This is a genomic window from Bacteroides mediterraneensis (assembly GCF_900128455.1).
Taxonomy (GTDB): Bacteria; Bacteroidota; Bacteroidia; order Bacteroidales; family Bacteroidaceae; genus Phocaeicola; species Phocaeicola mediterraneensis.
The window spans coordinates 1,200,590-1,258,260 of sequence record NZ_LT635783.1; the positions used below are offsets into that span (position 1 = coordinate 1,200,590).

General features: G+C 46.6%; 33 protein-coding genes and 1 pseudogene (1 of these 34 cut by a window edge). 24 read left to right on the forward strand and 10 right to left on the reverse strand.

Going from position 1 to position 57,671, the window contains the following annotated elements:
- From BQ7480_RS04820 to BQ7480_RS04855, 8 genes and pseudogenes are all read left to right on the forward strand, one after another.
- On the forward strand, window positions 1-1,922 hold the 3' portion of the coding sequence (locus BQ7480_RS04820) for a TlpA family protein disulfide reductase (RefSeq protein ID WP_139255711.1). Its footprint begins 127 nt before the window's first position; the window shows 1,922 of its 2,049 coding nt (coding positions 128-2,049); its start codon lies beyond the left edge, outside the window; the stop codon is at window positions 1,920-1,922.
- A gap of 68 nt (window positions 1,923-1,990) precedes the next feature.
- Window positions 1,991-3,952, forward strand: a complete 1,962-nt coding sequence (locus tag BQ7480_RS04825) for a glycoside hydrolase family 97 protein (RefSeq protein WP_072541935.1) — start codon at window positions 1,991-1,993, stop codon at window positions 3,950-3,952.
- A gap of 16 nt (window positions 3,953-3,968) precedes the next feature.
- On the forward strand, window positions 3,969-5,354 hold the full coding sequence (locus BQ7480_RS04830; protein ID WP_072541936.1) for a glycoside hydrolase family 43 protein: 1,386 nt from the start codon (window positions 3,969-3,971) through the stop codon (window positions 5,352-5,354).
- A gap of 41 nt (window positions 5,355-5,395) precedes the next feature.
- Window positions 5,396-6,730, forward strand: a complete 1,335-nt coding sequence (locus BQ7480_RS04835) for a glycoside hydrolase family 43 protein (RefSeq protein ID WP_072541937.1) — start codon at window positions 5,396-5,398, stop codon at window positions 6,728-6,730.
- Window positions 6,731-6,771: 41 nt separating this feature from the next.
- Window positions 6,772-9,171: a glycoside hydrolase family 31 protein gene (locus tag BQ7480_RS04840; RefSeq protein WP_072541938.1), complete on the forward strand. Its 2,400-nt coding sequence runs from the start codon at window positions 6,772-6,774 to the stop codon at window positions 9,169-9,171.
- Window positions 9,172-9,242: 71 nt separating this feature from the next.
- Window positions 9,243-10,577, forward strand: coding sequence for a glycoside hydrolase family 43 protein (locus tag BQ7480_RS04845; RefSeq protein ID WP_072541939.1), 1,335 nt, complete (start codon window positions 9,243-9,245; stop codon window positions 10,575-10,577).
- Window positions 10,578-10,593: 16 nt separating this feature from the next.
- Entirely contained in the window at window positions 10,594-13,272 is a 2,679-nt protein-coding gene (locus BQ7480_RS04850; RefSeq protein WP_072541940.1) for a glycoside hydrolase family 31 protein, read from the forward strand.
- A 53-nt stretch (window positions 13,273-13,325) separates the two neighbouring features.
- Window positions 13,326-14,183: pseudogene (locus BQ7480_RS04855) on the forward strand (sialate O-acetylesterase); the annotation flags it as partial.
- Between the two features lie 61 nt (window positions 14,184-14,244).
- Here the strand turns inward: BQ7480_RS04855 and BQ7480_RS04860 are convergent.
- A complete protein-coding gene (locus tag BQ7480_RS04860) occupies window positions 14,245-18,342 on the reverse strand; it encodes a two-component regulator propeller domain-containing protein (protein WP_072541942.1) in 4,098 nt (1,365 codons plus the stop codon).
- Between the two features lie 347 nt (window positions 18,343-18,689).
- Here BQ7480_RS04860 and BQ7480_RS04865 point away from each other — a divergent pair, with 347 nt between their 5' ends.
- The 6 genes from BQ7480_RS04865 to BQ7480_RS04890 all read left to right on the forward strand — a co-directional run bounded on the left by BQ7480_RS04865 (window position 18,690) and on the right by BQ7480_RS04890 (window position 27,350).
- Window positions 18,690-20,327, forward strand: a complete 1,638-nt coding sequence (locus BQ7480_RS04865) for a sialate O-acetylesterase (protein WP_072541943.1) — start codon at window positions 18,690-18,692, stop codon at window positions 20,325-20,327.
- Window positions 20,324-21,820, forward strand: coding sequence for an MFS transporter (locus BQ7480_RS04870; RefSeq protein ID WP_072541944.1), 1,497 nt, complete (start codon window positions 20,324-20,326; stop codon window positions 21,818-21,820). The genes BQ7480_RS04865 and BQ7480_RS04870 overlap by 4 nt, the downstream gene beginning before the upstream one ends.
- 143 nt (window positions 21,821-21,963) lie before the next feature.
- Window positions 21,964-23,127 (forward strand): IS4 family transposase, encoded by a 1,164-nt coding sequence (locus tag BQ7480_RS04875; RefSeq protein WP_072543906.1) that lies wholly within the window; start codon window positions 21,964-21,966, stop codon window positions 23,125-23,127.
- A 91-nt stretch (window positions 23,128-23,218) separates the two neighbouring features.
- On the forward strand, window positions 23,219-24,319 hold the full coding sequence (locus tag BQ7480_RS04880; RefSeq protein ID WP_072541945.1) for an endo-1,4-beta-xylanase: 1,101 nt from the start codon (window positions 23,219-23,221) through the stop codon (window positions 24,317-24,319).
- 48 nt (window positions 24,320-24,367) lie between these two features.
- A complete protein-coding gene (locus tag BQ7480_RS04885; RefSeq protein ID WP_072541946.1) occupies window positions 24,368-25,345 on the forward strand; it encodes a glycoside hydrolase family 43 protein in 978 nt (325 codons plus the stop codon).
- A complete protein-coding gene (locus BQ7480_RS04890; protein WP_072541947.1) occupies window positions 25,338-27,350 on the forward strand; it encodes an alpha-glucuronidase in 2,013 nt (670 codons plus the stop codon). The genes BQ7480_RS04885 and BQ7480_RS04890 overlap by 8 nt, the downstream gene beginning before the upstream one ends.
- A 201-nt stretch (window positions 27,351-27,551) precedes the next feature.
- On the opposite strand, the gene BQ7480_RS04895 is transcribed toward BQ7480_RS04890, so the two are convergent.
- A complete protein-coding gene (locus BQ7480_RS04895) occupies window positions 27,552-30,008 on the reverse strand; it encodes a TonB-dependent receptor (protein ID WP_072541948.1) in 2,457 nt (818 codons plus the stop codon).
- 129 nt (window positions 30,009-30,137) lie between these two features.
- On the opposite strand from BQ7480_RS04895, the gene BQ7480_RS04900 reads away from it, so the two are divergent.
- Window positions 30,138-31,334 (forward strand): esterase, encoded by a 1,197-nt coding sequence (locus BQ7480_RS04900; RefSeq protein ID WP_072541949.1) that lies wholly within the window; start codon window positions 30,138-30,140, stop codon window positions 31,332-31,334.
- A 1-nt stretch (window position 31,335) separates the two neighbouring features.
- On the opposite strand, the gene BQ7480_RS04905 is transcribed toward BQ7480_RS04900, so the two are convergent.
- Together BQ7480_RS04905 and BQ7480_RS04910 are read right to left on the reverse strand one after the other, a co-directional pair.
- Entirely contained in the window at window positions 31,336-31,920 is a 585-nt protein-coding gene (locus tag BQ7480_RS04905) for a response regulator transcription factor (protein ID WP_072541950.1), read from the reverse strand.
- A gap of 12 nt (window positions 31,921-31,932) precedes the next feature.
- The gene (locus BQ7480_RS04910; protein ID WP_072541951.1) at window positions 31,933-33,579 is read right to left on the reverse strand and encodes an NAD(P)/FAD-dependent oxidoreductase; all 1,647 of its coding nucleotides are present in this window, start codon (window positions 33,577-33,579) and stop codon (window positions 31,933-31,935) included.
- 200 nt (window positions 33,580-33,779) lie between these two features.
- On the opposite strand from BQ7480_RS04910, the gene BQ7480_RS04915 reads away from it, so the two are divergent.
- Genes BQ7480_RS04915 through BQ7480_RS04925 form a run of 3 tightly spaced genes read left to right on the forward strand, consistent with a single transcriptional unit; the run spans window position 33,780 to window position 38,558 of the window.
- Window positions 33,780-35,513, forward strand: coding sequence for a hypothetical protein (locus BQ7480_RS04915; protein WP_139255712.1), 1,734 nt, complete (start codon window positions 33,780-33,782; stop codon window positions 35,511-35,513).
- A 25-nt stretch (window positions 35,514-35,538) separates the two neighbouring features.
- Entirely contained in the window at window positions 35,539-37,071 is a 1,533-nt protein-coding gene (locus tag BQ7480_RS04920) for a DUF5723 family protein (protein ID WP_072541952.1), read from the forward strand.
- A 23-nt stretch (window positions 37,072-37,094) separates the two neighbouring features.
- Window positions 37,095-38,558 carry a DUF3868 domain-containing protein gene (locus BQ7480_RS04925; RefSeq protein ID WP_072541953.1) on the forward strand — a complete coding sequence of 488 codons (1,464 nt, stop codon included), beginning with the start codon at window positions 37,095-37,097 and terminating at the stop codon, window positions 38,556-38,558.
- A 155-nt stretch (window positions 38,559-38,713) separates the two neighbouring features.
- Here BQ7480_RS04925 and BQ7480_RS04930 read toward each other — a convergent pair whose 3' ends face one another.
- Both BQ7480_RS04930 and radA read right to left on the reverse strand, forming a co-directional pair.
- A complete protein-coding gene (locus BQ7480_RS04930) occupies window positions 38,714-40,930 on the reverse strand; it encodes a beta-N-acetylglucosaminidase (RefSeq protein WP_072541954.1) in 2,217 nt (738 codons plus the stop codon).
- Window positions 40,931-41,021: 91 nt separating this feature from the next.
- Window positions 41,022-42,395 carry a DNA repair protein RadA gene (gene radA / locus BQ7480_RS04935; protein ID WP_072541955.1) on the reverse strand — a complete coding sequence of 458 codons (1,374 nt, stop codon included), beginning with the start codon at window positions 42,393-42,395 and terminating at the stop codon, window positions 41,022-41,024.
- Between the two features lie 404 nt (window positions 42,396-42,799).
- On the opposite strand from radA, the gene thrA reads away from it, so the two are divergent.
- Genes thrA through thrC form a run of 3 tightly spaced genes read left to right on the forward strand, consistent with a single transcriptional unit; the run spans window position 42,800 to window position 47,772 of the window.
- Complete coding sequence (gene thrA / locus BQ7480_RS04940; RefSeq protein ID WP_072541956.1) at window positions 42,800-45,232, forward strand: bifunctional aspartate kinase/homoserine dehydrogenase I; 2,433 nt, start codon at window positions 42,800-42,802, stop codon at window positions 45,230-45,232.
- Between the two features lie 12 nt (window positions 45,233-45,244).
- Window positions 45,245-46,459, forward strand: coding sequence for a cofactor-independent phosphoglycerate mutase (locus BQ7480_RS04945; protein WP_072541957.1), 1,215 nt, complete (start codon window positions 45,245-45,247; stop codon window positions 46,457-46,459).
- 11 nt (window positions 46,460-46,470) lie between these two features.
- On the forward strand, window positions 46,471-47,772 hold the full coding sequence (thrC, locus tag BQ7480_RS04950; RefSeq protein ID WP_072541958.1) for a threonine synthase: 1,302 nt from the start codon (window positions 46,471-46,473) through the stop codon (window positions 47,770-47,772).
- Between the two features lie 255 nt (window positions 47,773-48,027).
- On the opposite strand, the gene BQ7480_RS04955 is transcribed toward thrC, so the two are convergent.
- Window positions 48,028-48,657 carry a cytidylate kinase-like family protein gene (locus BQ7480_RS04955; protein WP_022353958.1) on the reverse strand — a complete coding sequence of 210 codons (630 nt, stop codon included), beginning with the start codon at window positions 48,655-48,657 and terminating at the stop codon, window positions 48,028-48,030.
- Window positions 48,658-48,737: 80 nt separating this feature from the next.
- Window positions 48,738-50,108: an MATE family efflux transporter gene (locus BQ7480_RS04960; RefSeq protein WP_072541959.1), complete on the reverse strand. Its 1,371-nt coding sequence runs from the start codon at window positions 50,106-50,108 to the stop codon at window positions 48,738-48,740.
- Between the two features lie 137 nt (window positions 50,109-50,245).
- Between BQ7480_RS04960 and BQ7480_RS04965 the strand changes: the two genes are divergently transcribed.
- Genes BQ7480_RS04965 through xseB form a run of 3 tightly spaced genes read left to right on the forward strand, consistent with a single transcriptional unit; the run spans window position 50,246 to window position 53,141 of the window.
- Entirely contained in the window at window positions 50,246-51,631 is a 1,386-nt protein-coding gene (locus BQ7480_RS04965) for a S8 family peptidase (RefSeq protein WP_072543908.1), read from the forward strand.
- Complete coding sequence (gene xseA, locus BQ7480_RS04970) at window positions 51,621-52,922, forward strand: exodeoxyribonuclease VII large subunit (RefSeq protein ID WP_072541960.1); 1,302 nt, start codon at window positions 51,621-51,623, stop codon at window positions 52,920-52,922. Before BQ7480_RS04965 ends, xseA begins: the two co-directional genes overlap by 11 nt.
- Window positions 52,923-52,931: 9 nt before the next feature.
- The gene (gene xseB, locus BQ7480_RS04975) at window positions 52,932-53,141 is read left to right on the forward strand and encodes an exodeoxyribonuclease VII small subunit (protein WP_022353962.1); all 210 of its coding nucleotides are present in this window, start codon (window positions 52,932-52,934) and stop codon (window positions 53,139-53,141) included.
- 48 nt (window positions 53,142-53,189) lie between these two features.
- On the opposite strand, the gene BQ7480_RS04980 is transcribed toward xseB, so the two are convergent.
- Both BQ7480_RS04980 and BQ7480_RS04985 read right to left on the reverse strand, forming a co-directional pair.
- Window positions 53,190-55,352 carry a S46 family peptidase gene (locus BQ7480_RS04980; RefSeq protein ID WP_072541961.1) on the reverse strand — a complete coding sequence of 721 codons (2,163 nt, stop codon included), beginning with the start codon at window positions 55,350-55,352 and terminating at the stop codon, window positions 53,190-53,192.
- A complete protein-coding gene (locus BQ7480_RS04985) occupies window positions 55,352-57,523 on the reverse strand; it encodes a S46 family peptidase (protein ID WP_072541962.1) in 2,172 nt (723 codons plus the stop codon). The genes BQ7480_RS04980 and BQ7480_RS04985 overlap by 1 nt, the downstream gene beginning before the upstream one ends.
- Window positions 57,524-57,671: the final 148 nt, after the last annotated feature.

A 57,671-nucleotide genomic window follows, 5' to 3' on the forward strand; every position in this document is an offset into this window, starting at 1 on the left:
TGACGGATGCTGATACTAAATTGTTCGTACATGTGGTATTTCGTCCTCACTGGTGGGTTTGCCTGGACAGTACGATTTATTTGGAAGATGTGTCTACAGGTTTACGTTACCAAACAACAGGGATAGAAGGGATGAAGTTTGGTGAACGGTTTTTCATGCCGGATTCGGGAGAAACGGATGTGGTCTTGACTTTTCCTCCGTTGCCGGAATCGGTAAAAATGGTGAACTGGATTCGGCCAGATTCGTCAGAAGATAATACATACGGCATTGATCTGACAAAAGATGGAGAAGGGTTGGGTGTTTCTGAAAAACGAGAAAGATGGCTTGCTCAAAATCCACAGACGGGAACGTCAGTCGGAAGGGAGGAGGGATTTACTCATTTCTTTCACTCGGATACGACTTATGTGACTGGGGTACTTGATCATTATGATCCTATATTGGGATTTGATACCGGTATCATTTATGTACAAGATATGCTTGAAGATAAAGACCGACCAGTAGTCATAAAGATTCATCCGGACGGAAAATTAGAGGGAAAAGTATTTTTGGAGCATCCTTCCCGATGTTTAATGGTGATAGGAGAAAATAATTCACTGCATAGAAACATTTATCTTGAACCAGGAAAGACTTTGTCGCTGTATATCGATTTTGAAGATATGCTTGCCCGCAGCAGAGCTAGAGACTGGAACTATCCGTTGTCCAATCTGATGTATGGAGATGAGTTGGGTGAGATAAACCGACAACTTGCCGAAGCACCGGAGTTTACGCTTGGCTATCTGGAAATGAAAGAAATGGAAAGTAAGTTGGCTCCAAAGCAGGTACGTGAGAAATGGGATGAAGCTGTGAGTTTATGGCACGATAAGTTGTCTCAATACATGGATAAGCAACAGGTATGTCTTAAGGTCCGACAGTTGTTGCCATTGGATGAAAAGATATCTGGAGCATATTGGTTACTGGATTACGCGATGGATTATACTTATGGGTTAGCGAATGATACTACCGGAAAAGCACCGTTACCCATGGAGTTTTTCAGCTTTTTGCGCGATATGCCGCTTAATGATGAAAAAATTTTGGCTGTAAATAAAGCTTCCATCTTTATCAATCGTTTTGCGTTTATGGATTGGTTGCAAAAGCAGGCGTATGAAAAACTCAAAGCATGCTATGGAATGGTAATTCCATCTGATGTGACTTCTTTACAGACTGCGGAGAGAATGTTTTATCCTTATAAAATACAGACAGAGATTCTGATGGAGTATTTGAATATGACTGAAATACCTTTTTTGTGGCAGTTGGTTTTGTGCAATAAGATTTGTACAGTGTTGGAGGCGGAAGCTAACAAAAAAGTGACTCAGCAGGATTTGAAAACGACACAGACGATGTCGTGTCTGAAGGATTCTTTCTGTGCAATGATTACTTATCCTGTGCTGACACAGGCAATAGAAAGCTCTTATCGGGAGTATCTCAAGAAGCAACCTTACCAACTACCCCCTTGTGAAGGAACGGATATTTTTCGAAAAATTACGGAATCTTATAAAGGGAAGATTTTGTTGGTTGATTTTTGGTCGACCGGTTGTGGACCATGTCGGTTTGCAATTGAGAGAAGTGCAGACTTGAGAGCGAAATGGAGAGGGCATAAAGATGTGCAGTTCATATTTATAACCAGTGAAGGTGAGTCTCCGGAGAAACCTTATAAAGAATATGTAGAAAAGAATTTAAAAGGAGAGGCTGTCTATCGCATTCCGTCATCCGACTATCAGCGCTTGCGTGAATTATTTAGTTTCAATGGCATTCCACGTTATATACTTGTGGGACGCGATGGAAAAATCATTTCGAATGATTATCAGCATATTTATCTGTCTGAAGCATTGGAGAAGGATTTGAAGGCCTTGGGAGTGAATTTGGATGAAGAAAAAGAAAAATAGGAATAGATAAATTTCGTTTAGAAGAATTTAAGTAGAGGTATATAAGTTTAAATTAAAAACTAATGTCTATGATAAAACGTGTATTGTTATCGTCTTTTGCGGCAATGATTTGTATAACAGGGTTATATGCAGGTGAAAAAGATGTGTTAAGTCCTGATGGACGTTTGAAAGTGGTTGTTTCAGATGAAGGTGGAATGCCTTCTTATCAGGTATTCTATGACGGAGTGGCTTTTATCAAGAAGTCTCCGTTGGGCATGAAGACCACTATCGGTGATTTTACGTCTTCTTTGTCATTGGGAAGTGAAACCAAGGAGGCTTCTATCCGGAAAAACTACCGCTTGCCCAACATCAAAAAAAGTAAGGTGGAATATGCTGCTGAATCGGCTGTCATTCCATTTACCAAAGAAGGACAGAAGGTTTTTGATGTGGAATTCTGGGTGAGTAACAATGATGTGGCTTTCAGATATACTGTGTATCCTAAGAAGGATATCTTGTGTTGTGTCGTGCAGCAGGAAGCTACAGGATTTGTGTTGCCGGAAGGAACGACTACCTTCTTGTGTCCGCAAAGTGGTCCGATGGGTGGTTTTGCCCGAACTTCTCCCAGCTATGAGACACCGTATACAGTAGATGATACGATGGGGAAAAATGGTTGGGGGGAAGGATATACATTCCCTTGTCTATTCAAAAATTCTGACAAAGGTTGGGTGTTAATATCCGAAACCGGAGTGAGCAGCTATTATTGTGGCAGTCGCCTGATTGGGCACGAGAACGGACTTTATACCATTGGTTTTCCGCAGGAAGGTGAATTTAACGGCAATGGTACGACTTCTCCGGGCATTGCATTGCCAGGAAAAACTCCATGGCGTACCATAACCTTGGGGCCAACGTTGGCTCCTATCGTAGAAACAACCGTACCGTTTGATGTGGTAGAACCTTTGTATGAACCATCGAAAGATTATGCGGCTGAATATGGTTGTGGAACTTGGAGCTGGATTATAGCGGGAGATGCTAGTATGAATATGGACGACCAGAAGCGTTACATAGATTTCTGTGCAGCGATGGGTTACCGTACGGTACTGGTCGATGCGCTCTGGGACACGCAGGTGGGCTACGACAAAATAGAAGAACTGGCAGCTTATGCCAAGCAGAAGAATGTTGGCTTGTATTTGTGGTATAATTCCAATGGATACTGGAATGATGCGCCTCAAGGTCCTCGTGGAAAGATGAGTAACATTATCGCCCGTCGGAAAGAAATGAAGTGGATGCAGCGTATTGGTATCAAGGGAATCAAGGTTGACTTTGTAGGTAGTGACAAGCAGGTCACGATGCAGCTTTACGAAGATATTCTGGCCGATGCAAATGATTGTGGACTCTTGGTCATTTTTCATGGATGCACCATTCCACGTGGATGGGAGCGTATGTATCCTAATTATGCGGCCAGTGAAGCCGTATTGGCCAGTGAGAACATGAACTTCTCGCAGGGAAGTTGTGATGCGGAAGCATTCAATGCATGTATTCATCCGTTTGTGCGCAACACGATTGGGAGCATGGATTTTGGAGGAAGTACTTTGAATAAATATTATAATGCGAAAAATGAGCCGGGTGGACGGATGAGAGTCACTTCTGATGTGTTTGCACTGGCTACGGCAGTATTGTTTCAGAGTCCGGTACAACATTTTGCATTGGCACCTAATAATCTGACGGATGCTCCGGCTTGGGCAGTCGATTTCATGAAGAAGGTGCCTACCACATGGGATGAGGTAAAGTTTATAGACGGATATCCTGGAAAATATATCGTAATGGCACGTAAACATGCCGGTAAGTGGTATGTGGCAGGTATTAATGCACAGGATGAAACCGTTAATTTGAAGATAGATGTTTCTTCCTTGTTTGCGGCAGGAGAGGTTGTCTGTGTGTATGAAGATAATGATAAACTGGCAGGCTCTGTCAAGGAACAGGTTATCACTAAGAAACAAGTTGTGAACCTTTCTATTCCTAAAAATGGGGGTATAGTAATTACTCGGAAATAATTGTGAAGAAAAGATTATGATAAGCAATAAAGTAATATTGGCAGCATTGGGAGGATTGATTTCTCCCATGCTGTTGGCACAGAATCCGATTGTGCAGACCTGTTATACGACAGATCCGGCTCCTATGGTACACGATGGCAGACTTTATGTGTATACAGGACATGATGAGGACAAAGCTGATTTTTTCTGGATGCAGGAATGGAGGGTATATTCTACGGAGGATATGGTCAACTGGACTGACCATGGTTCTCCGCTTGCCATAGAGTCTTTTGAATGGGCGGATGACCGTGCGTGGGCTGCGCAGTGCATAGAACGTCATGGCAAATTCTATTGGTATGTCTGCCTGCATTCGAAACTTACAGGAGCGATGGCCATTGGTGTCGCAGTGGGTGACTCGCCTGTGGGACCTTTCTGGGATGCCATTGGAAAACCGCTTTGTGACGGTAGTTGGGATTATATTGATCCTACCGTGTATGTTGATGACGATGGAAGGGCTTTCTTGTATTGGGGAAATCCAAATATCTATTATGCGGAATTGAATGAGGATATGATATCCATCAAGGGAGAGGTAAAAAAGCAGGACCAGACTGTGGACAGTTTTGGGGCTCCGAATCCGGAAAAGCGTGTGAAGGGGGAAAAATATAGGGATATCTATACGGAAGGTCCGTGGTTCTACAAACGGAAGGATAATTATTATTTGCTGTATGCGGCAGGAGGTGTTCCGGAACACATTGCATATTCCATGAGTAAGTCGCCTGTGGGGCCATGGAAGTATATGGGAGAAATCATGCCTTTACAGGATACGGATTCATTTACGAATCATTGCGGGGTAATTGATTATAAAGGGAATTCTTATTTCTTTTATCATACCGGAAAGCTGCCGGGAGGGGGTGGATTCGGACGTTCAGTCGCTGTGGAAGAGTTTGAGTATAATGCAGACGGAACTTTTCCTGTTATCAATGCCACGCAGGAAGGCGTAAAACCGATAGGCACCTTCAATCCTTATCAACGAGTGGAAGCGGAGACCATGGCTTTTTCTGAAGGAGTGAAGACGGAACCAAATGACCAGACGGGAATCTATGTGTCGGACATCCATAACGGTGATTACCTGAAGGTGAGGGAAGTTGATTTAGGAAAGAAGGGGGCCAGTAGATTGGAAGTCAGTGTGGCCAGTGCGTTGAGGGGTGGAACCATTGAAGTGCATGCCGACAGTATAGGTGGAACGTTGATTGCGGAAGTACAAGTTCCTCATACCGGAGGATGGGAAATGTGGAAGACTTTGGAAACCTCAGTGAAACAAGACGGACAGACCATTTCGGGTGTGCATGATTTGTACTTCTGTTTTAAAGGTAGAAAGGGATGTAAGCTTTTCAATTTTGACTGGTGGAGAATGTCTGAGTGACAAGTGTTATGAATTAATGAATGACTTAAATTTTGAATATTATGAATATTAGTAAGATTCTATGGTTATGTGGTAGCTGCGGATTATTGAGTTGTTTGAATGTAAATGCGCAGCGGCCGATTATTCAGACAAAGTATACAGCCGATCCGGCACCGATGGTATACAATGATACGGTATTTCTTTATACGACTCATGATGAAAACGATGCGGAAGGATTTAAGATGCAGGATTGGTTGTTGTACACTTCTACGGATATGGTAAACTGGACCGACCATGGAGCAGTGGCTTCACTCAAAAGTTTTGATTGGGTGAAACGTAACAATGGAGCTTGGGCCGAGCAAGTGGTTGAACGCAATGGGAAATTCTATATGTATTGCCCGATTCATGGAAATGGCATCGGTGTACTGGTGTCCGACAGTCCTTACGGACCGTTCAAAGACCCTCTTGGGAAACCTCTGGTATGGCAGAAAGAACACTGGGATGACATTGATCCAACTGTCTTTATCGATGAGGATGGACAAGCTTATATGTACTGGGGAAATCCTAATTGTTATTATGTGAAATTGAATGAGGATATGATTTCGTATTCCGGAGATATCGTGAAATTGAAGGAAACTCCGGAGCATTATCAGGAAGGACCGTGGTTCTATAAACGCAATGGACACTACTATCTGGCTTTTGCTTCTACCTGTTGTCCGGAAGGTATCGGCTATGCCATGAGTGACAGTCCTACAGGTCCGTGGACGACCAGAGGATATATCATGCGTCCTACAGTCAGGAGCCGTGGAAACCATCCGGGTATTATGGATTATAAAGGGAAATCGTATGTTTTTGGCTTGAATTATGACTTGTTGAAACTGGAGACGGATACTCATTATGAACGTCGTTCGGTATCGGTCGCTGAGATGCATTATAATGAAGATGGAACCATTCAGGAAGTGCCTTATTGGGCAGACACCAAACTGGAGCAGGTGGGTACCTTCAATCCTTTCCGAAAGGTAGAGGCTGAAACGATGGCTTGGGGATATGGATTGAAAACAGTTCCCAATGCGGATAAATCTCTTTCGGTGGTAGATGTGAATAATGGAGAGTACATCTGTGTACGTGGGGTGGATTTTGGAAAGAATAAGGCCCGTCGCTTTGAGGTTTCCGCCTTGCCTCTTGAGGGAGGAAATCTGAAGATTCGTTTGGATGCTCCAGATGGAAAGATTGTTGGAAACGTAACCATACCGCAGAGAAACGAAACGTCCAAATCTCAACTTTATTCCTGTGAGGTCAATGCGGTCAGTGGAGTCCATGATTTGTATTTTAGTTTTGAGGGTGAGAATAAGAAGGACTTGTTTGAGTTGGATTATTGGGAATTCAAACGTAAGTGAGTGTGGAATAAAGGGTCAAATACAATAAATCGTATGAGAATATGAAAGCTATTATTTTGACGGGCATTTTCTCGTTTGTTTCTGTTCTGTCTTCTTCTGGAATACTGTTGGCCGGAAATGTGCTTACAAAAACTGCACGTGGGCTTAAATTGAATATCGAGGAAGATAAGCTGGTGACAGAAATTGTATTTTATACCCCCGAAATAGCCCGGGTGGTGAAATATCCTTCTTCTTCCGATACGATACCAGAGCGTAATAATCTTTCAGTGGTATTGGCTCCTCATAAATGTAACCTTTCTTATGGGGAGGCCGGCGGGAAATATACCGTTACGTCATCCGAAGTAATGGTGTTGCTGGATAAAGAAACTGGGAATGTATCTTTCCAAACCAAGAATGGAGCCGTGTTGCTGGAAGAACAGGAAAAACCTGTGTTAATACAATATAAAGAAGGAGTAAATACGGGCGATTACCGTATCAAACAGGTCTTTAAGTTGGACAAATATGAGCCTATTTATGGTTTGGGGCAGATGCAGAGTGGAAAACTCAGTCAGCGGAATCAGGATAAGTATCTTATTCAAGGAAACGTGGAAGATGTGGTCACATTCTTCCAGTCTGTGAAAGGATATGGTGTATTTTGGGACAATTATTCTCCTACTTGGTTTGTTGATAATGAAAAGGCAACCTTTTTTGAATCGGAAGTAGGAGAGTTCATCGATTATTATTTCATGACCGGTGGTAACGCCGACGGGGTAATAGCCAATATGCGTGAACTGACAGGTCAGGTACCGATGCTCCCTCTTTGGACTTATGGTTTCTGGCAGAGTCGGGAAAGGTATAAGAGTCAGAATGAGATTGTAGGAGTGGTGAGCAAGTATCGTGAGTTGCAGGTTCCGCTCGACGGTATCATCCAGGACTGGCAGTATTGGGGTGGAAATTATCTGTGGAATGCCATGGAATTCCTGAACGGGGAGTTTTGGAATCCTCAAAAAATGATGGAGGATATTCATGCCATGAATGCCAAGGCTATAATCTCTATTTGGTCTTCTTTTGGACCGATGACAAAGCCTTATAAGGAACTGGATGAGAAGGGGATGCTTTTCAATTTTCAGACATGGCCTTTGGCTGGACCTGATTTGTGGCCTCCACGGGAAGATTATTTGTCGGGGGTACGGGTTTACGATGCTTATAATCCAAAAGCCCGTGATATCTATTGGAAATATGCGAACAAAGGACTGTTTGCCTTGGGAATGGATGGCTGGTGGATGGATTCTACGGAACCTGACCATCTGAACTTCAAGGATGAAGACCTGAATGAAGAGACTTTCTTGGGAAGTTTGCGGAAAGTGCGTAATGCGTATCCGTTGATGTCGGTTGGAGGGGTATACGACCATCAGTGCAAGGCCTCTTCCGATAAACGTGTGTTTATTCTGACTCGTTCCGCATTTGCCGGACAACAGCGATATGGGGCGAATACATGGACGGGAGATATTCAAGGAACATGGGATTCTTTTAAGCGGCAGATTCCGGCTGGATTGAATTTCTCTCTTTCCGCTATTCCGAACTGGAATACGGATATAGGGGGATTCTTTTTGGGAGAATACCCGAAAAAACTGGCAGACCCGGATTATAAGGAACTGTATGTAAGGTGGCTGCAGTTTGGTACCTTTTGTCCGATGATGCGTTCGCACGGTGCGGATGCACCTCGTGAAATTTATCAGTTCGGACAGAAAGGAGAACCTTATTATGATGCGATTGAGAAGTTTATCCATCTTCGTTATTCCTTGTTGCCGTACATCTATTCTGTTTCTTGGGAAGTCACTTCACGTCAGTCTACTTTTTTGAGGGCGCTGGTAATGGATTTTCCAAAAGACAAGAATGTGTGGGACATGAACAATGAGTATATGTTCGGGAAGTCCATTCTGGTGAAGCCCGTAACAGACCCGATGTACACTAGAATGCAGGATGAAGAGCGTGTTTCTGATTTTTCGTCAGTGAAGTCTACTGAAGTGTATTTGCCGGAGGGAGCAGACTGGTATGATTATTGGACTGAAGAGAAACTGGCAGGAGGTGTGTCTGTACAGAAAGAAGTTCCTTTGGATGTGATGCCTTTGTATGTAAAGGCGGGAAGTATTATTCCTATCGGACCGGAGGTGCAGTATGCCCAGCAGAAATCATGGCAACAGCTTGATATTCATGTATATCCTGGCGCGGATGGCACATTCTGTCTGTATGAAGATGAATTTGATAACTATAATTATGAAAAGGGAGCTTATTCGGAAATATGGATGAAATGGAATGACAAAAAGCGTACCTTTACGATTGAAAGCAGAAAAGGCGAATATCAAGGTATGCTCCACGAACGGACTTTTGTCTTGAAAACGGCAGATGGAAAAGAAAAAACAATCAATTATACAGGTAAAAAAATTAATATAAAATTATGAGTCAAATAATTCTGAAGAGATATATGCAGGCCAATAGGATATATGGTAAGAATCGGTGGCATAAATTGATTATGGGGGTAGCTTTGTTATCCAGTTTGACTGTGGATGCGCAGAATCCTATTATTCAGACTTCTTATACGGCCGATCCTGCTCCTTTGGTATATAATGACCGGTTGTATCTTTATACCAGTCACGATGAAGATGGGTCTACTTGGTTTACCATGAATGACTGGAAACTTTATTCTACAGATGATATGGTAAATTGGACGGAACATCCCATGCCTTTGTCTTTTAAAACATTTGAGTGGGCAGGAGGAGATGCCTGGGCGGCTCAGTGTATGGAACGTAACGGGAAATTTTATATGTATGTACCTGTGACGGATTTGAAGGGGGAGACTGCCATCGGAGTGGCTGTGTCCAACAGTCCTTATGGACCTTTTTATGACCCGTTGGGAGCTCCGCTTGTGCAGGCTGAATACGGAAATATCGATCCTACCGTCTTTATCGATGACGACGGACAGGCTTATTTGTATTGGGGAAATCCCAATTGTTATTATGTGAAATTGAACGAGGATATGATTTCTTATGAAGGAGGCATACATGCGGTACCGATGAAACCGGAAGCCTTTGGAAGCAGGGAGGGAGATCCGCAGCGTCCTACATTGTATGAAGAGGCTCCTTGGTTGTATAAGCGTCAGGGAATGTACTATCTTTTCTATGCAGGAGGACCGGTGCCTGAACATCTGGCTTATGCCACATCAAAAGGTCCGGAAGGTCCGTGGAATTACGGAGGTACGTTGATGGCTACTGAAGGGGGAAGTTTTACGAATCATCCGGGTATTGCCGATTTCAGAGGAAAAACTTATTTATTTTATCATGACGCTTCTCTCCCGGGTGGAAGTGGTTTTACTCGTTCTGTGTGTGTCAGAGAGTTGGACTTCCAGGCAGATGGGAAGATTCCGTGTGTGAAGATGGTGAAAGAGGGAGTCACAGAAAGCTTGAAACCTCTTTGTCCATACCGGAAGGTAGAAGCAGAGACCATGGCGTGGTCGGAAAAAATGAAAAGTTCATATAACGCTCAAGTTGGGGTTTTTATTACTGCTTTAGCGGATGGAGCTTATACAAAAGTTCGGTCTGTGGATTTCGGTGAAAAGGCTCCGTCTCGTTTTTCAGCGCGTTTGTCTACTACTCACAATGCAGAGATTACGATGGAGGTACGTCTTGACGGACTGGATGGGCAGGTGTTGGCAAAGATAAAGGTGCCGCGGACTGGTGGAAGCGACCGTTGGCGGGTTGTGGAAGCACAGATACCGCAAGTGACCGGAGTACACGACCTGTATTTTATTTTTAGGGGAAAAGCTCCGAGAGATTTGGCTTATTTCGATTATTGGAAGCTGAATTATTGATAAAGTTACAGAGGTTATGAGGAAGTTTTGTTTGTTTTTACTATTCTTTTTTGTCTGTGTGTGGTGGAAAGAGGATTGTTTGGCGGGGAATGTTCTCGGTCTTTCCTCTGACCGCCAGATACAGGCATGGACGTTGGAAGAAAAAAGAGCCGATCAGGTGGTTTTTCGTCGGATTGATACTCGGTTAAGGCTTATCCCGCTGACCGGAAGTGCTGTAAGGGTGGTTCGAAGCAAGGGAATTGCTCATGAATTGCCGGAATTGGTATATCTTCCGGTGAAGGCTCCGGTTTATACGCTTAAAATGGAAGGAGAAGATTATATATTGTCTTTAAAGGATGTAAGTGTAAAAGTGTCGGCATCCGACGGACGGATTTCGTTCCTTTCTTCTGATGGAAGGGTGATATTGGGAGAGGAAGGAAGTCAGATTCAGGCTTCTTCTGTGCAAGGAGAACAGACGTATGTGTCCACACAGACTTTCCATTCTCCTTCCGATGAGTATCTTTATGGACTGGGGCAGTTTCAGGATGGGTATTTGAATGTGCGTGGATTGACGCGGAGGTTGACTCAGGTCAATACGCAGATTGCCATCCCTTTTGTGATGTCGAATAAGGGATACGGACTTTTGTGGAACAACTATGGCCTGACGGATTTTAATCCGGCTTCTTCAGTGATTGCGCTACAGAAAACGGGTGCTTCGGGTGATAAGGTGACTGTGAATGTGACTTCTACCGAAGGAGGTAAGGAAGAGGTACGTGAAAGTAATGTGTTTGCAGGTAGCCTGCAAATAGAGTCCGACGGGCAATATGCTTTGATGCTGGATGTAGGAAGTTCCATGGCTCGCAGGCACAATTTGGAGATTGATGGACATACGGTGGTAGATGTGAATAATTTATGGCTGCCGCCTACGGTCTCTGTTCTGGTTGACTTGAAAGCGGGGGTACATCGTTTGAAGGCGGAATTGACTAAGGAGGATACTCCTAAGCTGTTTTTCCGGAAAGTAGACCAGACTACGACCTTTCGTTCTCCGGTTTCTAATGGCATCGATTATACTTTCTTTGCCGGAACGGCCGATGAGGTGATTGCCTCTTATCGGGCAGTGACAGGAGAGGTACCGATGTTGCCGTCATGGGCCTTGGGATATATTCATTGCCGGGAACGTTTTCATTCCCAAAAAGAACTGCTTGAAACAGCGTCCCGGTTCCGAAGAGAAAAATTGCCGGTCGATTTGATGGTGCAGGACTGGCAGTATTGGGGCAAATATGGCTGGAACGCCATGCGCTTTGATGAGGCAGATTACCCTTCTCCTCGGGAAATGGTCGACAGTCTTCACCGGATGGATATGAGGCTGATGCTGTCGGTCTGGTCGAAGGTGGACCAGAACTCAGTGCTGGGGAAAAAAATGGCCGAGAAAGCCTATTATATTCCAGGCACTCCTTGGATTGATTTCTTTAATCCGGAGGCAGCTTCTTTTTACTGGCAGAATTTTCGGGATAGCTTGGTCCTTCCGATAGGAATAGATGCTTGGTGGCTGGATGCCACAGAACCGGAGAATGACGATTTGGTGGGGCGTCGGGTAAATCACTCAAGTTGTCCCGGAGAGGTGTTCCGGAATGTCTATCCATTGGTGGTTAATAAAACGGTATATGAAGGTTTGCGGAGCCTTTCTGCCAATGGAGAGAAACAGGGTTCCTTCAGTCCCCGAACGGTTTTGCTTACCCGTAGCGGCTTTCCGGGGATTCAGCGGTATGGAGTGGCCACCTGGTCGGGGGATGTCGGGAACGATTGGGATACGTTTCGTCGTCAGATTGTAGCCGGATTGGGAATTTCTGTCTGTGGTCTGCCTTGGTGGACGTACGATGCCGGAGGGTTCTTCCGGTCGGGAGATGCACAGTATACGGATGTCCATTTTCATGAACGGTTTTCCCGGTGGCTTCAGACTTCGGTTTTTCTGCCTTTGATGCGTGTACATGGGTATATGACGAATACAGAGTTTTGGAACTACGGAGACAAAGTGACGGAAATGGCCCGTAAATCGTTGGCCTTGCGTTATCGCCTTCTACCCTATATCTATTCAGAGTCTGCATGGGTTTCGCTGGAAGATGGAACAATGTTGCGTCCTTTGGTAATGGATTTTCCACAGGATACGTTGGCTTTATCTTTGAAATACCAGTATATGTTTGGCCGTTCTCTGTTGGTTTCTCCTATTGTGGAAGAGGGAACTGCAATCTGGAAAACCTACTTGCCTGCTGTTCAAGGTGGGTGGTATGATTTTTATGACAACCGGCATTTGTCTTCAGGGTGGGTTCAAACCTCGGTTTCTCCGGATTACATTCCTGTATTTGTCAAATCAGGTACGATTTTACCTTTGGCTTCCGGTTACGCGGACGAGGCTGATACGGCTTTGCAATCGGAGTGGGAAATTCGGGTGTATACCGGAACGGATGGTACTTATCAGCTGTATGAAGATAATGGAACAGACTGTGAGTATGAAAAAGGAGCCTGTTCCTGTATCCGTCTGACCTGGAATGAGAAAGACGCTACGTTGGTGATAGGTAAACGGAGGGGGACGTTTGCGGGAATGAAGCCTGTTCGGAAGCTGAAGATTGTGAAAGTCGCTTCGTCTTCCAATGGGGCGGTAGAAGTGGCCGAGAAGTCGGTCGTATATAAGGGAGAGGAACTTGAAGTTGCTTTCTGATAGAATGAAAAAAGGAAAATGAAAAGTTGAATCTAAATTTGTGAATAATGGAAATGAAGAAAATGATTGCAACGCTGACGTCGTTGATGGCTTTGACTTTTGGACCTGTTTTTGCACAGGTTCATACAGAAGCAGGCAAGGTGGATGAGAATTTTCATATTTATCTGTGCTTGGGTCAGTCGAATATGGAGGGAAATGCAAAAATAGAAGCATGCGATACGGTGGATGTGAATCCTCGTTTTAAAGTGCTTCAAGCTGTGGATTGTCCGGATTTAGGACGGAAGAAAGGGGAGTGGTACACGGCGGTTCCCCCTTTGGCAAGATGTGGCACCGGATTGACTCCTGCAGATTATTTCGGTCGCACAATGGTAGATAGTCTTCCGGCCAATGTACAGGTGGGAGTGATTGATGTGGCCGTAGGAGGTTGTAAAATCGAATTGTTTGATAAAGATAATTATACTTCATACGTAGAGACTTCTCCGAACTGGCTGAAAAACATGGTGGCCGAGTATGATGGAAATCCTTATGCCAGATTGATTGAATTGGCCAGACAGGCTTCCCGTTGTGGAGTCATAAAAGGGATTCTGTTTCATCAGGGAGAGTCAAATACTGGCGATCCGGAGTGGCCGTTGAAAGTCAAGAAAGTGTACGACAGCATTCTTTCCGATCTCAATTTGAAACCCAATTCATTGCCTCTGTTGGTGGGTGAACTTGTGTCGGAAGGGCAGGGAGGAGCTTGTGCCTCTATGAATCCGGTGATTCAGAAATTGCCGGAAACAATACCTTCTGCGCATGTCATTTCATCCGAAGGGTGTGAGGCTGTTTCCGACAGGCTGCATTTCAGTGCGGCCGGATATCGTGAGCTGGGTAAAAGATATGCGCTTACGATGCTTCAGATTCTGAATGCAGAATAACTGATGGAAATTAAAAAGTCTGGTCGAAATTTAACGGCCAGACTTTTTTAGTTATTTCTTATTGTTTTCCCGTTTTATCTTGTTCATTTTGGGGTTCCTCTTCCAGCTTGTCTTTGTTCTCTTTGCAATATTCCATGTATTTGCTTGGAGAAACACCATATAATTCTTTGAAGGCATTCGAGAAATAAGTGGTGTTGTTAAATCCTACCAGCTGGGATATTTCAGAAATACTGTAGTTTTTCTCTGATTTCAGTAGAATTTCCGCCTGCTTTAGTCGGATATTCCGGATGAAATCTCGTGTGGACTGATTTGTGATTTCCTTAAGTTTCCGGTACAGATGTACTCGGCTTATACCCACTTCTGCCGCAATCATTTCCGCATTCAGGTCTGGATTGTTCAGGTTTTTGTTGATGGCTTTCATTACTTTTTTCATCAGCTTTTCGTCTGCCGACTGAGGCTGAACCACCTCAATCTGTCCATCCTGTTCCTGTTTTCCACTGAAATTGTTGCGCAATACCTCCCGGTTTCGAATCAGGTTTTCAATGGTTGTAATCAGAATTTCCAGGTTAAACGGTTTGGCAATGTAGGCGTCTGCTCCTAGTGAGAGTCCTTCAATATAGTCTTTTTCACTGTTCTTGGCCGTTAGAAGAATGACTGGAATATGATTGGTCTTGATGTTCTGTTTCAGTTTTTTGAGTAAGGTGATACCGTTTATTTCCGGCATCATGATATCGCTGAGTACCAAGTTGGGCATGTGTGACATAATGATTTCCAGTGCTTCCTTTCCATTGCTGCAACTTAATACCCGGAAATAATTGCTTAACTCAGTGAGCAGATAATTACGTATGTCGTCTTCATCTTCCACAATGAGGACAGAGTGCTTCTTACGTGGTAATTTTTTTCCATTGTCATCTCCGCCTTCGTTTTCTTCAAGGTGTAATGGAATATGTTGAAATGCATTATCTTCCGATGAAGTGAGAGCTGTATTCTCTGAAGTTTCGGGAGCAATGTCTTCTGCCGACAGATGTGCACGGCCTAAGGGAATATGTATGATAAAACTGCATCCCGGCTGATTGTCATTGTTCTTGACTGTAATGGTGCCATGATGCATTTTTACGAGTGACATGGACAGATGCAGTCCGATACCCGTCCCTTTGCTGCGCGACCGGTCATCACTGATTTGGTAGAAACGTTCAAAAATACGTGTCATTTCACTTTCCTTGATACCGGTACCATTGTCTTCAATGATAATTTCAGCACAGTTGTTTAATGGGGCCTCCTCTTCGCTATTGTGAACAGAGTTGATGTAGATATTGATTTTTCCCTCATTCTGAATATGTTTAAGTGCATTGGACAGCAAGTTAAAAATGACCTTGTCAAAATTGTTCGGGTCCAGCCATACCTTCAGGCTATCCAGTTGGGTAATCAGGTTTAACTGAGCATTTTTGCTGGTAGCCTGATACGCGAATGTGTCTTTAATGTTATTGATAAAACCGATGAGCTCCACTTCCGTGAAACTGAGTTTCATTTGGTTCTTGTCTATTTTACGGATATCCATCAGCTGATTGATCAGATTCAGTATGCGCTGTGCATTACGTTCAATCAGGGAGTAGCTTTTCTGCCTTTCGGTATCGCTGTCGGTGGAGATTAACTTTTGCAGCGGACTTATAATCAGCGACATCGGGGTTCTGATTTCGTGTGAGATGTTGATAAAGAACTGAAGCTTAGCCTCGTTTATTTCTTCCAAGTGTTTGTGTTTCAGCATCTCTTGTCTTACTCTGTATTTTTCTTTCGCCTGATGTATGAAGACGGCAGCTATGCTGCCAATGATGGCCAGATAGATAATCCAAGCTATAGTCGAGTTATACCATGCAGGGTGAATATGGATGAATATGGTTTTTATTTCTGATTCTGCAGAACCATTGACGGCCTTGATTTTAAACTCGTATTTTCCTACCGGAAGATTGCTGAATGAAACGCGTGAAGTTCCTTTGGGCAGAGAGTTCCAGGTCCCATTGTTCATGGAGTATACATAACCTTGAGGGGTCATGAAATTGTCAGTGGCAAATTCAATATAGAAAGAATTGTCGTAGTGTGCCAAGTTGATATCTTTTGTATTGAATATGTCAGTGTCAATCACATGGTAGTTTCCTGATTTTGTAAGTTCATTTACGGATTTATCATGTAAATAGAATCCTGTAAGTCTGATTTTGCCCTGGAATTTCTGAATCTTGATGTCGTCCGGATTGAAGAAAATGATTCCGTTGGTGCCTCCAAACAAAATTTTACCGTCGGGGTATTGGCAGAACGCATTTCTGGAGAATTCGTTGTTGTGTAAGCCGTCGGAAGCATAAAACGGAATGAAGGAGTTTTTCTGCGGGTTGTATTTGGCAATGCCCTGATTGGTACTGACCCAAATATCGTTGTTTTTGTCCACTACGATAGATGAAATGGAATTGTTTGGCAAGCCATGTTGAGTAGTGAATTGTTCAATGATGTTCAAATCCTTGTCCATAACAGAGATACCATCGGATGTTCCTACCCAAATACGGTGATTATGATCTTCAACAATGGAGTAGACAGCTAGTCCGAGTAATGCTTTTTCTTTGCCGGCAACTTTTAAATTCTGGGTATCTATGCATTTGATGCCGTCATAAGTACCAATGTATAATCTTCCATTTGAGGAATAGTAAAGTGCGTCAATCCATTGGTTGACCGCTTGTATGTCTTGGGTGCTATATACGTGGATATCTTTCTGAATGGGAGCTTTTAAATCGGTGTAATAGAGTCCCATTCCCATTGTGCCAATCCAAAGTCTTTTATGGGCATCTTCAGCCAGACAGTACACACGTTTGATTTCGTTTCCGCTTTTGTCTCTCAAAAATACTTTGGTAAATCTATCTCCTTTGTCGTTCATGAAAGAAAGTCCGCTCAGGTAAGAGCCTATCCATACATTTTTGTTGGAATCTTTGAACAGACACATCACCGTGGGAGGTATGTCCGGGTTTGTTTCGGGTGTCAAATGCCGGATAAAATTGTAATGGTTATTTAGCTGGTAGATTCCATCGTTGTCAGTTCCGACAATGAGTTTCCCGTCATCATAGTCGCATAAGGCTGTGATGCAGTTATTCCCGATGTAGTTCCGAAGAGAGGAATAATTCCCGATATAGCCGAACATATTAGCTTGTAAAGGAATGAAAGCTACCCCTTTCTGATAAATACCTACCCAAAGGTTGGTACTGTTGTCTATCAGCAGGGAATGTACTTTACTTTTTTTGATGTTGACATTATCAATATAAAAATCTGTATCCGCAATCTTTTTTTCCAGAATATTATAGGAAACAATACCTTCTCCGTCAATGCCAATCAGCATGAGGTGTTCTTTTTGTTTCAGGTCCTTGATGGGAAACTCGGATTTAAAGATTTGCTGAAACGTATCGTCAGCCTTTTGATAAACGAATACTCCGCGCCCGGTGGTACCTACATATACATTGCCGTAAGAATCTTCTGTACAGCAATTAATAAACTGCTTGCCGTTTTGTGTGCCAAGCGAATAATCGTATCTTTTCCCATTCTTATCAATCCGGATGACCCCATGGTATTCTGTGCAAATCCAGATATTTCCGTTTTTGTCCTCTTTTATTTCATTGATGGTATATCCGTTCAGAGAAGGATTCCAGTCTTTAATCTGATAGTTCCCTTTTGAGTCGGTCGATAAGGTCTTCATTCCATATCCACTGGTCCCAATCAGTATATTCCCATTGCGAAGCTCTGTGATACTTTTGTTGTTATAGGACGGACTTGATTTCTTGATGGTTTTGAACGTATCCGACCGATAGTCGTAGATTTGCAGTCCTTTGGTAGAAAGAATGTACAGATTGCCTCTGGAATCTTGGAATACTTTATATATGTGATTTCCTAGCAAGGAGGTCGAGTCATTTCGATGAGAGCGGTAGTTTGTAAACTTAGCTCCATCGAATTTGTTTAGTCCATCATCCGTTGTCACCCATATATAGCCTTTCCTGTCTTGGTATAGGTTATTGATCATACTGCTGGAAATTTCTCCATGGGTAGTATACAATTTGCAGAATTGCCCTTTACAGAGGAGGGGCAATAGGCAGAAAATAGCGGTTATAATAACTGTCTTATTTCTCATTATTGGTGTGGTTTGTAGGGCCAAATTTGAATTAAAATACTATATAATTGATACAAAGTAAGTTCTTTTTTCTTAGTTGTCAATAAAAAAAACGGGGATTTTTTTGCTTTTGAAAATAGATTTTAAGGGGTGTAAGAGAGTTCTTGTAAAAGTTACCTGGAAAATTATATAAGAGCCTTTGGGGAGGATTTTCCTTTTGTGATGTAACATTTCCGTAAGTTTTTGTTACAACAGAAAGGATGGTGTAACAATAGATATGAGGTTGGTATCCTGTGTGAGAGCCTGTTCCATGGCCTTTTACTATTTTTGTAGTGGTAAGAATCGATGAAAAATACAAGATATAATGTATGAAAACACAGGCTTATTTTAGTAGGGTATTTTGGACTCTTCTTTTGCTTTCTTGTTGTAGTTTTGGATTGTCAGCCAAAGTCACTTTACCTGCGTTGATTTCCGATGGAATGGTGCTTCAACGAAACGTTCCTTTGAAGATTTGGGGTACAGCCAGTCCGGGTGAAGAGGTGAATTTGACTTTCATGAAGAAACGGTATCATGCCGTAGCGGATGAAGCTGGAAATTGGATGATTGCTTTGCCTGCTTTGAAAGCAGGAGGTCCTTATTCTATGACTGTCAATGACATTTTATTAAAAGACATTCTGATTGGGGATGTGTTCTTGTGTTCAGGACAGTCGAATATGGAATTGACGGTAAACCGGGTGATGGATAAGTATGCTGAAGAGATTGCATCGTATGAAAATTCATCTGTTCGGTATGTAAAGGTTCCGTATGCGTATGATTTTTCACGTCCGTTGGAGGATGTACGGACAATCAAATGGCAGCCGATGACGAAAGAATACGTCCAGAACTTCTCTGCTCTTTGTTATTTCTTTTCTAAACTGCTGGAGGAAAAGACAGGAGTACCGGTCGGAATTATTAATTCCAGCTGGGGAGGTACACCGGTCGAAGCATGGATTAGCGAGGAAGGGTTGAAAGATTTTCCGGAGTATGTAAACCAGAAAACCTTATATGAAGATGCCGCACTAGTGGCTCAAATAAAGGAGACCGAACAGCTGCATCAGTCGGCATGGAATAAGCAATTGTATCGGTCGGATGCCGGGCTGCATGGTGAAATGCCTTGGTATGCCGAGTCATACAATGATACGGATTGGGAAAGGGTAGATATGTTTTCAGATAATTGGGCACTTCGTAACGGTCGTCCATTGAATGGGACCCATTGGTTCCGAAAAGAGTTTGTAGTGCCCGATGGATGGGCAGGAAAAGACGTAGTATTGCGGTTAGGTTGTATGGTCGATGCTGATTCTGTGTATGTGAACGGACATTTTGTGGGGTCTGTTTCCTATCAGTATCCGCCGCGGATTTATCAGGTACCGGCCAAGTTCCTGAATGAAGGGAAAAACCAGCTGACCGTACGTTTGTTCAGCTACGGTTCTTGCCCTTCCTTTGTAAAAGAAAAACCGTATAAATTGCTGTGTGGCAATCAGGAAGTCAGCTTGGAAGGTACATGGAAACATAAGATTGGAACGGTGATGCCTCCTTCCCCTTCTTCTACGGCTTTCCATTATATACCTACAGGTTTGTATAACGGTATGATACATCCTTTGCAGCATTATGTGTTCAAAGGGGTGGTATGGTATCAGGGCGAGTCGAATGTAGGTCGCTGGCGGGAATATTCCTCCTTGCTTACGGCAATGATTGCAGATTGGAGAACCCTTTTTCAGAATGAAAACTTACCTTTCTATGTGGTGGAATTGGCCGACTTCCTGGCTCCGAATGACCCTGGACGCGCAGCTTGGGCAGAATTGAGAAAGCAGCAGGCAAAAGCGGCACAGGAAAGTCCCTATGTAACCTTGATTAAAAATAGTGATACGGGTGAATGGAATGATATTCATCCGCTAGATAAGAAAACACCGGCTACTCGCTTGGTGGAAGCAGTAATACAGAATGAAAAACAAAATAAGGAAAAATGAGTAATATTCTAAGTCAGAAAGTGTCCATGGCCGAGAAAGTCGGTTATGGGCTGGGCGATTGTTCTGCGAATCTCGTCTTTCAGATGATGATGATTTACCAGACCAAATTCTATACGGACGTGTTTGGACTGGAAGGGGCAATTGCAGGTACCGTGATGTTGGTGGCACGTATTGTCGATGCTTTTGTAGACCCTACTGTGGGTATTCTGTCCGACCGCACTCAGACACGGTGGGGAAAATATCGTCCATGGGTGTTGTGGACGGCTCTCCCGTTCATGGTATTTTATGTGTTGGCCTTCTATAATCCGGGTATTGAGGAAAAAGGGCTGGTAGCGGTGTATGCAACCATCTCTTATACATTGTTGATGACAATGTACTCTTTTAACAATACGCCTTATTCTTCTTTGGGTGGAGTGATGTCGTCGGACATTAAGGAACGTACCAGTATCACTTCCGTACGTTTCGTCTTTTCTACCATTGCCCAGTTTGTGGTACAGGGACTTACTTTGCCATTGGTGAGCAAATTTTCTGATGGGGGAGACAAGGCGCATGGGTGGCTTTGCACGATTTCCCTGTTTGCGGCAGTCGGTTTTATTTTTCTTTTGATTGTATTTTTCTCGGCAAGGGAACGTATCACTCCACCGGCTAACCAAAAAAATGATACCCGTCAGGATATTAAAGACGTATTGGGCAGTGTGCCTTGGCGGGCCATGTTTATCCTGACCTTGTTTGTTTTCATCACACTGGCCATGTGGGGAAGTGCCATGAACTATTATTTTGAGAATTACGTGGATAAAGCTGCGTTGTTTGCTTTCCTGGATAATATTGGGTTGGTGGCAGCAGAACCTGGTAACTCGGTCGGCTATCATGTGCTCAATGCCTTTGGATTGATTGTGACATCACCCGATAAGGCATACGAAGTAGGATTTGGTGTCTTCAATATGGTCGGGGCATTGGTGCAGTTCTTTGGAGTGATTTTCTTATCCGAGTTTTTGGCGAACAAATACGGCAAGAAGCGTACGTTTATTGTGTGCCTCTCACTGACTGCCGTCTTTACAGCCCTGTTCTACTTCCCTGCTAAAGATAATGTGGGCATGATGTTCGTGCTGAACTTCCTGAAGAGTCTGGCCTATGCGCCTACGGTGCCTTTGCTTTGGGCGATGATTGCCGATGTGGCCGACCACTCGGAGTATATCAATTATCGTCGCGCGACGGGATTTATCTTCTCGGGAGTAGTCTTTGCCTTAAAGGCCGGTCTGGGTATCGGTGGGGCTGTGCTGGGATTTTTGTTGTCGGGATTTGGCTACGCTTCCGGTTCGGGCGTCGTACAGAACGATACGGCTGTGCAAGGCATTATCCTTTCTTCCAGCCTGATTCCTGCCGCTTTCTTTCTGGTAGGAGTAGTCGCTCTGTTTTTTTATCCTATCAGTAAGGAATATAATGAGAAAATGCAGGCTGAATTGAGCGAACGCAGAAGTAAAAACGATTATTAATTAGGAAATAAACAGAAACACTACTGTCCCGTAAAAGTGGATAAATAGTTCTTTGAAATTATTGAAATATAGTCAATTACACGGTTTTTTGAAATGAAACGGACTTGATTTTGCAACTTTGCAGTCTAATACAAATGGCTGCTATGTTCCAAGACAAATACGTATTCTCTCAATTAACCGCTTTTCTGAACAGGACTCAGTTCAACAACTATGTTCGCAAGTATGATGGCAACAGATATGTGAAACATTTCACTTGCTGGAATCAGATGCTCGCGATGATGTTTGGACAACTGAGTAACCGTGAGAGCCTGCGAGACTTAATCGTTGCTTTCGAGGCGCATAGGGCCAAGCAATATCATCTTGGTTTAGGTCGTGAACCGATAGCCAAGACAACTCTTGCGACAGCGAACCAGAACCGTGATTACAGAATCTTCGAAGACTTTGCATTCTATATGATGAAGGAAGCCTGCGAGAAGCGGACGACCAACCTCCTTGACATTTCCAGAAAGAAATATGCGTTTGATTCAACAACGATTCCGTTGTGTCTTGCAACATTCCCATGGGCAAAGTTCCGAAGCAAGAAAGGAGGGGTGAAAGCTCATGTCTTATACGACATTGAAGCACAAGTTCCTGCCTTCTATACTGTAACCACTGCATCAAAGCATGATTCCACAGCAATGTCTTCAATCCATTATGAACCAAACGCTTACTATATATTCGACAGGGCTTATGACTCCTTTAAAGAACTCTATAGGATACATCTTACAGACTCTTTCTTTGTTGTCAGAGCCAAGACGAACTTAAAGTATAAGACAGTCAAATGGAAGCGAAGAATGCCAAAGAACATAATGACAGATGCGGAAGTGAAACTGACCGGATATCTCTCCGAGAAAAAATATCCTGAGTCATTCAGACTCGTCCGATATTACGACGAAGAGGATGACCGTGAGTTCACTTTCTTGACGAATGCAAAACAACTTTCTGCACTGGATGTCGCCAATCTTTATAAGAAAAGATGGTTAATCGAGCTGTTCTTCAAATGGCTCAAGCAGCATCTCAAGATAAAGAAATTCTGGGGCACAACAGAGAACGCTGTTCGCATACAAATCAGTGTGGCTATTATCACGTACTGTCTTGTGGCTATTGTCCAACATGATATGAAGTTGAAACGTTCAACCTATGAAGTTTTGCAAATTCTCAGTATATCATTGACTGACAAAACCCACTTGCGTGACCTGTTCGACAAGACTAATTTCAATGATGTCAAAGATCTAAATGATTCCCTGATTCCGGGGCTTTTTGATTAATTGTTTAACTCGTCCCATTTTAACGGGACACTAATGAAACAGAAAAATGAACAAACACATTGTATCGATGGCATTATGTAGCCTTTTTCTGATGGCATGCGGAAGCAATGTTTCCAAAATGACCGTTTCAGAAAAGTCATTAAAAGAGGTGGTTGGGGATAAATTTCTGATGGGAGTGGCGCTTAATGTCCGCCAGTCATCGGGGATGGACACTTCCGCACTGAAAATCGTAAAGCGGCATTTCAATGCCATTGTGGCAGAGAACTGTATGAAAAGTGAGGAAATCCAACCGAAGGAAGGAGAGTTTCATTTTGAGGATGCCGACCGTTTGGTTCAGTTGGGACTCGACAACGGCATGACGGTGACAGGACATTGCTTGATATGGCATTCACAGCTTCCCGAGTGGTTTTGTGTGGACGACAAAGGAAAGAATGTTTCTCCTGAAGTATTGAAACAGCGTATGAAAACCCATATTCAGACGGTGGTCGGACGCTACAAAGGCAAGATTAAAGGATGGGATGTGGTGAACGAAGCCATTATGGAAGACGGTTCTTACCGCAAGAGCAAGTTCTACGAGATTTTGGGAGAAGAGTTTATCCCATTGGCTTTTCAGTATGCGCACGAAGCCGATCCGGATGCTGAATTATATTACAATGATTACGGCATGGATGTGCCGGGACGCCGTGAGGGAGTGGTAAAGCTGGTTCGTTCGCTGAAAGAAAAGGGCTTGCGTATCGACGCGGTGGGTATGCAGGGACACATGGGAATGGATTATCCGGACATCCGCCGGTTTGAGGAAAGCATGCTTGCCTTTGCGGCAGCCGGTGTGAAGGTGATGATTACAGAATGGGAAATGAGTGCCTTGCCAACGGCCCGCAGAAGTGCCAATATTTCGGATACGGTGGCTTTCAAGAAATCCTTGAATCCCTATCCGGATGCTTTGCCGGATTCTGTCAATCAGGCATGGAATAAAAGAATGCAAGAGTTCTTTCAGCTTTTTGAAAAGCATGCCGACATTGTGGAAAGAGTGACCGCCTGGGGAGTGACCGATGAGGATTCCTGGAAAAATAATTTCCCGATTCGAGGAAGAAAGGACTATCCGTTGCTTTTCGACCGGAATTACCAGCCTAAAGATTTTGTACGGAAAATGATAGAAGAAGCACCCCATTCCGTAACCTCTGCAAAGAAATAAATGTTGAACTGGAGACCAACATCAAATGGTCTCATAAAATTACATAGTATGAAAAAGGAAGAAAGATATCTGTTTCCTGCCGATTACATGGCAGACCCGTCGGTACATGTATTCAATGGCCGCTTGTACATTTACCCTTCACACGACCGTGAATCCGGTATTCCGGAAAATGACAACGGCGATCATTTTGACATGAATGACTATCATGTGCTGTCTACCGACGACGTGATGCATGGGGAAATTGTCGACCATGGCGTGGCTTTGAAAGTAGCTGATATTCCTTGGGCCGGGCGCCAGCTTTGGGATTGTGACATTGCTTGTAAGGACGGGAAATATTACCTGTATTTCCCGTTGAAAGACCGGAACGACATTTTCCGCATGGGAGTAGCCATCGGTGACAGGCCGGAAGGCCCGTTCATTCCTCAGCCCGACCCGATTCGGGGCAGTTACAGCATCGATGCGGCTGTGTTCCGTGATGAGGATGGCAGTTATTATATGTATTTTGGCGGTATCTGGGGCGGACAGCTACAGCGTTATCGTGACAATAAGGCCATTGAACATCCGTTCCTGCCGGAAGCCGATGAACCAGCCTTGCCGAGCCGGGTGGTAAAATTGTCGGAAGATATGCTCGGCTTCGCAGAAGAACCGCGTCCGGTCGTTGTACTGGGGGCCGATGGAAAACCGCTGACTGCGGGCGACCCGCACCGCTTCTTCGAGGCTTCTTGGATGCACAAGTACAAAGGGAAATATTATTTCTCTTATTCTACTGGCGACACACACTTGCTGTGTTATGCCGTAGGTGACAATCCCTATGGTCCGTTTGTGTATCAGGGAGTGATTCTGACACCCGTGGTGGGATGGACCACGCACCATTCCATTGCGGAATATAAGGGAAAATGGTATCTGTTCCATCACGACTGTGTGCCTTCTGATGGAAAGACTTGGCTTCGCAGCTTGAAGGTTGTCGAACTGGAATATGATGAGGACGGCAAGATTCAAACTGTAAAAGGCAGTGCGGATGAATAAACGACTTTGGGGTAGTGTCTGTTTCCTGTCTTTGGCCCTGACGTTGTGGGCCGAAGACGGGAGCAGACTTTGGTTACGACAGACGCCTGTGAATCAAGCGTCTGTCTGTTGTTTAGTCACTTCCCCTACGCTTGCTGTGGCGCGTGAGGAACTGGCCGCCTTATGGCAGGGAGGGGAAGTGGATTTGCAGCTCTGTGCCGATGAGACACATCGTCGGTTGGGCAAAGAGGGATACACCATACGTACTTCCGAAGGAAAGACGGTGCTGGAGGCCGCTACGGAACAGGGATTGCTGTATGCGACTTACCATCTGCTGCGGTTACAGGCGGAAGGAGCGGATTGTACCCGGCTGGATATCCGGGAAAAGCCGACCTTCGACATCCGTGTACTGAATCATTGGGACAATCTGGACGGGACGGTGGAACGTGGTTATGCGGGACGTTCTTTGTGGAAATGGGAGGAACTGACCGATTCCGTGCCGGCCCGCTATCGGGAATATGCCCGTGCCAATGCTTCGGTGGGTATCAACGGGACTGTGCTGAACAATGTGAATGCTTCGGCCGAGATTCTATCCGCCGGCTACCTGCAAAAGGTGCGGAAATTGGCCGATGTGTTTCGTCCTTATGGCATCAGGGTGTATCTTTCGGTCAATTTTGCTTCTCCGATGAAGTTAGGAGGTTTGTCTACGGCCGACCCGCTGAACGAGGAGGTGGCACGTTGGTGGAAAGAGAAAGTACAGGAAATTTATGGATTGATTCCTGATTTTGGCGGTTTTCTGGTGAAGGCCAATTCGGAAGGACAGCCCGGCCCGTGTGATTACGGGCGTACGCATGCCGAGGGAGCGAACATGCTGGCGGAGGCTTTGAAACCCTATGGGGGAATCGTGATGTGGCGGGCCTTTGTCTACAGTCCGTCGGATGCAGACCGGGCCAAGCAGGCTTACCTGGAATTTCAACCGCTGGATGGACGGTTTCGGGACAATGTGATGGTGCAGGTGAAAAACGGGCCGATTGACTTTCAGCCGCGGGAACCTTACAGTCCGTTGTTTGGAGCCATGCCGCATACACCGTTGATGGTGGAGTTTCAAATTACGCAGGAGTACTTGGGACATTCCAATCACCTGGCTTATCTGGCCACTATGTGGAAAGAGTTTTACCGCTATGTGCAGCCTTCTTCCTTGAAGGGGGTAGCGGGTGTGGTGAACGTAGGCGATAACGTGAACTGGTGCGGACATGATTTTGCACAGGCCAACTGGTATGCTTACGGGCGGTTGGCTTGGAATCCGGCTTTGTCGGCAGAAGAGATTGCCCGTGAATGGCTGGCACAGACTTTCACGACCGACCGCCGGTTTGTGGAACCTATGACGCAGGTCATGATGGACAGTCGGGAGGCGGTAGTGGATTACATGATGCCGCTGGGCTTGCACCACATTTTTGCCTGGGGGCATCATTATGGTCCTGAACCTTGGTGTGAGGTGCCTGGAGCACGACCCGATTGGCTGCCTTCGTATTATCATCAGGCGGACAAGGAGGGATTGGGATTCGACCGGAGCCGTTCGGGAAGTGATGCCGTGTCGCAGTATCCGGATTCGTTGGCCCGGGTGTTCGATTCGCTGGAGCGATGTCCGGAAGAATATCTGCTTTGGTTTCATCATGTGAACTGGAATCACTCGCTTCATTCGGGACGTTCATTGTGGGATGAACTCTGTTACAAGTATCAGAAAGGTGTGGACGAAGTGCGTGCGTTTCAGCAGGTATGGAAGGAAATGCAGCCCTATGTCGATGCGGAACGCTATCAGGCGGTGGCCGAACGACTGGACATCCAGGTTGGCGATGCCGTGTGGTGGAAAGATGCTTGTCTGGAATATTTCCGTACATTCTCCAATCAGCCCTATCCTAAAGGGGTGGAGCCTCCGGTTTTTACCTTGGAGGAATTGAAAAAAGTGAAGTTGCCCATCAGTAACTATGAACCCCCTACGGTTGAGATGCTTCCGCGGAAAAAATAAGGGGGATTGGAAGTGAATTTGGAGGATTTTGGAGGACTTTTAGGGGCATAAAAAACTCATGAAAAAACGCAAGTACGTTTGGAATCAAATGTACTTGCGTTTTGTTTTAAACGCACTTGCGTTTCAGATGAAACGCCTAAGCGTTTTTTTTATGTGGTTAAGTGTTTCTTAAATTGTTATAATTCAATAGTTTATATTTTCTTAAAAGCGGCAGCGTACATCGATACCTACTTGTACGGGACGTCCTTTTTGGGCAAAACCGCGGCTCATCGTTTCAAAGTAGAAAGCTTGGTAATCTTTGTTCAAGGCGTTGTTCACCCAGATACCGATTTGTCCGTTTCCTTTGTTCAGGCTGAGGCGTCCGTTCAGTGTGCCATAGAGGGCCTGGCTGGCATTGTTCTGCTCTGTCCAGTAGATACGGCCCGCCGCCCGGTAGTTGGCATCGAGGGTGATGTTGTCCAGAATGGCATTCTTACGGAACGGGAAGATGTACTGTCCGCCTACGGTAAAGGTATGTTTGGGTACAAACGGTACATAATTTCCGTTGTAGTTTTCAGTTTCGCTCACCACGTAGTCGGTGAAAGTGGCGTAGGTATAGCCATAGTTTCCGTTCAGGCTGAACTTGTCGGTGAGCTGGGCACGCAGACTGGCTTCGGCTCCCAGGCTACGACTCTTTCCGGCATTGACAGTGATGCGTCCCAGTCCGCTTTCGGCGAAGCGCGACAATTGCTGGTCGCGGGTATCCATGTAGAAGGCAGAAAGGTCGGCCTGCAGTTTTCCGTTCAGCAGGGTGAGGTGCGAACCGATTTCATAGTTCCATGAATATTCCGGCTTGTAGAGCGTGGCAGCCTTCACGTCGGTTTGTGGCGTCTGTGCCATGCCGTTCAGCATGCCCGCAATCTTCTGTTTCTGTTCGTCGCTCAGCATGGACACCTTATTGACAATAGGAATTGTTACATCAGCTACATTTTTCATCATGCTGGCCTGCATGTCGTTTTGCAGCAGGTCGGAAAACATCTGGATGTTGTATCCTCCCGAGCGGTAACCTTTGCTTACGCTGACATAGAGGTTGTTGCGTGAATCAAAGTCGTATTGCAGGGCAAACTTGGGCAACAGCTGGATGTAGTCGTGCGACAGCTTTCCGTGGTAACTGTTGTTCACGTTGAAGTCTTGTGCCGGTACCATCGGGATGACTTTGTCGCCGGGAGTCAGTTTGCCACTCAGCGAATAGGTGTGGGTAAACTGGCAACCGCTGTAATAATCCAGCTTCAGGCTTTCATAGTCCATGCGGAGACCGGCGGTCAGTGAAAGACCTTTCAGACCGAAAAGGTCGTTGAAGGTGGACTGATGGAACACGGCCGCATTCAGGATAGGCGTGCCGAACTGTCCCGGGATGACCAGTTGTTCGCCGTTGATGACGTCATTGAAAGTCATTTTCATGGTCATCGGACCAGCCGAAATGGTCGGCATGTATTTATTGGCATTGGTGTTGATGGTAGAGTTCAGCCAGTTTACTCCGTCTTTCTGGAAAGTGACGGGAGCCTCCGTGTCGAGCCACTGGTAGAAGCCGCTCACTCCGGTAGTCCACTGCCAGCGGCGTCCGGGTTTGGATTTGAGGACAATTTCCTCGCTCAGTGTCTTGGAGTTCTGCTTCTGCATCATGGTATAGATGTTCTGTTCCGTGAAGTCCTGGTCCAAATCCATGTGGTCGCGCAGGTATTGGAAGCCGGTCACACTGCTCAGAATGAAGTTGTCGGCCTGATATTCCAGATTCAATCCGGTGTTCAGCAGGTTACGCTTGTAGCCGCAGGCATTGTCGTAGGAGATGTGGCCGATGTATTGTGCCCGGTCTTCTTCGCCGCTTACTTTTCCGGTGTATTCATACGGATAACCTCCCTGGTTGGCGTATTCATAGTTCACGGTGAAATCAAGTTTCAGGTTGTCGGTGGGCAGGTAGATGGCACGGATGCGTCCGCCGAATTCATTGTCGGTATCAATCCGTTTGCCGTTGAAGTCATTCTTGAAGAACCCTCCCTTATGGTCGTAGAACAAACCTACCGAGAAGGCGAACTGGCTGGAAATACGGTGGTAGTGGGTGAGCGAGGCGTTGTAGTTGTTGTAAGTGGCCGCTCCCAGGCGAAGGTCTGTGCCCTGATAAGTGAAGGGTGATTTGGTGAATACACGGATAAGTCCGCCCATGGTGTTGCGTCCGTAGAGCGTTCCCTGTGGTCCGCGCATGACGTCGATACGTTCGATATCCGAGTAATTGAAGTCGAAAGCCGACTTATCGATGAAAGGAATGTTATCGACATAGAGACCTACTGCCGGTGTATTGATACGTGAACCGATACCGCGGATATAGACAGAAGTGGTCAGTTTGGATCCATAGTCGGGGATGAACAGGTTTGGCACCAGAGCCGACAGAGATTTCACGGAAGTAACCGACTGGTTGCGCAGGGCACTTTGGGAAAACGAGGTCGACGAAGCGGCCTGCTGGCGCAGGCGGTTGTTTTCCTTCGGTGTGGCAATGACGACTACTTCTTCAATGTCGATGACCTTGGTGGTGTCTTTGGGCAAGGCATCTGCAGGAGAGGTCCCAGCCCATACGCTGGATGCCGAAACAGCCCATAAAAAAGCGATAGCGGTATTTTTTTTCATTCTGCTGTAATATAGTTTAGTTAACGGGTGCAAAGTAAGTGGAATTTGAGGGGACGGACAATCCTAATAAATGAGGATTTTGCTAATTTTGTGTTTTGTAATGAAGCCATATATAATAAGGTAAAAGGTATGAGAAGATTTTTGAGTTTGGCGGCGGTGTGTGTATTCGCACTTGGCGTCTGGGCGCAGGAAACTGTGGCTATGAATACGGGCAATCTGGTTTCGCCCGAAGTAAAGAACCAGACCGTCACATTCCGTCTGTGGGCTCCGGAAGCAGAGAATGTGTCTGTGGAAGCCGATTTTTTTGAGAAGACCCGGCAGCAGACTCCACTGGGAGAAGTGGAAGTGGCTGGAAGGATTCCGATGCAGAAAGGCGAAGACGGAGTGTGGACTTACACAACCTCGGTACCTGCCCCGGAATTGCACACTTATTGTTTCTATGTAGACGGCATGCGTATGCTCGACCCCAACAATGTGTATATGTTGCGCGACATTGCCACCTATACCAACTATTTTCTGGTCGACGGGGAGCCGTCGCAGAATTATCTGGTGCGGGAAGTACCTCATGGCACCGTCTCAAAGGTGTGGTATCCGAGTCCTACGCTGGGGATGGAACGCCGGCGGATGACGGTCTATACTCCGGCCGGGTATGAAGACAGTGAGGAAAGTTATCCGGTGCTCTACCTGTTGCACGGAGCCGGTGGCGATGAGAACGCGTGGAGTGAGTTGGGGCGTGCCGTGCAGATTCTGGACAACCTGATAGCACAGGGAAAGGCGAAACCGATGATTGTGGTGATGCCCAACGGTAACGGAGGGCAGGAGGCTGTGCCCGGGGAATATCCGAACAGCATGTACAAGCCTTCATTCATGAATCCGAAGACCATGGAAGGTTCTTTTGAAAAGGCCTTTCCGGATATTATGAACTATGTGGAGACGCATTACCGCACGGTGAACGACAAGGCACACCGGGCCATTGCCGGGCTGTCAATGGGAGGATTCCATTCCTTGTATATCTCGGCCAATTATCCGGATAAGTTCGGCTACGTGGGACTGTTTTCTGCCGCCATCAACCGTCAGTCAAAAAGCGAGAATGCGTATATTTATGAGAACCTGGAAGAAAAGCTGGCTGCCCAGTTTGCAGAGGCTCCCAAGCTGTATTTCATTGCCATCGGCAACGGGGATTTCCTGTATCAGGACAATGTGAAATACCGTCAGCTGTTGGATAACCATGGATATAAATACGAGTATATGGAAACCGACGGCGGCCATGAATGGCGCAACTGGCGGAAATACCTGAACCATCTGCTGCCCGAGCTGTTCCGCTGAATCACACCCGGTCGGCTTCCACGTATCCGTGCATGACCGCATAGATGGCCAGGCCGGATACGGACTTGATGCCTAATTTCTCAGTAATGTTTTTCCGGTGTGAAATCACCGTGGTCAGACTGATGTGCAGCTTTTCGGCGATTTCCTTGTTGATGAGTCCTTTGGTCACCAGCCGGAGTACCTCTATTTCACGGGCTGTCAGCTCATGTTCCGTATCCGCCGGTGTGGTGGGTACGGGATGATGGGTCAGCTCGTGCCCTTTTTTCCGGGTATGCATGATGGTTTTCACCAGCTGTTCCTGTGGAAGAAGGATGTTCAGGCTCGGGATACCTGTCAGCAAGGGAGGTTCTCCAGCTGACAAGACGATGCATTTGGGTTTCCGCTCCAAAAAGAACGAGGTATGTTCGAAATAGACATGGGCTGAAACGAAATAATGCGCATACATGTCGGGGGTGTCGTCTATCAGCTGTTCGAATGAAGAGAAGGTACGGATGACAGCTTCTGGAATCAGTTCTTCCAGAATGGTTCGCAGTCCGAGGGCTGTCAGGGTATTGGGCTCGATAATGGCTATTTCAGGCTGGTGCATAAGGCGTAGGAATTAATGATTCAAGTAATGGGCTACGGCTTCGGCGCAGCGTTCGCCGTCGATACCGGCCGAAACGATTCCTCCGGCATAACCGGCTCCTTCTCCGCAAGGGAACAGGCCTTCCACGGTGAGGTGTTGCAGGGTATCCTTGTCACGTACGATACGTACGGGGGAGGAGGTGCGGGTTTCTACCGCAATCATGACGGCTTCGTTGGTAAGAAAACCGCGGGAACTTTTTCCGAAGAGTTGGAATCCCTTGCTGAGGCGTTCGCTCAGGAATGGCGGTATCCAGAAATGCAGGGGGGAGGATACCAGCCCCGGGCTGTACGAAGTGGCCGGCAGGTCGTAACTCAGCTTTTTCCGGGTAAAGTCTACCATACGCTGGGAAGGAGCTGTCTGACGCATGTTTCCCTGTTGCCAGCAGATTTGCTCCAGCTTTTCCTGAAAACGCATCATGGCCAGTGTATGGACAGTGCCATCGGGCAGCTTTCCGTCGCGGAGTATCAGTTCTTCGGTGAGGGCTTCCTGAGAACCGGAAACAGGGTCCGCCTGGAGTTGCATTTCCGGAAGCAGCAAGTCTTCCGGTCGTGTCTCGACCACCATGCCCGAGTTGCTCCACTTTGTGCCTCGGTTGCTCGGACTCATGCCGTTTACCACCAGCTGGTGAGGGCCGCTGGCTGCCGGAACCACAAATCCTCCCGGACACATGCAGAAACTGTAGACTCCTCGTCCGTCTACTTGTTGCACGAAACTGTATTCGGCGGCGGGAAGGTATTTCCCACGCCCGTTTTTATTATGATATTGTATCTGGTCAATCAGCATGGACGGATGTTCCAGTCGTACACCGACGGCAATCCCTTTGGTTTCCAGCTGTACACCGTGGGCATACAGCCAGCGGTACACATCTCTGGCAGAATGTCCTGTAGCCAGGATAACGGGGCCGAGAAAGGTCTTTCCGCTATGGGTCTCAATGCCCTTCACTTTCTGTCCTTCAATCAGGAGGGCCTCCATCCGGGTTTGGAAGTGTACTTCTCCGCCGCAGGCAAGGATGGTGTTTCGCATATTCTCGATGACCCTTGGCAGCTTGTCGGTTCCGATGTGGGGGTGTGCATCCGACAAGATGGTTGGACTGGCTCCGTGCTGGCAGAACACATTCAAGATTTTTTCTACGCTGCCCCGCTTTTTGCTGCGGGTATAGAGTTTCCCGTCGGAGTAAGCGCCTGCTCCTCCTTCTCCGAAGCTGTAGTTAGACTCGGCATCTACTTTGTGTTCCCGGCTGATACGGGCCAGGTCTTCTTTTCGCTCACGTACGTTTTTCCCGCGTTCTACCACGATGGGGCGTAATCCCAGTTCTATCAGTTTCAGGGCGGCAAACAATCCTCCCGGTCCGGCTCCGACGACAATTACGGCGGGGCGGCCTTCTACATTGGGATAATTCGTACGTTCAAACTCTTCTTCCGAAGGCGTTTCATTGACGAAAACGCGGACAGTCAGATTGATGTAAATGGTACGCTGGCGGGCATCGATGCTGCGTTTCAGAGTACGTATAGCGTTGATGGTGCGGATGTCCAGCCCTTTTTCCCGACTGATGTATTGTTTGAGTGACTGTTCACTGGCTGCCTGTTCGGGCAGAATGCGGAGTTGATATTCGTGGGTCATAATACTTTGTAACTTTTTTGCAAAGATAGGACTTCTGTTTCGTTCCTGCAACGGCTTTTTACTGGTGGTTTTAAGGCTAAATTAAGATTTAGTGGATAATGTATTGTAAATTTTTCTATATTTGTGGTCGATTTTTCTCAACTTTTATAGGTGATAAGGTGTTAATACGTATGATTGTTGAATTTTATTTAAATAACAGTATGAAATCTAAGGTAAAAAGAATGTTCCCGTTATGGGGATTATTGTTGTCATTCTCATGGTGGAATGTGTCGTGTGTAGATAGCAAGTACGACTTGGACAAGGACATCGACATGACAATCAACGTGGGAGGAGAGCATCTCGCGATTCCTGTGGGTAGCACAGACACAGCTTTCTTAAGTAAAATCATCGAAGTGGAAGAAGGGGATATCTTGCAGCCGGATGTGGCTACGCATGTATATCACCTGACGAAAACAGATGATATTGACGTAAATCCTACTACAGTGGAAAAGGTAATGATTACCGGTGCTCAAACGGATTTGACACAGAAAATTGTAGAGAATTTTTCGGGTAGCACTTCTTCGGTTCTGACGTCTATAGAAATCGCTAATACATTGACGGCTACTGCCGATGATATCGATGAGGCGTTGAAAGAATTGGGAGCGCTGAGCACTCAAAATCCTGCCATTCTGGATTTGACTTTTGGATTGGAAGGAACTTTGCACGGCGATGTAAAGGCCGAAAATCTGGTTATCCAGCTTCCTGAATTCCTGAAGTTTAAAGAGGGACAGGTTGAAGCTGGCAATAAACTTACTCTGAATGGAGCATTTACACCCAAACAGTTGGAAGTTGTAGGTTATCAATTTGGTACCAAAGCCAGTGAAGGAGTAAAGCCGGATGAAAATAGAAGTCTGACAATTGAAGGAGAGGTGTCTATGAAAGGAAAAGTAGTCACTTCTGGAATTAGTGGCACAGGAAATTTGAGTCTGAATTTGCACGTGACGTTGAGTGAAATGGCGGCTGATTTTGTCACTGGAGTCATTCAACCCGATATCAATGCAGAAACAACCCAAATTGAATTGAATGACTTGCCTGATTTCTTGAAAGACGATGCCACTCGTCTGGACATTACCAATCCGGTGATTGTGCTGAAGGCCAATAATCCATTGGACACTCCGATAGAACTGGATGCATTATTGACCCCCAAGAAGAACAATGCCAATGTTGAAGGCCATGAAGTGCAGGTCGGTGCGGGCTATGGAAAAACGGCTGTGACCTTGCAACCGGGTAACAATGTGATAGCGCTTTCACGTACAGAGAATGTAACGGTGGAAGGGATGACAAGTAATGTCATCGTAGCTGATATGAATAATCTGCTGGAAATTATTCCGGACGATATTGATGTAGATTTGAAACCGGTTGTCCGCAACGGTGATTACTATGAGGTAGAACTGGGACGAGACTATCAGTTGGCGGCCAGTTATGATGTAGATGTGCCGCTGAGTTTTGAACAAGGCCTGAATATCGTATACAGTGATTCAATCAAGGATTTGAATAAAGATTTGAAGGATGTAGACAAGGTGACGCTGAAAAAGGCAAATATTATTTTGACAGTCGATAATGCCATTCCTTTGAAATTACAGCTGAAACCGGAAAATGTGCAGATTAAGGATGTGTATGGTCGGGAACTGACAGGCATAGAAAAAACGATAGAGGAAGATAAACAATATGTCATGGAAAGTGTGGATGGAGAAACACCTGCTACCAGTGAGGTGGTGTTGAACCTGAGCACAGCAGAAGACCCTGGATTCTTGTCGAAGATAGATAAAATCTGTTTTAAGATTACAGCTGTAACAGGAGAAGCCGCCGGTGTGCCTCTGAAAGATACTCAATGGTTGAAAGTGACCAATGTGAAATTGACTGTTCCGGGTGGGGTGAATGTAGATTTGAACTAATAATGAACGAGAAAAACTAAAACAGATGAAGAAGAATATTTTATTTACAATACTGTCCGGATTTGCGACTTTTGTTTGTGTAGGTGGAGCTGTGGCACAGTCTCAGATAAACCGTTCTGCCTATTTCCTGGAGGGAGCCACTTATCGCCATGAACTGAATCCGGCATTTATGGGAGAAAGAGGATATGTAGGTATGCCCGGACTGGGAAATTTGTCTGTTGGGGCCCAGGGTACTGCAGGTGTAGGTGATTTTCTGTTCGTGAAATCGAATGGCGATTTAATGACTTTCATGCATGAAGGGGTAAGTCGGGCAGATTTCCTGAACGGATTGCCCAACCGGATAAAGATGGGTTTCAATCTGAATGAGAACATCCTGTCGACAGGATTTTATGCGTGGGGTGGTTTTAATACTTTCGGCTTGTCTATCAAGAGTAATGCCAATGTATTTGCACCCGACCAGCTGTTTAAGTTTATGAAAAATGGGGTGGATGCTCCGGAAGGTACCCATTACACGGTGAATGATTTGAATATTCTTACGACTAATTATGCGGAAATCGCCTTCGGACATGCCCGTCAGATAAATGAGCAGTGGACTGTGGGAGCAAAAGCGAAATTCCTGGTAGGATTGGCAAAAGCTACGGTAAAAATAGACCGTTTGGACATTGACGCTACTCCGGATGCGTGGAAAATTACGCCGTCGGGTGCGCAGGCTTATCTTTCTGCCAAAGGACTGATTGCACCGACACGTGGTGAAACGGGAAATTATGAGGAGAGTGATTATGTATTGGATGCCAACGGTAACCGTACGAACCAGTTGAAACCTGGTTCTGAACAACTGCTTTCGTATGATGACTTGGACTTTGATACGAAGAAAATGGGTCCTACAGGCTTTGGCTTGGCTTTTGATTTTGGTGCGACTTATCGCCTGAATGACGACTGGACGTTCTCGGCTGCCGTATTGGATTTGGGATTCATCCGTTGGAAAAATACAGTGAAAGCCACGATGAACAACAGTTTTGAATTTGACGGATTCAATGAGATTCCGGTGAAGTCTGATTTGGGAGATAACGACCCGAATTCAATTGACAACCAGAGTGACCGTGTGGCGGATGATTTGAAACAGATGGCTAAATTCACGAAGGAAGGGGAAGGCTTGAAGCGTACGACTGCGCTGGCGGCTACCTTGAACTTGGGTGCGGAATATACTTTGCCTGTTTACGACCGTTTGAAATTCGGCCTTTTGTCTTCTACCCGTATTCAGGGACGTCATTCCTGGACAGAGGCACGTCTTTCTGCCAATGTGTCGCCGTTAGCCTGGTTCGAGGCCTCTTTGAACTATGCGCTTTCTAATTTCGGTTCCAGCACAGGACTGATGTTGAATTTCCATCCGAAGGGTTTCAACTTCTTTGTAGCTGCCGATGTGCCAATGGGGAAATATACGCCGAAGTATTGCATACCTATCAACCGTTTCTCTGCGAACGTGAATCTGGGTATAAACTTTACGTTTGGTCCGAAGCACAAAACAAGATATCAATGTGTAGAAGTACAGTCATTATAAAAAGAAAAATTTAAAAAGTGAATATGAGAAAAATAGTATATATGTTATCGCTTGCCGTATTGTCCTTATCGGCTATGGCACGTGATATTCAGTACACACGTCCTGCATTGACTTTGAAGAACGATACATTGACCATGGAATTTTCCATGAATGTGGCAGATGTACGTGTCAATAGTGAGCAGACTTATGCCTTTACTCCGGTGTTGCGTGAGGGGCAGAATTATTACGCCATGCCTCCGGTCATTGTGACAGGTAAGAATGGGGATTATAAGATGCGTCGTTCGGAGCGGAAAATGGCCCGGCAGTTCGGATATGATAATCCGTATGTGGTGATTCACGGACGCCAGGATAACCGGGAAGATGTGGTGCGTTACAAGGCTTCTGTACCTTATCAGCCGTGGATGGACCATGCTTCCATGATTCTGCTTCAGGAAGGAAAGGAATGTTGTGAAGTGGATTTGCTCAATATCAAAGTGATAGAGCCGGATATGGCTGTCAAGACTCCTGCCCTGCCTGTAGAGTTTGAGGTGTGTGAACCTTGCAAGGAGATGGTTTCATTCCTGACACCGAAGGACGAACCGAAAGTACGTTCTGAACAGAGTACGTTGTATATTGAATTTCCGGTAGGTAAGACAACTTTTGATGCGGACTATAAAAATAACCGTAGTGAATTGCAAAAGCTGAAAAATATTCTGGATCCGTTGGAGGACCGTGATTTGGTGACATTCAAGTCTATTAATGTCTGTGGATATTCTTCTCCTGACGGTTCAGTCCGTACCAATGACAGAGTGGCCTCCCAGCGTGCGGAATCATTTGCATTGAACTTGAAGGGAGGATATAATTTCCCGCAGGAAGTGTTGCATGTGACTTCTGGTGGAGAAGATTGGGAAAGTCTGGTGAAAATGCTGGAAGAAGATAGCCCTGCGTATGCTGATAAAGCGTTGGCGGTCATTCAAAAGTATGATAATCTGGATGTGCGTGAGGCCCGGTTGAAAACGACTTTGGGCACGGCCACTTACCGCACGATGATGAACCAGTATTATCCTCGTCTGCGCCGCTTGAGTGTATCGGTAGATTACGAGGTGAGAGAGGTGCTGAATTCGGAAGCTGCCCGTCTGATTTATACGAATCCCAAGCTGTTGAGTTTGCAGGAGATGTATCGTGTGGCTGGAATGTATCAGCCGGGTACCAAGGAATACAAGGAAGTTTATGAGATAGCAGCCGCTACTTATCCTGAAGATGTGATTGCCAATATCAATGCGGCTTCGGCCAATATTATCAGTGGAGATTTCAAGAAGGCAGCGTCTTATATGGACAAGGCAAAAGAAGATCCGCGTGCGTATAATAACCTGGGTGTATTGGCCTGGTTGGCTGGAAACACGGAGGATGCAAAAGGATGGTTCCAGAAAGCTGCAAGTGTGGAACCGGAGAAAGCGAATGCCAATCTGGAGAAAATGGTACCTTATGAAACAGCACCGCAGAAGTGATTAACCGCCTTCGTTTGATATAAAAAAGACCCGTACTTTCATTGGTACGGGTTTTTTTATGCCCTGACATTGGATTGTTTGAAAAATACAAATCGCTGCATTGGCACCTCTTGACGAAGTGATGCGATGCAGCGGTTTGTAATCATTATTCGGTTTTATTTCTGTACTTTCAAGCTAAACTTCTTGAAATAAACCTGTATCTCCTGGTCGGATTTGTTCGTCAGACGGACATACTTCAAGGACGTATCCGTCGGGATGGAGGCAGTGATTTCCGTTTTTTCGGCTGCTTGTGACAGAGAAACGACCTGCCATTCCTGACCGTCACGGCTCACTTCCAGTGTGAACTGTGAAGCTACTCCCGGGGTACCTAAGTCCATGGTCAGGGCCTCAAAGCGAATCGGTTGGTCTACGGCAATCTGCAGCATGGCTCCAGCCGGCCATTTGATGACCTCATTGGATGGTGACACATTCACGTACTGATGGCGGGCACGTACCAGCTGGGTCTTCAGCTGAGGCACATCGCTGGTCAGTGTGTAAGGATTGTATTCAGCCTTAGTTTCCAGGTGGGTATTGTACTGGGTATTATAGGCGCTGGTTACCTGGGTATATACCTGATTCAGAGTGGGCAACAGGATGAGGCTTCCCACTTTTACCCCTGGCTGGTACGGATTCTGGTTTTCGGTCATATCCAGTTCGTACATCTGAGTCTGCAAGGCGCGGGCACGGTCGTAGTAGGTCTTGAAGGCAGCGTCTTTTCCGTCCAGAGCTTTTACCATCTGCAGTACACACTGGCCATATTCGCCGAGCAGTTTGCCCTGTTTCAACCAGGGGCGCATCTCTTGGATGAGGGCCGGATTTTCGTTATCGGCCAATAGTACATCGCAGGCAGTTTCCAGAAGCATACATTCCCGGAGTACACTGTCGAGTGCCTCGGTTTGGTGCATATCTTGTGCCAGTACTTTCAGCACAGGTTGCAGGAATACACTCTCGTCGCGGCGGAATCCATGTCCGTTAGGTCCTAAGTCCGAACAGTGTGTGGCAAAGGTTTCCAGGTAAGCGGCTTTCTGAGGCAACAAATCTTTGATGGCATGCTTCCATGACCGGATGCTGTCGTAAGTGTCCAGATTCCAGGTGTAGTCGGCCACGCTGTACAAGGAAATTTTGGAAGATTCCGCATGTTCCATCGGATTGGACACGAAACCGGACATGTCGTCCTTGATATCTTTGGCATTGCCATATACCGGCCCTAAGAGCAGATGGTCGCGCACATAGTCGTTCACCGGGAAGTTCCACCAGATATAGGCCTTACGCCGGATGAGCGGGTTGATCCAGTCCAAAGTAGGTTTGTCGATGCAGGCAATCACCCGATCTCCGGTCCACATGACATGGATGCTGGGGTTGAGTTTTTCCCCCAAGGTAGTCAGATAACCGCCTTCCACGTTCGACCAGCTCTTGTTGTATTCCGTAGGACACATCACCAGAGGGCTCACATCGTGTTTTTTCTGGATAAAATGGTTGTCAATGTAGTTCAGCAGTTCAGCTTGGCGTACGGGGTCTGTACCGTCGCCTGAAATATCGTCGAAGAACACGGCAAAGGAGCGTACCCCTAACTGGTACATGGCTTCGAATTTCTGAATCAGGGCATCGCGGTCGGCATCTGTCCATTTAATATCCTTTCCCGGATGAATGGCCCATACGAAGTTCACTTCGTGGCGGGTAGCCTGCTCGATGAGTTCATGAATCTGAGCAGCTTCCTTTTCCGGATAAGGCTTTCGCCAATTGGGGGAGGAGTGGTACGGGTCGTCTTTCGGGCCGTAGATATATGTATTCATTTTGTTTTTACCGTAGAACTCGAGTTGGCGCATACGGGCTTCGTGGCTCCAGGGAGTTCCATAGAACCCCTCCACCACACCGCGGAAGTCAATGTCGGGATAGTCCTCAATGGTGCAGAGGCTCAAATCGCCTTGACGTACCATCTGTGCTAAAGTCTGCACGCCGTAGAAGGCCCCTCGTGCATCCGCACCGGCAATCACGATGCTGTTGTCGTTCACTTCTATATAATAACCTTCTTTGTGTGATGGAACTTTTTTAGCATATTTCTTGACGGCTTTATCACCTTTTTTCCCGAGAATGATTTTGAATCCGGTTTTTTCCTGTTTGTTGGGAAGAAGCTGTTTCAGGGCTTCAGCGGCATGCGGGCAGCTGCCTTCGCCCAGGATGAGCTGGTAAGATTGCGGCACGGCCACGGTCTGTTGCTGTTTGTTCGGCTTAAATTCCTGCACTTTGGGTTGAAGCAGGCTGGCATCGGTCTGGGCCAGAATAGGTGTGGCACCTAAAAACATGCAGAATAAGGGTAGTAAATGGTGTTTCATAAATTTTAATTAGGTTAGATAATAATGATATTGCAAACATACATAATTGGAGCATCTTTACAAAGAACCTTATCTTGAAAGCGGAAGGAACTTATCCGAATAATTCCCGGAAGGCTTCTTCCACTTTCCGTACAGGAACAAGTTCTATTTTGATTTTCTTGCGGTCGATACCTGAAAGGTTGTGCTTGGGTATCAGCATCCGTTGGAATCCCAGTTTTTCGGCTTCACTGATGCGCTGTTCGATGCGGTTGACCGGACGGATTTCTCCGCTCAGTCCGACTTCGCCTGCCATGCAAAACCCCGTTTCGATTTCAGAATCCATGTTGCTGGAAAGAATGGCACTGATGACGGCCAGGTCGATGGCCGGGTCGTTGACCTTCAGTCCTCCAGCAATGTTCAGGAAGACATCTTTCTGTGCCAGTTTGAAACCGACCCGCTTTTCCAATACGGCCAGCAGCATGTTCATGCGTCGGAGGTCGAAGCCGGTGGCAGAACGTTGCGGCATACCGTAGGCTGCCGTGCTGACCAATGCCTGGACTTCAATCAGGAAAGGACGTACGCCTTCCACGGCTCCGGCAATGGCTACCCCGCTCATGCCTTCATGGTCTTGGGTAAGCAGGAGTTCCGAAGGATTACTGACTTGGCGAAGGCCGTCCTGCCGCATCTCATAAATGCCCAGTTCAGCGGTGCTTCCGAAACGATTTTTGATGCTGCGTAAGATGCGGTACATGTAGTGCTGGTCTCCTTCGAATTGCAGCACCGTATCCACGATGTGTTCCAGTACCTTCGGTCCGGCGATGCTGCCTTCCTTGTTGATGTGTCCGATAAGGATGACAGGGGTACCGGTTTCTTTGGCAAACTTCAAGAGAGAGGCGGTACATTCCCTTACCTGCACGATGCTGCCGGGAGAGGAATCAATGTTTTCGGTAGAAATGGTCTGAATGGAGTCGATAATGACCAGGTCGGGAGCGGCATTTTTGATATGGGTGAAGATTTGCTCCAATGAAGTCTCACAGGCTATCAGCAGATTGTCATTGTCCGGATGGGGGATGCGGACAGCCCGGAGTTTGAGCTGACGGGCGCTTTCTTCACCGGATACATAAAGAATCCTTTTGTGGGCAAGTCGGAGTACGGTCTGAAGTACCAGGGTAGATTTGCCGATACCGGGCTCTCCGCCAATCAGAGTCAGAGAGCCTTGCACAAGTCCTCCTCCCAATACCCGGTTGAGTTCCTCGTCCAGCATATCAATCCGTTGCTCCTCGTCGGATGCGATAGCTTTGAGAGGCTGAGGTTTGGAACGTACGGATTCGATGCCGTGCGCCACATGCTTGGCCACGGGGGCTTCTTTCCGGACCACCTCTTCTACAAATGTGTTCCACTGTCCGCAAGAGGGACATTTCCCGGCCCATTTCGGGGATTCTTGTCCGCAATTCGTGCAGACATATACTGTTTTTTCTTTTGCCATAGTTGTCACACTAATTTCAGACAAAGGTACGAAAACTTATGTTTATTTCTGATACTGCCAAAAAAATATCATTTAAATGTGGGTTTGTGGAAAAATGTTGTTATATTTGCCAGCAGAAAAACAATAATCTATGACTGAACGCTGTCTTCATATCATCTTGTTGAAGGGGCATGGGTATATGCCTTTTATTACTTCTGCCACAGGGATGACCCCTAGGGGGTAAAGGATAGTATGTTTGGTGTTTCTACGTGATACACGTCTGCGGATGCAGACATTTCAGTTATTTTATTCATTCAACTTTAATTTAATTTATTTGTTTCCGTAGGGAGGTGGATTGTACTGCTTTCTTCTTATGGAAATAAGACCGGATTATAGGAATTCGGGCATAAAAATAAGAATAATCTATGAAAGTATTGAAATTCGGCGGTACGTCCGTAGGCTCCGTCAATAGCATGTTAAGCGTGAAGCGCATTGTAGAAGGTGTAGATGACAAAGTGATTGTAGTTGTTTCTGCATTGGGAGGTATTACCGACAAATTGATTTGTACTTCAAAAATGGCCGCTTCGGGCGATGATGCTTATGAAAAGGAAATGAAAGAAATCGTGAACCGCCATATAGAAATGGTCTACACGGTCATTCCGGCAGGAAGAGGCAGGGAATTACTTCTGGATTTGGTGAATGAACTGCTAAGTGAATTGAAGGATATTTTTCAGGGGATTTATTTGATTCGGGATTTTTCTCCCAAGACTTCGGCCACTATTGTGAGCTATGGAGAACGTTTGTCTTCCATTATCGTGGCTACCTTGATTCAAGGAGCTATGTGGTTCGACTCCCGTACATTTATCAAGACAGAGAAAAAACATAACAAGCATATTCTGGACTCGGAACTTACCAATCAGTTGGTACGCGAAACTTTCAGTGAGATACCGCAAGTATCCGTCGTGCCGGGATTTATTTCTACGGATAAGAATACCGGTGAGGTCACAAACCTGGGACGGGGTGGTTCGGATTACACGGCTTCCATCATTGCGGCTGCGCTGGATGCGGATATTCTGGAAATTTGGACGGATGTGGACGGCTTTATGACAGCCGACCCTAAAGTCATCAGCACGGCTTATCCTATCAAGGAGTTGAGTTACGTGGAGGCTATGGAGTTGTGCAACTTCGGGGCGAAGGTGGTGTATCCGCCGACCATTTATCCGGTGTGTCACAAGAATATTCCGATTCTGATTAAGAATACCTTCAATCCGGAGGCTCCTGGAACAATTGTCAAACAGGATGCTGACCATTCTTCCAAACCCATTAAGGGTATTTCATCCATTAATGATACTTGTCTGATTACCATGACCGGTTTGGGAATGGTAGGCGTGATTGGAGTTAATTATCGTATTTTCAAAACGCTGGCAGAAAACGGTATCAGTGTGTTCCTTGTTTCTCAGGCTTCTTCCGAGAACTCTACTTCCATCGGAGTAAGAAATGAGGATGCGGATTTGGCTTGTGAAGTATTGAATGAGGAGTTTGCCAAAGAAATTGAAATGGGAGAAATCTCACCGATGAAGGCGGAAGGCAATCTGGCCACCGTAGCCATTGTGGGTGAGAACATGAAGCATACACCGGGTATTGCCGGTAAACTCTTTGGTACCTTGGGACGAAACGGCATCAATGTCATTGCGTGTGCGCAGGGAGCTTCGGAAACCAATATCTCTTTTGTGGTAGACGGCACTTCTTTACGGAAAACATTGAACGTGATTCACGATTCGTTCTTTCTGTCAGAATACCAAGTCTTGAATTTGTTTATTTGTGGCACAGGAACAGTGGGTTCCAGCCTGATAGAGCAGATTCATGGTCAGCAGGAAAAATTGAAACAGGAGCGTGGATTGAAGTTGCATGTGGTTGGGATAGCCAACGGTCACAAGGCCTTGTTTACCCGTGCAGGAATTGATTTGGAGCATTTCAGGGAGGAATTGGATGAAAAAGGTTCTCCTTCATCTCCGCAGGTGCTCCGGGATGAGATTGTAGGGATGAATATCTTCAATTCGGTATTTGTGGATTGTACCGCCAGTCCGGATATCGCGGCCCTCTACAAGGACTTGTTGAGTCATAACGTATCGGTAGTGGCAGCCAACAAGATTGCGGCTTCTTCGGAATATGATATTTATGCGGAATTGAAGAAAATAGCCCGTCAGCGGGGAGTCAAGTTCCTGTTTGAAACGAATGTAGGAGCGGGATTACCGGTAATCAATACCATTAACGACCTGATAAACAGTGGAGATAAAATCCTGAAGATTGAAGCGGTAGTAAGCGGTACGTTGAATTATATTTTCAACCGTATCAGCGCCGACATGCCGTTGAGTGCGACCATCCGTCAGGCGAAGGAAGAGGGTTATTCAGAGCCTGACCCGCGAGTAGACCTGAGCGGGAAGGATGTGATTCGGAAACTGGTGATTCTGGCTCGTGAAGCGGGTTATCGTTTGAACCAGGAAGACGTGGAAACCCACCTGTTTATTCCGGACAAGTATTTTGAAGGAACGTTGGATGATTTCTGGAAGAACATACCCAAATTGGATAAGGAATTCGAAGAGCGTCGCCGTGAAGTGGAACGCGAAGGAAAACGCTGGCGCTTTGTTGCCAGTCTGGAAAACGGACATGGAAAAGTGGCGTTGCAGGAAGTGGACAGCAACCATCCGTTCTATAATCTGGCGGGTACCAATAACATTATTCTGCTCACCACCGAACGTTACAATGAATATCCGATGCTGATTCAAGGCTATGGAGCGGGTGCCAGTGTAACCGCTGCAGGAGTATTTGCGGATATTATGAGCATTGCCAATATTTAAAAACAGACAGTCATGAAACATCTTATTATATTGGGCGACGGCATGGCCGACTGGGCTGTTCCGTCGCTGGGAGGAAAGACCCTGTTGCAGTATGCACAGACTCCTTATATGGACAAACTGGCACGCATGGGACGTACGGGTATGTTGAAGACCGTAGCCGACGGATTTCATCCTGGGAGTGAGGTGGCCAATATGTCGGTAATGGGATATGACTTGCCCAAGGTTTACGAAGGCCGTGGGGTGCTGGAAGCTGCTAGTATCGGAGTAGACCTTCAGGAAGGGGACATGGCCATGCGGTGTAACATCGTATGTGTGGAAGGAGATATTTTGAAGAACCATTCTGCCGGGCATATCACGACCGAGGAAGCCGATGAGCTGATTCGTTTCCTGGATGAAAAACTGGGCTCCGACCGTATTCATTTCTATACCGGTGTGCAGTATCGTCATCTGCTGGTGATAAAAGGAGGAGACAAACGGCTGGCTTGTGTGCCTCCGCATGATATCCCTTTGCAGCCTTTCCGCCCGAATTTGGTGAAGGCTTTGTGTCCGGAAGCACAGGAAACAGCCGATTTGTTGAATGATTTGATTTTGAAGTCACAACAGTTGCTGCCCACTCATCCGGTCAATCTGAAACGGGTGGCAGAAGGAAAGGACCCGGCCAATAGCATCTGGCCGTGGAGTCCGGGATACCGTCCGCAGATGGAACCCTTGGCCGAGAAATATCCGTCCATTCATAAAGGAGCGGTCATTACGGCAGTCGATTTGATTCGGGGTATCGGGCGTTACGCCGGATTGCGTTGCATTGAAGTGGAAGGAGCTACCGGCTTGTATAATACCAATTATGAAGGAAAGGCCCAGGCAGCCATTGAAGCCTTGAAAACCGATGACTTTGTGTATCTGCATGTGGAGGCCAGCGATGAGGCCGGACATGAAGGAGATGTGCCGTTGAAGTTGCAGACGATTGAAAACCTGGACCGTCGGATTGTGGGACCTGTCTATGAGGCGGTGAAACAATGGGATGAACCTGTCGCCATGGCGGTTCTTCCAGACCATCCTACGCCTTGTGAGTTGCGGACACATACCAATGAGCCTATACCGTTTTTGATTTATTATCCGGGTATTGTGCCCGATTCCGTGCAGACCTATGATGAAATAAGCTGTAAGGAAGGCGGATACGGCTTGATGGAAAAAGACGAGTTTATGAATTTATTTATGAACATTCAGTAACAAATTGCAATATGAAGTATTACAGTACAAACGGAAAAGCGCTGGACGCTACTTTGGAAGAGGCTGTAGTGAGAGGACTGGCTTCTGATAAGGGCTTGTATATGCCTCGCGAGATAAAGGCATTGCCGCAGTCTTTTTTTGACGAGATTGATACGCTTTCTTTCCCTGAGATAGCTTATAAGGTGGCCGATGCCTTCTTTGGAGAAGATGTACCTGCAGAGACTCTGAAACAGATTGTATATGATACCTTGAATTTCGATGTGCCGGCAGTGAAAGTGAAAGATAATATTTATTCTTTGGAACTGTTTCATGGACCGACGCTGGCGTTTAAGGATGTAGGCGGTCGTTTTATGGCGCGTCTGCTGGGGTATTTTATCCGCAAGGAAGGGAAAAAGCAGGTCAATGTGCTGGTGGCCACTTCGGGTGATACGGGAAGTGCCGTGGCAAACGGTTTTCTGGGAGTAGAAGGTATCCATGTATATGTGCTCTACCCGAAGGGAAAAGTCAGCGAGATTCAGGAAAAGCAGTTTACTACCCTCGGACATAATATTACGGCCATTGAGGTGGACGGTACGTTCGATGATTGCCAGGCACTGGTGAAGAGTGCGTTCATGGATAAGGAATTGAACGAACACATGCAGCTCACTTCCGCCAACTCCATTAATGTGGCCCGTTTCTTGCCTCAGGCATTTTATTATTTCTATGCCTATGCGCAGATGAAGAAAATCGGTAAAGCCGACAATTTGGTAGTCTGTGTACCGAGTGGAAATTTCGGGAATATCACTGCCGGGTTGTTTGGCAAGCGCATGGGACTCCCCGTGAAGCGTTTCATTGCCGCCAATAACCGGAATGACATATTCTATCAGTACCTGAAGACAGGGAAATATAATCCACGTCCTTCTGTGGCTACGATTGCCAATGCCATGGATGTGGGCGACCCAAGTAACTTTGCCCGTGTATTGGATTTGTACGACGGCAGCCATGAGGCCATCGCTTCCGAAATCAGTGGAGAAACCTATACCGATGACCAGATTCGGGAAACGGTACAGAAGGTGTATGAAGAAACGGGTTATCTGCTGGATCCCCATGGGGCATGTGGATACCGGGCTTTAGCGGAAGAACTGAAGGAGGGCGAAGTGGGTGTATTCCTGGAGACCGCTCATCCGGCCAAATTCTTGCAGACCGTAGAAGGTATCATCGGTGTAGAGGTAAAAATACCGGAGAAACTTCAGGCCTTTATGAAAGGAACCAAACAGAGCATACCGATGTCAAAAGATTTTGCGGCTTTCAAGGCTTACCTGATGAAGCAGTAATTGTTCGGACGCAGATTAGGATAAGAGTAGTTCTCAGTACTTCCTTGGAAGTACTTTAGTACTGCCTAAGAAGTACTGCAGTACTTTCAGGGGAGTACTCCAGTACTTTAAAGGAAGTACTGAGCTGACGGCATATCATCGACTCAGCTTTTGCAACTGTCTGAACAGTAGCGGTTGGGCTGATGAAAAAAAGGAAGGGACCATTCAAATGAAAATGAACGGTCCCTTCCTTTTTAGGTTATGTTTTTTTTCTTTTTAAAGATGAAGCTTCAGGGTCACAAATTTCTTGATGAACTCTACGGTGCCGTCAATACCCAATACGGAGGAGTCAATACATAAATGATAAGTAGCTGCCGCTCCCCATGTCTTGTAACTGTAATAATTGTAGTAAGACGAACGTTTCTTGTCGGCTTTTTCCATCAAGTCTTCTGCATCTTCGGCACTGATGTGGTGCAGTTTCATCAGTCGTTCGATACGGGCTTCGGGAGAGGCCGAAACAAAGACATTGGCACATCGCGGGTGGTCGCGGAGAATATAATCCGCGCAGCGTCCGACAAACAGGCACGATTGCTTTTCAGCCAGCTGACGGATGACATCACTCTGAATCTTGAACAGAGAGTCGTTGCTCAAGTAGGAATTGTAGGGATAGGCTCCCTCCGTGATGAACGGGAACCGCGTGCCGAACAGTCCTCCCAAAATCGTCTGAGAGGCTTTTTCGTCTGCTTTCTCGAAAAATTCCTTGCAGAGTCCGCTTTCCTCCGAAGCCAGGTTAATCAATTCCTTATCATAAAAAGCAATGCCTAGTTCATTCGCCAGTTTCTCACCAATCTCTTTTCCGCCACTTCCCAGCTGACGTCCGAGATTAATCACATAATGTCCGTCCATAGTGTAACTTCTTTAGTTTGATATAAAGCAAATATAAATCATTCTACGGAAAAATGCGACTTTTTTATCTTTTATTTTCGTCAGCGATTGGATTGGGCTGCATGTTGTTGCTTGAATTGTTTGAACTGCGCATAGAGCATGGTTCCGGCAATGATACTGGCTGTAATATCCGAAATCGGCATGCTGTACCACACGCCTTTTACTCCCCAAAAGAGAGGAAGAATCAGCAGACAGGGAATCAGAATCAGTACCTGTCGGCTCAGGGAAAGGATGATGGCTTTCTTGGCCATGCCGATACTCTGGAAGAAGTTGGAGGTCACCATCTGAAAACCGATGATGGGGAAAAACAGGACGACCACTTGCAATCCTTTTGCGCTCAGCTGTATGAGCTGTGTATCCGTTGTAAAGGCCGATACGGCCAGTTCCGGCATCAGTTCTCCCACGAGGAAGCCGGTGGTGGTCACAATGGTGGCGGCGATGACGGTATATTTCATGACTTGGTTTACCCGATGATAGTGCTGGGCGCCGAAATTATAGCCGGCAATGGGTTGCATGCCTTGGTTCAGTCCCATCACAATCATGACAAATAAAAATACAATGCGGTTGACAATGCCAAACGCGCCGATGGCCAAATCCCCGTCGTACAGCTTCAGTCCCTTGTTGATAAGGATGACGATGAAGCAGGAAGCCAGGTTCATGAAGAAGGGAGCCAGTCCGATACCGATGATGTTTTCCACCAGCGTCATCTTGAGCCGATAAATCCCTCTTTTCAGATGCAGAAGTTCATTCTTGTTACAGAAAATTTTGATAAGCCAGCATAAGGAAATAACCTGAGCCAGTACCGTGGCTATGGCAGCACCACGGATTCCCATGTGGAAGGTATAGATGAACAGTGGGTCCAGCAGCGTATTGATGACCACGGTCAGGATAGTGGCTGCCATGGCCTTTTGCGGATGTCCGGCCGAACGCAGTACAGAGTTCAGTCCCAAGTACATGTGGGTAATGACATTCCCCAGAAGGATGGTAATCATGTAGTCTCTGGCATAAGGAAGGGTAGCATCGCTGGCCCCGAAGAAATACAGAATCGGGTCTAGAAACAGCAGGCAGACAAGGGTGAACAGTATCCCGATAATCAGGTTGAGTGATACTACATTTCCCAGAATCTGCTGGGCGGTAACATAATCCTTCTGTCCCAGTTTGACAGAGATAAGTGTGGAAGCTCCGACCCCTACCAGTGAGCCGAAGGCGGCGGCCAGGTTCATCAGCGGAAAGGTGATGGCCAGTCCGGAGATAGCCAATGGTCCGACTCCATGTCCGATGAAAATACTGTCTACCATGTTGTAGAGGGAGGAGGCAGTCATGGCAATGATGGCTGGGATGGCATATTGCATCAATAGTTTTCCGATTCTTTCTGTTCCCAGCTCGGTGGCTGTTCCTTTTTGTGACGTCATACTCTCTTATTCTTTTTCTTATTAATTGTTATCCAGAAATCTTTAGATTCCCTAAAAAATCGCGCAAAGGTAAGTCTTTTTCCGGAATCAGGGAAAACTTTGTGTATCTTTGCGCTTCAAAAATAAAAGCTATGTGGATGAATGTGAATAGAGTAGGATTATTCCTTTGCCTATTGGCCTGCTTGGGGAGCGCTTCAGCAGAGACGATGTACAAATATCGGGTCCAGCTTACGGACAAGAAAAAGACCGTTTATTCTTTGGAACATCCGGAGGAATTTTTGTCGTCGCGGGCATTGGCGCGTCGGGCGCATCAGGGATTGGCCGTCGATTCGACCGATTTGCCTGTCTGCCGTGTGTATATAGACCGTCTGAAGGAGCAGGGGGGAGAATATGTTTCTTCCAGCAAATGGAACAATACGGTACTGATGGAGGTACCCGATGAGTCGGTGGCCCTTCGTTTTCTGGACAATCCTTTCGTACGTTCCGTAAAGAAAGTCTGGGTTTCTCCGGATTCCATTCCTGCCCGGGGAGCGGGACGGAAGGAGTTGGTAAAGAACCAGTGGAAAAAACAGGAAGATTATTATGGAATGGCTTCCGAACAGATTAAAATACATAATGGGGACAGTTTGCATTTGGCGGGTTTCAAGGGACAAGGCATGCAGATTGCCGTGATTGATGCCGGTTTCTTCAATGTGGATGCCATGAAGATTTTTCATAAAACCTCCATCTTAGGTACACATGATTTTGTAAATCCGGATTCGGATATTTATGGAGAGCACAATCATGGCATGAAAGTGCTTTCCTGCATGGCTGCCAATATGCCCCATGTAATGGTCGGGACTGCTCCCGAGGCAAGTTATTGGCTGTTGCGGAGTGAGGATAATGATACGGAACAACCGGTGGAAGAGGATAATTGGGCGGCTGCCATTGAATTTGCCGACAGTGTGGGAGTGGATATCGTGAACACTTCACTGGGATATTACTCTTTTGACGATCCGATTGACAATTATACTTATCGGGAACTTGATGGGCATACTTCCCTGATGGCTTCTTCGGCCTCGTATGCGGCCAAGAAAGGATTATTGGTGGTGTGCAGTGCCGGAAATTCCGGTATGGATGCCTGGAAAAAAATAACGCCTCCGGCAGATGCAGAGGATATTCTGACCATCGGAGCGATAGACAATATGGGAGTGAATGCCCCATTTTCTTCCATTGGCAATACGGCCGACGGGCGTGTCAAGCCGGACGTCATGGCAGTGGGGGTTCATTCGGCTGTAGTGGGTATCGACGGGGGGACTTCCTTTGCCAACGGTACGTCGTTTGCTTCGCCTACGTTCTGCGGACTGGTGGCTTGTTTGTGGGAGGCTTGTCCTTGGCTTACTGTCCGTCAGTTGATTGAGATTGTGCATGAAGCCAGCGACCGTAATGCCTATCCGGACAATATTTTCGGTTATGGAGTGACGGATATCTGGAAAGCCTATCAGCTGGGATTGAAACTGAAGAGCGGAAACGATGGAAAATAAACCTTTGTCTTTGCTGGAACTGAATTCACTGGTCAGGAGGAGTATCACCTCCTGCTTGCCGGATGAATATTGGGTGCAGGCGGAACTGAGTGATGTGCGCGTGAACTATTCCGGGCATTGTTACCTGGAGTTCGTGCAGAAAGATGCCACAGGCAATGCCCTGCTGGCCAAGGCTCGGGGGATTATATGGGCGAACGTATTTACCAGATTGCGGGCTTATTTTGAACGGGAAACCGGACAGGTTTTTGTGTCCGGACTGAAAGTGCTGGTCAAAGTCACAGTCGATTTTCATGAACTGTATGGTTATTCGTTGACGGTAGTCAATATCGACCCTACTTATACGTTGGGCGATATGGTACGTCGGCGGAAGGAAATTTTGCGTCAGCTGGACGAAGAGGGTATCCTGACACTCAATAAAGAACTGGAACTGCCGCTACTTACCCAGCGGATTGCCGTAATTTCATCGGCTACAGCTGCGGGGTATGGCGATTTCTGCAATCAGTTACAGCATAATGCTTTCGGCTTTGTGTTTTATCCTTGTCTTTTTCAGGCGGTCATGCAGGGAGAGCAGGTGGAGCAGTCCATCATTCAGGCCCTCGACCGTATCAATGCCACGCGCGACCTTTGGGATGTGGTGGTCATCATCCGAGGGGGAGGAGCCACTTCCGACCTTTCCGGCTTCGACACTTACGAGCTGGCCGCGAACTGTGCCCAGTTCCCGCTTCCCATCATTACCGGAATCGGACATGAACGCGACGATACCGTATTGGACCTGATAGCCCATACCCGTGTGAAGACTCCGACGGCTGCCGCCGAGTTCCTGATTAATCACCTACGGCAGACGGCACAGGAATTGGAAGGATACGAAGAAATTATTTATGAGGAAGTTCCCCGCTTGTTGCAGCAAGAAAAGCAACGGTTGGAAGGTTTTGTCACGCGCATTCCCGGACAGGTGCAGATGCGGTTGCAGCGGGAGACTTTCCGGCAGGAGCGCTTCCAGAACCGGATAAAGACGGCCTGGCAGTCGCGTTTGCTGAAGGAAAATTACCGTTTGCAACTGATGCCTCGCGTACTTTCTGCCCTGCAGAACCGGGTGCAGCGCGAAACGCATCGGCTGGAACTGCTGGCGCAACGGGTGTCTTCTGCTTCCCCGGAGGTCTTGTTGAAGAAAGGGTATAGTCTTACCTTGCTGAATGGAAAAGCAGTGACAGATGCTTCCTTGCTGAAACCGGGAGATGAAGTGGAGACCCGTCTGGCAAAGGGGCGATTCAGAAGTAAAGTAATCAAATGAAACAATGATATGGCAGCAAAGAAAGAAACCTACTCAGAGGCCATGAAGCGCCTGGAGGAAATCGTGGCCCGTATTGAAAGTAACGAACTGGACATTGACCAGTTGGGCGAATACTTGCAGGAGGCCCAGAAACTGATAAAGTTCTGTAAGAACAAGCTGTATAAAGCCGATGCGGAAATCAAGAAGATTTTGGAAGAAGAAAGCGACGCACAAGCTTGAGCACTAAAAAAGCCAGACCGGGAAGTCTGGCTTTTTTAGTGGATAGGGTTATCGGATAATGGTCATTTCCTTGAGCAAGTGACCGGCACCCGCAAACTTGTCGATGATGAACAAGGTATAGCGGATGTCTACGCAAGCGGCTCGTTGCAGCTGAGGATTGTAGGCAATGTCGCCGGTCAAGCCTTCATAGTTGCGGTCGAAGCCTGTACCGATGAGTTCTCCTTGGGCGTTGAAGACCGGAGAGCCTGAGTTACCGCCCGTGTTGTCGGTAGCAGTGGCAAAGCAGACCGGCATACGTCCGTCGGGCATGGCGTAGGGACCGAAGTCTTTCTTTTCATACAGTTCTTTCAGTTTGGCCGGTACCACAAATTCCGGATTGTGCGGGTCTTCCTTTTCCATCACCCCTTTCAGGGTCGTGTAATACAGGTATTCTTTTCCGTCGGCCGGTTCGTAGGAACCGATTTTGCCGTAAGTCAGACGCAGGGTCGAGTTGGCATCCGGATAAATCGGCTGTCCGTGCGCTTTTTTCAGTTGCAGCATACCTGCCACCCAAGTCTTGTGGGCCGCATTGTAGGCATTCGTCTCTTCCTGCATGGCCTCGCTGGTTGCTTGGTAACCGTCGCGTACGGAAGCGGCGTATTTCACCATCAGGTCGTTCTCCAGTTGGGCTGCATCCGGATGTGCCAGAAAGGCTTCCAATGCTTCCGGGCTTCTGAAAATGGACCGGGTGAAGCAAGCGTCTACAAAAGCATCCGTATTTCCCTGGAAGTCCTTGTCGATGGTCTGGAAAATGTCAATCCGTTGTGTGGCCGGAATCAGGCGGGCATACAAGGCAATGAGCTGCTTGGAAACCTTGCGGTCTACCTCCGGATTGTAGTCCTTGTTGAAGAACTTCTTTCCGGCTTCTCTCAGGTCAGCCACAGCTTCGTCAATGTCTTTCTGTTTCTGGCTTTCCAGTGCGGCTTTCAACATCTCAGTATCAGGCACCTTGAAGAATTCCGTGCCTAGCATCAGAGCCTCGTAAATAGCTTGCTGGTGATAGACTGCCTCATGACGCTGTGCCACAATCTGCTTGATGGTTTCGTAGGCTTTCCGGTAGCTGTCGTTCCCGATGGAATCGCCGAAGGCCAGCAGTTGCTGCTGTTCCCGTTTCTTGCGGTCGAGCACCTTCAGGCGTACCAGTCCTTCGTTCATGCCGATGGCATTCTTCCAGTAATTGGCCGATGACGCATACTTGGCCGCATACTGGATGCGCGTGTGCGCGTCCTTGGCCATTTCTTCGCCCAACACCCGCAAGCGTACGCCGCGGATGGTGTCGCGCATGAAGTTGGTAGTCTGCATACGTTCTTCCACTTCGTCACTGATCATGTAACGCCAGTTACGTCCCGGAAATCCCATCACGAAAGTGAAGTCACCTTCTTTCACCCCTTTCAGGTTGATGGCGATGTGTTTCTTGACTTTCAAAGGTACGTTGTCCGCACTGTATTCGGCTGGCTTGCCGTCTTTGCTGGCATAGATACGGAAGATAGAGAAATCCCCGCAGTGGCGTGGCCACATCCAGTTGTCGGTGTCTGCCCCGAATTTCCCGATGGAAGAGGGAGGAGCTCCTACCATACGTACGTCCTTGTAGGAGGTCTTGACAAACAGGTAATATTTGTTGGACCCGTAGAACGGTTTCAGCTCCAATGTGGTAAACGCATCGGTACGGATGTGTTCTTTCTTGGCAAACTTTTCGGCCACTCCCGCCAGGAAAGACGGGGAAAGATAATTCGTTCCGTCCGGATCTTTGGACTTCTTCAGCTGTTTCTGTACGTATTCCGTTACGTCGAGTATCCGGTCGATGAACGTCACGCTCAGTCCTTCGCAAGGAAGTTCCTGCTCCCGCGTCATGGCCCAGAAGCCATCGGTCAGGTAGTCATGTTCCACCGAGCTGTGTTGTTGGATATATCCGTATCCACAGTGATGGTTGGTCAGTACCAGTCCTTCGGAAGAAATGACCTCTCCGGTACATCCTCCTCCAAAGTGTACTACGGCATCTTTCAGGCTGATATTATCCGGGCTGTACACCTTGTCGATGGCGATATCCAGTCCCAGGTCCTGCATCACAGCCGCATTCTGCTGTTTCAGGTCGGTCAGCATCCACATTCCCTCGTCCGCATGGGCGGCGAGGGTGAATGTGGCAAATAAAGTGAGTAAAAACTTATGTTTCATTATTCTACGATGGTCATTTCGTCAATCAGGTTCTTGCAGCCTCCCAGCTTTTCTACGATGAACAGCACGTAGCGGATGTCTACGGCAATGCAGCGCTGGAGGTTGTTGTCGAAGTTGATGTCGCCGGAAAGAGATTCCCAGTTACCGTCGAAAGCGGCTCCAATCAGTTCTCCGTTGCCGTTCATGACCGGAGAACCTGAGTTACCGCCGGTAATGTCGTTGGTGGTCAGGAAGCAGGTCGGCATTTCGCCGTTCGGCAAGGCATAACGTCCGTAGTTCTTGGTGGCGTACAGTTCTTTCAGCTTGGTCGGTACCACGAATTCCGGATTGTTCGGGTCTTCCTTTTCCATCACGCCTTTCAGGGTCGTGTAGTATTTGTAGTGGATTCCGTCTTTCGGGTCATAAGATTTCACGTTACCGTAAGTCAGACGGATGGTGAAGTTGGCATCCGGAGCTTTCGGAGTCGGTGCATACATCTCGCAAAGACCGCGTACATACGTTTTGTGCAGCAGGTTGATGTCGCCGTTCGCCTTGTCCAGCTGGTTGGCCAGTTCCTTGTATTTCTTGTTGACGGCATTGGCATATTCAGCCGACAAATCGTTCTGGATAGCTTCTGCAGTCGGATGTTCGATGAAGGCATTGAAGTTCTTTTCATTAGCGAAGATACTGTTATCGTAGAGAGCGTCTACGTAGGCATCATAATCGCCTTTGAACGTGTTTTGAATGGTCTGATAGAAATCGGGCAGGGCTTCAGCCGGTACCTTCTCTGCATAAAGAGGCAACAAGACCTTGGCTACTTTCCGGTCTACTTCATGGTCGTAATCCTTGTTGTGGATATCGGCGTAGGCTTCCTTCAGAGTAGCGATGGCTGTGTCAATGTCTTTTTTCTTGTTCTTTTTCAGTGCGGCAGCCAGATCCTGCAAAGCTTTCATTTTGGAGCTGTGCGTAAATTCAATGCCTCCTCTGAAAGTTTCAGTGAAATAGGTCAGCTGGGTGCGGAGCGGAGTCACACGTTTTACGTAGTCATCAATTTTTCCGACCACAGCTTCATAGTCCGCATTCTGTTTTTCTTTGGCAAAAGCAGCGAATTTTGCTTCCTGTTCAGCCTTTGTCTCCAATACATGGTTGTCCACGATGGCTTTGTTCATACCGATGGAGTTTTTCCAGTAGTTGCTGGAGCTGGCAAATTTGCTGGCATACTGGATACGTACCTTGTCGCTGGCAGCCATTTCCTTGCGGAGGATATTCTGACGGGCTTCACGCACCGTGATGCGCGGAATGTTGGTACCTTCCATGCGCAGACGTACCTCGCTTTCGGTCAGGTAGCGGCTGGTGCTTCCGGGGAATCCCATGATCATGGCATAGTCGCCTTCCTGCAGTCCCTTTAAAGAAATCGTCAGGTGTTTCTTCACTTTCAAGGGTACATTTTCCTTGCTGTATTCAGCCGGGTTTCCGTCTTTGTCGGCGTAGATACGGAACATGGAGAAGTCGCCGGTGTGACGCGGCCACATCCAGTTGTCGGTTTCTCCACCGAACTTACCGATGGATGAAGGGGGAGCGGCCACCATGCGGACGTCGCTGTAAGTCTTGATAAAGAACAGGTAGAATTTGTTTCCTTCATAGAAAGGGAGTGCCAGAGTGGAAATGCCCGGTTTGCCTTTCAGGTCGCTTTTCTTCAGCTCTTCATCTGCCAGTTTCTTGAGGTATTTGCTTCCGAAGGATTCGATTTCACTGACCTTTCCTTTTTGGATATCCTCGTTTACCTTATCGGTTACATCTACGATGCGGTCCACAAACTTGAAGGTCAATCCCGGAGTCGGCAGTTCTTCCTGGTAACTCTTTGCCCAGAATCCGTCGGTCAGGTAATCATGTTCCACGGAACTATGCTGTTGGATGGCATCGTAGCCACAGTGATGGTTGGTCAGAATCAGTCCGTTGGGAGAAATGATTTCGCCCGTGCATCCACGTCCGAAAATTCCCACTGCATCCTTCAAGGTAATCTGGTCCGGGTTGTAGATAGCCGCGATATCCATTTTCAAGCCTTGCGCTTTCATTCGGTCGGCAAGGTTCTGCTCCTGCATGAGTTGGAGCAACCACATCCCTTCATCGGCTTTCGCCGGAGAGAAGACGGCACAAATAAGTGCGAGTGCGAGTACTTTTAGTTTTTTCATATTGTGATGATTGTTAATTCAAGAGCACAAAAATAGCAAAAAAACGTACATCATTTTCATGTGGCTGAATGAAAAGGTAATAAACCACTATCTTAGTATAAATTTTGATAATTTATTTCGGCTCATCCTTGAAAGATTATACCTTTGC

Bases quoted from the DNA above. Each gene is read 5' to 3' on its own strand.
- thrC (WP_072541958.1), top strand. From the start codon at position 46,471: ATGAAGTATTACAGTACAAACGGAAAAGCGCTGGACGCTACTTTGGAA.
- BQ7480_RS04860 (WP_072541942.1), bottom strand. From the start codon at position 18,342: ATGAGAAATAAGACAGTTATTATAACCGCTATTTTCTGCCTATTGCCC.
- BQ7480_RS04955 (WP_022353958.1), bottom strand. From the start codon at position 48,657: ATGGACGGACATTATGTGATTAATCTCGGACGTCAGCTGGGAAGTGGC.
- BQ7480_RS04895 (WP_072541948.1), bottom strand. From the start codon at position 30,008: ATGAAAAAAAATACCGCTATCGCTTTTTTATGGGCTGTTTCGGCATCC.
- BQ7480_RS04920 (WP_072541952.1), top strand. From the start codon at position 35,539: ATGAAGAAGAATATTTTATTTACAATACTGTCCGGATTTGCGACTTTT.
- BQ7480_RS04830 (WP_072541936.1), top strand. From the start codon at position 3,969: ATGATAAGCAATAAAGTAATATTGGCAGCATTGGGAGGATTGATTTCT.
- thrA (WP_072541956.1), top strand. From the start codon at position 42,800: ATGAAAGTATTGAAATTCGGCGGTACGTCCGTAGGCTCCGTCAATAGC.
- BQ7480_RS04880 (WP_072541945.1), top strand. From the start codon at position 23,219: ATGGCATGCGGAAGCAATGTTTCCAAAATGACCGTTTCAGAAAAGTCA.
- BQ7480_RS04910 (WP_072541951.1), bottom strand. From the start codon at position 33,579: ATGACCCACGAATATCAACTCCGCATTCTGCCCGAACAGGCAGCCAGT.
- BQ7480_RS04985 (WP_072541962.1), bottom strand. From the start codon at position 57,523: ATGAAAAAACTAAAAGTACTCGCACTCGCACTTATTTGTGCCGTCTTC.
- xseB (WP_022353962.1), top strand. From the start codon at position 52,932: ATGGCAGCAAAGAAAGAAACCTACTCAGAGGCCATGAAGCGCCTGGAG.
- BQ7480_RS04945 (WP_072541957.1), top strand. From the start codon at position 45,245: ATGAAACATCTTATTATATTGGGCGACGGCATGGCCGACTGGGCTGTT.
- BQ7480_RS04915 (WP_139255712.1), top strand. From the start codon at position 33,780: ATGAAATCTAAGGTAAAAAGAATGTTCCCGTTATGGGGATTATTGTTG.
- BQ7480_RS04885 (WP_072541946.1), top strand. From the start codon at position 24,368: ATGAAAAAGGAAGAAAGATATCTGTTTCCTGCCGATTACATGGCAGAC.
- radA (WP_072541955.1), bottom strand. From the start codon at position 42,395: ATGGCAAAAGAAAAAACAGTATATGTCTGCACGAATTGCGGACAAGAA.
- BQ7480_RS04870 (WP_072541944.1), top strand. From the start codon at position 20,324: ATGAGTAATATTCTAAGTCAGAAAGTGTCCATGGCCGAGAAAGTCGGT.
- BQ7480_RS04825 (WP_072541935.1), top strand. From the start codon at position 1,991: ATGATAAAACGTGTATTGTTATCGTCTTTTGCGGCAATGATTTGTATA.
- BQ7480_RS04960 (WP_072541959.1), bottom strand. From the start codon at position 50,108: ATGACGTCACAAAAAGGAACAGCCACCGAGCTGGGAACAGAAAGAATC.
- BQ7480_RS04835 (WP_072541937.1), top strand. From the start codon at position 5,396: ATGAATATTAGTAAGATTCTATGGTTATGTGGTAGCTGCGGATTATTG.
- BQ7480_RS04925 (WP_072541953.1), top strand. From the start codon at position 37,095: ATGAGAAAAATAGTATATATGTTATCGCTTGCCGTATTGTCCTTATCG.
- xseA (WP_072541960.1), top strand. From the start codon at position 51,621: ATGGAAAATAAACCTTTGTCTTTGCTGGAACTGAATTCACTGGTCAGG.
- BQ7480_RS04845 (WP_072541939.1), top strand. From the start codon at position 9,243: ATGGGGGTAGCTTTGTTATCCAGTTTGACTGTGGATGCGCAGAATCCT.
- BQ7480_RS04875 (WP_072543906.1), top strand. From the start codon at position 21,964: ATGTTCCAAGACAAATACGTATTCTCTCAATTAACCGCTTTTCTGAAC.
- BQ7480_RS04930 (WP_072541954.1), bottom strand. From the start codon at position 40,930: ATGAAACACCATTTACTACCCTTATTCTGCATGTTTTTAGGTGCCACA.
- BQ7480_RS04965 (WP_072543908.1), top strand. From the start codon at position 50,246: ATGAATGTGAATAGAGTAGGATTATTCCTTTGCCTATTGGCCTGCTTG.
- BQ7480_RS04850 (WP_072541940.1), top strand. From the start codon at position 10,594: ATGAGGAAGTTTTGTTTGTTTTTACTATTCTTTTTTGTCTGTGTGTGG.
- BQ7480_RS04840 (WP_072541938.1), top strand. From the start codon at position 6,772: ATGAAAGCTATTATTTTGACGGGCATTTTCTCGTTTGTTTCTGTTCTG.
- BQ7480_RS04905 (WP_072541950.1), bottom strand. From the start codon at position 31,920: ATGCACCAGCCTGAAATAGCCATTATCGAGCCCAATACCCTGACAGCC.
- BQ7480_RS04980 (WP_072541961.1), bottom strand. From the start codon at position 55,352: ATGAAACATAAGTTTTTACTCACTTTATTTGCCACATTCACCCTCGCC.
- BQ7480_RS04865 (WP_072541943.1), top strand. From the start codon at position 18,690: ATGAAAACACAGGCTTATTTTAGTAGGGTATTTTGGACTCTTCTTTTG.
- BQ7480_RS04890 (WP_072541947.1), top strand. From the start codon at position 25,338: ATGAATAAACGACTTTGGGGTAGTGTCTGTTTCCTGTCTTTGGCCCTG.
- BQ7480_RS04900 (WP_072541949.1), top strand. From the start codon at position 30,138: ATGAGAAGATTTTTGAGTTTGGCGGCGGTGTGTGTATTCGCACTTGGC.